This is a genomic window from Pseudomonas sp. Leaf129 (assembly GCF_001423465.1).
Classification (GTDB): Bacteria; Pseudomonadota; Gammaproteobacteria; order Pseudomonadales; family Pseudomonadaceae; genus Aquipseudomonas; species Aquipseudomonas coleopterorum.
Window position 1 is genome coordinate 453,719 of sequence record NZ_LMOC01000001.1, and the last position, 57,671, is coordinate 511,389.

Sequence of the window (57,671 nt, forward strand, 5' to 3'; positions counted from 1 at the left end):
CCCTGACCCAGCCTTCCATCAGGACCCGCGCACTGCGGCTCATGATCGCCTTGGTGACTTGCCACTGGCCATCCAGCTGGTTGGCTTCGGCGCCCACGCGCAGGGTGCCGGAGGGATGGCCGAAGCACACCGTACTGCGCACGCCACCGCCCGCCGCGCGGTTGACCACAGTCCCGGGAATCGCTGCGGCGGTGCCGATGGCCACCGCCGCGGTGCCCATCATGGCGTGGTGCAGTTTGCCCATCGACATGGCCCGCACCGTCAGGTCGATATCGGCCGCAGCCACCGGCTTGCCGCTGGAAGCGACGTAGTAGGCTGGGGGCGCGACGAAGGCGACCTTGGGCGTGTGCTGGCGGGTTTGCGCTTCTTCCAGACGCTGGATCAAGCCCATGCGCAATGCCCCGTGGGCGCGGATCGTCTCGAAGCGCGCAAGCGCCTGAGGGTCGCCGTTGATCGCGTCCTGCAACTCGCAGCCGCTGTACCCCAATGCGGCGGCATCGATGAATATGGTCGGGATGCCGGCATTGATCATCGTCGCCTCGAACCGGCCCACGCCGGGTACGTCCAGCTCGTCAATCAGCTGCCCGGTGGGAAACATGGCCCCGGCCGCACCGTCGGCCTCGGCCGCCGGATCGAGAAACTCCAGTTGCACTTCGGCGGCCGGGAAGGTCACGCCGTCCAGTTCGAAATCTCCGGTCTCCTGAACCTCGCCGCCGCTCATGGGCACATGGGCAATGATGGTCTTGCCGATGTTGGCCTGCCATACGCGCACCGTGGCGATGCCGTCGTGGGGCACGCGAGCGGGATCGATGAAGCCCTGAGCGATGGCGAACGGGCCGACCGCTGCCGACAGGTTGCCGCAGTTGCCGCTCCAGTCGACGAAGGCGCTGTCGATGGACACCTGACCGAACAGGTAGTCGATGTCGTGCCCCGGCTGGCTGCTGGGGCTGACGATCACCGTCTTGCTGGTGCTCGACGTGGCGCCGCCCATGCCGTCGATCTGCTTGCCATAGGGGTCGGGGCTGCCGATCACCCGCAACAGCAGGGCGTCGCGCGCCGGACCGGGCAGACGCGCCGCTTCGGGCAGGTCGGCAAGGTTGAAGAACACGCCTTTGCTGGTGCCACCGCGCAGGTAGGTGGCGGGGATGCGAAGCTGGGTCATAAGGCAATCCTCAATGGGCGTCGGCCGCGGCGTGGGTGGGTGCAGTCGCCTGCAGGAAGTCCTGTGCGAAGCGTTGCAGCACACCGCCGGCTTCGTAGATCGAGACCTCCTCGGCGGTGTCCAGGCGACAGGTGACCGGCACTTGCACGCGCTCGCCGTTGCGCCGTTCGATGATCAGGGTCAGCCGCGCCTGGGGCGTCAACCGGCCAACCACGTCGAACACCTCGGTGCCATCGATGCCCAGGGTCTTGCGGTCCGTGCCCGCGTCGAACTGCAACGGCAGCACGCCCATGCCCACCAGGTTGGTGCGGTGGATACGCTCGAAGCCCTCGGCGGCGATCGCTTCCACCCCGGCCAGACGAACACCCTTGGCCGCCCAGTCCCGTGAGGAACCCTGGCCATAGTCGGCCCCGGCGATGATGATCAGCGGCTGCTTGCGCTGCATGTAGGTCTCGATGGCTTCCCACATACGCATGACCTGGCCTTCGGGTTCCAGGCGCGCGAGCGAGCCCTGGCGGACCTTGCCGTTCTCCACCACCATTTCGTTGAACAGCTTGGGGTTGGCGAACGTCGCCCGTTGCGCGGTCAGGTGATCGCCGCGGTGGGTGGCGTAGGAGTTGAAGTCTTCTTCGGGCAGGCCCATTTTCGCCAGGTATTCACCGGCGGCGCTGTCGAGCATGATCGCGTTGGAGGGCGACAGGTGATCGGTGGTGATGTTGTCCGGCAGCACCGCCAGCGGGCGCATGCCCTTGAGCGTGCGCTCGCCGGCCAGGGCACCTTCCCAGTACGGCGGACGACGGATGTAGGTGCTCGCCGGGCGCCAGTCATACAGCGGCGCGACTTTCGGTCCGTGGTCCTCGTGCACGGCGAACATGGGGATGTACACCTGGCGGAACTGTTCGGGTTTCACCGACGATTTGACCACTGCGTTGACTTCCTCGTCGCTGGGCCAGATGTCTTTGAGGCGGATGGGCTGACCCTGCGGGTCGAGGCCGAGCACGTCTTTTTCGATGTCGAAACGAATGGTGCCGGCAATCGCATACGCCACCACCAGCGGCGGCGAGGCCAGGAAGGCCTGACGGGCATAGGGGTGGATACGTCCGTCGAAATTGCGATTGCCCGAGAGCACCGCAGTGGCGTACAGGTCGCGCTCGATGATCTCTTGCTGGATCACCGGGTCGAGCGCGCCGGACATGCCGTTGCAGGTGGTGCACGCGAAGGCCACGATGCCGAAGCCCAGGGTCTCCAGTTCCTCGCTCAGCCCAGCTTCGTCCAGGTACAGGGCCACGGTTTTCGAGCCCGGTGCCAGGGACGATTTGACCCAGGGCTTGCGGGTCAGGCCCAGGCGGTTGGCATTGCGCGCCAGCAAGCCGGCAGCGATGACGTTGCGGGGATTGCTGGTGTTGGTGCAACTGGTAATGGCGGCGATGATTACCGCGCCGTCCGGCATCTGCCCGGGCACTTCGCTCCAGGGGCCGGCGATGCCCTGGGCCGTCAAGTCGCTCGTAGCGATGCGCGCATGCGGGTTGCTCGGCCCGGCCATGTTGCGTACGACACCGGACAGATCGAAGCTCAGGTCGCGCTCATAGACAGCGTCGTCCAGGCTGTCGGCCCACAGGCCGGTCAGGCGCGCATAGTCTTCGACCAGTTGCACCTGCTGCTCTTCGCGGCCGGTGAGGCGCAGGTAGTCGATGGTCTGCTGGTCGATCGCGAACATCGCCGCCGTGGCGCCGTATTCCGGGGCCATGTTGGAGAGGGTGGCGCGGTCGCCCAGGGTCAGGGCACGTGCGCCTTCACCGAAGAACTCCAGGTACGCACCCACCACTTTCTGCTGACGCAGGTACTGGGTCAGGGACAGCACCATGTCGGTGGCGGTGATGCCCGGCTGCAATTGGCCAGTCAGCTTGACCCCGACAATTTCGGGCAGGCGCATCCACGACGCGCGACCGAGCATGACGCTCTCAGCCTCCAGGCCGCCCACGCCGATGGCCACCACGCCCAGCGCGTCGACATGGGGGGTATGGCTATCGGTGCCGACACAGGTGTCGGGAAAGGCAACGCCTTCGCGGACCTGGATCACCGGCGACATTTTCTCCAGGTTGATCTGGTGCATGATGCCGTTGCCCGGCGGAATGACGTCGACGTTCTTGAACGCCTTGCGCGTCCAGTCGATGAAGTGGAAGCGGTCTTCGTTGCGACGGTCTTCGATGGCGCGGTTTTTCTCGAACGCCTGCGGATCGAAGCCGGCGCTTTCCACGGCCAGCGAATGGTCGACGATCAGCTGCGTCGGGACCACCGGATTGACCAGCGCCGGGTCACCGCCCTGTGAGGCGATGGCGTCACGCAGGCCGGCCAGGTCGACCAGGGCGGTCTGGCCGAGGATGTCGTGGCACACCACTCGCGCCGGGTACCAGGGGAAGTCCAGGTCACGCTTGCGTTCGATCAACTGGCGCAGGGAGGCGTCCAGGGTGGCGGGGTCGCAACGGCGCACCAGGTTTTCCGCCAATACGCGGGAGGTGTACGGCAGGGTGGCGTAGGCGCCGGGCTGGAGGGCTTCGACGGCTTCTCGGGCGTCGTAATAGTCCAGCGGCGAGTTGGGTAATGGCTTGCGGTGTTGTGTGTTCATCAGGTCGGCTCACGGTGCAAGGCATGGCAGAAGTTCGGCGGGGCGGCCTTCGCGAGCCCTCTGCCCGCGAAGGCGGCCGCCAGGTCAGCGGCGATCCAGGGGCACGAACGCACGCTGTTCCACGCCCACGTATTCGGCGCTGGGGCGAATGATTCGGTTGTTGGCCCGCTGTTCGAACACATGGGCTGCCCAGCCGGTCACCCGAGAGCAGACGAAAATCGGTGTGAACAGCTCGGTCGCGATGCCCATGAAGTGGTACGCCGAGGCGTGGTAGAAGTCGGCGTTGGGAAACAGCTTCTTCTGCTCCCACATGGTCTTGTCGATGGCTTCGGAGACGGGATAGAGGACCTTGTCACCGGCTTCGTCGGCCAGCTTCTTCGCCCAGCCCTTGATCACTTCGTTGCGCGGGTCGTTGTCTTTGTACACGGCATGGCCGAAGCCCATGATCTTGTCCTTGCGCTCGAGCATGGCCAAGGTGCCGCGCACCGCTTCTTCGGGCGACGCGAACTTCTGGATCATGGCCATGGCCGCTTCGTTGGCACCGCCGTGCAGGGGGCCGCGCAACGAGCCGATGGCTGCGGTCACGCACGAATACATGTCCGACAAGGTCGAGGCGCAGACGCGGGCGGTGAAGGTCGATGCGTTGAATTCATGCTCGGCGTAGAGAATCAGCGAGACGTCCATCACCTTGCTGTGCAGTTCACTCGGCGACTTGCCATGCAGCAGGTACAGGAAGTGCCCGGCGAAGGTGTCTTCATCGCTGGTGCAACTGATGCGCACACCGTGGTGGCTGTAGCGATACCAGTAGCACATGATCGCCGGAAAGGCCGCCAGCAGGCGGTCGGTGACGTGTTCCTGCTGACCGAAGTTGCGCTCCGGTTCCAGCGTGCCAAGGAAGGAGCAACCGGTGCGCATCACGTCCATCGGATGGGTGCTGGACGGGATGCGTTCGAGCACTTCCTTGAGCGGCTGCGGCAAGTCGCGCAGGCTGCGCAGCTTGCCCTGGTAGGCAGCCAGCTCGTCGTGGGTGGGCAGCTCGCCGTGCAGCAGCAGGTAGGCGACTTCTTCGAACAGCGCGTGTTCGGCCAGTTCGCGCACGTCATAGCCGCGATAGGTCAGCCCTGCGCCGGGCATGCCGACGGTCGACAGCGCGGTTTGTCCGGCCACCTGGCCACGCAGGCCAGCGCCACTGAGTACTTTTGCTTCGGCCATGGTTTTCTCCGATCTTGGATTTGTTATTGGAATGCAGCGATCATTTTTTCTGCGCGAACAGCGCGTCGAGTTTGCGCTCGAAGTCGTGGTAGTCGATGGCGTCGTACAGTTCCATGCGCGTCTGCATGGTGTCGACGACGTTTTGCTGGGTGCCGTCGCGACGAATCGCGGTGTAGACGTTCTCGGCGGCCTTGTTCATGGCGCGGAACGCCGACAGCGGGTAAAGCACCAGGCCGACGCCGACGCCACCGAGCTGCTCGGTGGTGAACAGCGGCGTGGCGCCGAACTCGGTGATGTTGGCCAGAATCGGCGCTTTCACCCGGCTGGCGAACAGCTGGTACATCTGCAGTTCGGTGATGGCTTCGGGGAAGATCATGTCCGCACCCGCCTCGATGCAGGCTGCCGCGCGGTCTAGAGCTGACTCCAGACCTTCCACCGCCAACGCATCGGTGCGCGCCATGATCACGAAGCTGTCGTCGGTGCGCGCATCCACCGCCGCCTTGATGCGGTCGACCATTTCCTGCTGGGAAACGATTTCCTTGTTCGGTCGATGGCCACAGCGCTTGGCGCCCACCTGGTCTTCGATGTGCATGGCCGCGGCGCCGAACTTGATCATCGACTTGACGGTGCGGGCGACATTGAAGGCCGACGAGCCGAAACCGGTGTCGACGTCGACGAGCAATGGCAGATCGCACACATCGGTGATGCGGCGCACGTCGGTCAGCACATCGTCCAGACCGGTGATGCCCAGATCGGGAAGGCCCAGGGAACCGGCCGCAACGCCGCCGCCGGACAGGTAGATGGCCTTGAAACCGGCGCGCTGGGCGAGCAGGGCGTGGTTGGCGTTGATGGCGCCGACCACCTGCAGGGGCGACTCTGCTGCAAGGGCCTGACGGAAGCGTTGGCCGGGGCGGGTGGGCTGACTCATGATTGGGCTCCTGGGGTGTTGTTCTGGTTGGGTTCCAGGTAATGGCGTTCGACATTGCGCTTGGACGCGGCGATGTGCCGACGCATGAGCAACTCGGCCAGTTCGCCGTCGCGCTCGGCGATGGCGTCGAGGATACGGTGATGCTCGGCGAAAGCCTGGTGCGGACGGTTGGGCGTGGCAGAGAACTGGATGCGGTACATGCGCACCAGTTGGTACAGGTCATCGCAGAGCATCTGCACCAGCGTGCTGTTGCCGCTGCCCTGAATGATGCGGTAGTGAAAGTCGAAATCGCCTTCCTGCTGGTAGTAGCCGACGCCGGCCTGGAACGCGGCGTCGCGTTCATGGGTGGCGAGCACCTCGCGCAACTCGTCGATCTGTGCCTGGCTCATGCGCTCGGCAGCCAGTCGACAGGCCATGCCTTCGAGGGATTCGCGGATTTCGTAGAGTTCGATGAGTTCGGCGTGGTTGAGCGACACCACCCGGGCACCGACGTGGGGAATGCGCACCAGCAGGCGCTGACCTTCCAGACGGTGAATGGCTTCACGCAGCGGTCCGCGGCTGATGCCGTAGGTGCGTGCCAGTTCGGGTTCGGAGATCTTGCTGCCTGGGGCTATTTCGCCATTGATGATGGCCGCCTGGATGCGGCGGAACACGTTCTCCGACAGCGTCTCGGTTTCCATTGGAACGGCACTGGGCGGTGTCGTGAATTCCGGATCGGGAACGGGCAAGGGCGAAACAGAGCTAACGGACATATTGTCGACACCTGGGTAGGTAGTGACGAAAAAATAGTCCTGTTACAGCTTGCAGTCAAGGCACCCGAAGGTAAGTGTCGACAATGTCCCAAAAAGATCGGGGGCCGAAGCCCCCGTTTCCGCTTTACTGCTCGTCGGCTGTGGGGTAATCCACATAGCCTTCCGGACCCTGGCTGTACCAGGTTTCCATGACGTCCTTGTTCAGCGGCAGCCCCTTGGCGAACCGATGGGGCAGGTCCGGGTTGGCCAGGAACGGCCGACCGAAGGCGATCGCATCGGCTTCACCGGCGTGCAGCGCAGCCTGCGCTTTTTCGTGGGTGTAGTCGGAATTGAGCACCAGGGTCCGGCTGAATGCCTTGCGGATCACCGGGTGCACCGGCGGGCGATCGGCTTTGCCGAAGGTGCCATCGAATGGTGGTTCGCGCAGTTCCAGATAGGCGATGCCGATCTTGTCCAGCGCAGCGGCAGCGGCGGAGAACAGGGTTTCCGGATCGCTGTCGTTGACGCCCTGCGAATCGCCGTTGGGCGACAGGCGCACGCCGGTGCGTTCGGCACCGATGGTGTCGACAACCCGCTGGGTGACTTCGGTCAACAGGCGAATACGGTTTTCTACCGAGCCACCATAGGCGTCGTCGCGGAAGTTGCTGTTGTCGCGCAGGAACTGGTCGATCAGGTAGCCGTTGGCGGCATGGATCTGCACACCATCGAAGCCGGCGCGCATGGCGTTCTTCGCGGCGTGCTCGTAGTCGTCCAGCAACCGCGGGATCTCATGGATGCCCAACGGCCGGGCTTCCACGTAGGGTTGCTTGCCGTCATAGGTATGGGTATGGCCTGGCGCAGTCGTCGCCGAAGACGAAACCGGCTGTGCACCGCCGAGGAAGCTGGGGTGGACGATGCGGCCCATGTGCCACAGCTGCAAGTCGATGCGCCCGCCAGCTTCATGCACGGCGGCGGTGATCTTCTTCCAGCCTTCGACCTGCTCGTCGCTCCAGATGCCTGGCGCGTAAGGCCAGCCCAGGCCTTCCTGGGTGATGCCGGTCGCTTCGGTGATGATCAACCCGGCGCTGGCGCGCTGGGTGTAGTACTCGATCATCAGGTCGGTGGGTACGTGGTTGCGGGTGGCGCGGCCGCGTGTCAGCGGCGCCATCAGGATCCGGTTGGGCAACTGCTGCTCGCCAACCTGGATCGAATCGAATAGAGAAGGCATCGAGGCTCCCTGGTCTATGAGTGGAAGGGCGGCTCAGGCTGCGCCGAGGGCTTTGATGATGGCGTCGTTGAACGCCGGGATGTCATCCGGGGTACGCGAAGTGATCAGGGTCCAGCCATTGGCGCCGCACTGTTTGACTTCCTGATCGACCCAGGCAGCGGCCTTGGCGTTGGTCAGGTCGAGGCTGACGCTGGGGTAGGAAGTCAGGGTCTTGCCGGGAATGACGCCGGCGTTGATCAGCAGCCATGGACCGTGGCAGATGGCGGCGACGACTTTGCCTGCATCGGCGAAGGCCTTGACCAGTTGCTGCGCATCGGTGTCCTGACGCAGGGTGTCGGCGTTGACGGTGCCGCCTGGGATGACCAGAGCGTCGAAGTCACTGGCGCTCAGGCCCTGGATCTTGCTGTCGGACTCGACGGTGCGGTCTTTCTCGGTGTCCTGCTGGAAGGTCTGTACGGTGCCGCCTTCGCTGGAGGCGTGGGTCACGGTGGCGCCGGCTGCACGCAGCGCTTCGACGGGCTTGAGCAGTTCGTCACGCTCGATGCCGGTGTTGGCGGTAATGAACAGGACTTTCTTGCCTTGCAGTTGGGTAGCCATGTGGATCTTCCTCGGGTCAGTTAAGGCCTGGCGTGCCAGGCGATCAAAAAATCTGAGCGCGGAGGAAAATGGAAAGTTCAGGTGGATCGTTCACCGGTGGTGCACGCGGTCAGGCCCATGCACTGGCCTGGCCGCGTGTCCATTGGCTCAATAGCCTTCGGCAAGGCCGGTGTTGCGACGCGGGTCGTTGGCACCGTAGAAGCGGTTGTTGGCTACGGGCTTGCCACCCAGTGAAGGCGCGCCGACCAGGATCGCTGCCAGGTGGTTGGCGTCCTGCGGCTCGCCGAACTTGTGCCCCCAGCTCTCGAGAATCTTGCGCGTGTCCGGGCTGATGGCGAAGTGTTCCAGGTTGGTCACGTCGGGCATCCACTGTTGGTGGAAGCGTGGCGCATTGACCGCCTGCTGGATGTCCATGCCGTAGTCGATGACGTTGAGCATGGTCAGCAAGGTCGCGGTGATGATTCGACTGCCGCCGGGCGTGCCGACCACCATCACCGGCTTGCCGTCCTTGGTGACGATGGTCGGGCTCATGGACGACAGCGGCGTCTTGTAGGGGGCGATGGCATTGGCTTCGCCCTGCACCAGCCCGTACATGTTGGCGACGCCGACCTTGGAGGTGAAGTCGTCCATCTCGTCGTTGAGCAGGATGCCGGTGCCGCTGGCCATGACCCGTGCGCCGAACCAGCCGTTGAGGGTGTAGGTAACCGAAACCGCATTGCCCCACTGATCGACGATGGAGTAGTGGGTGGTATTGCTCCCTTCATGGGGCGCCACGCCCGGTTTGATCTCGGCCGAGACACCCGCCTTGTTCGGCAAGATGCTGTCGCGGATCTTCGTCGCGTAGTTGGCGTCGAGCAGGTGGGCGATGGGGTTCTTGACGAAGTCCGGGTCGCCCAGGTAGCTGTTGCGGTCCACGTAGGCGTGGCGCATGGCCTCGATCTGGTAGTGCATGCCCTGCGCCGAGCCGTAGCCCAGTTCGGCCATGGGGTAGCCCTGAAGAATGTTCATGATCTGGCAGATGACCACGCCGCCCGAGCTGGGCGGTGGCGCGGAGATCACGTGGTAGCCGCGGTAGTCGCACTCGATGGGGTCCAGCTCGCGGGTCTTGTACTTGTCGAGGTCGGCTTGGGTAATGATGCCCTTGCCGGCCTGGCTCGAATCCACGATGGCCTTCGCCACCCAGCCTTGATAGAAACCGGCGTTGCCCTTGTCGGCAATCTCCCGCAGGGTGCGTGCCAGATCCTTCTGCACCAGCTTGTCACCGGCCTTGAACGGCTGACCCTGGTTGAGGAAGATCTTCGCCGAGTCCTGGCTGTCCTTGCGGAAATCCTCGGTGGCGGTTTCCAGCAGGTCGACGTCGCCCTGACCGAGAGTGAAGCCCTCGTCGGCCAGCTTGATGGCTGGCGCGAGCAGGTCGGCGCGCTTGAAGGTGCCGTATTTCTGCAGGGCCAGTTCCATCCCCGAAACGGTGCCTGGAATGCCCACTGACAGGTGGCCGTCGGTGCTCAGGCCTTCGATGACGTTGCCGGCCTTGTCCAGGTACATGTCCGGGGTGGCGGCCAGTGGGGCCTTCTCGCGGAAGTCCAGAAAGGTCTTGCGCCCATCGGCCATCTGCAGGGTCATGAAGCCACCGCCGCCGATGTTGCCGGCGGCCGGGTAGACCACGGCCAGGGCGTAGGCCACGGCGACGGCAGCGTCGACGGCATTGCCGCCGTCCTTGAGCACGTCCACGCCAACGTGGGTGGCCAGTTGCTGTGCGGTGACGACCATGCCGTTCTGCGCGGCGACGGGGGCGGGGGAGGCGGCGAACAAACAGGTGGGGGCCAGCGCGAACGCAACGGCGATCAGCGACTTTGGCAAGGGTTCGAGTTTCAAGCGTCGGCTCTCTTTTTTGTGAATGGGGAGCTGCGGGTGGTGAGCAACGAGGCGATTCATTTCGCCAGTCGCAAGGATAGCCGGGTTTCTCAATCCTGCTGGCGACAGGCGGTCAATGCGGTCAATTGTTGGCCCGAGCCGTCGAAGTTCTCCGTCGCCAGCCAGCGTTCGAATGCCGCGCGCCGCGCTGGCCATTCGCTGTCGATGATGGAGAACCACGCGGTGTCGCGGTTGCGGCCCTTGTACACCAGTGCCTGCCGAAAGATGCCTTCGAAGCTGAAGCCCAAGCGTTCGGCGGCCTTTCGCGAGGGCGCGTTCAAGGCATCGCATTTCCATTCGTAGCGCCGGTAGCCCAACTCATCGAACACCAGGCGCATCAGCAAGTACTGCGCTTCGGTCGACACGGGGGTGCGTTTCATCAACGGCGAGAAGGTCACATGGCCCACTTCGATGACGCCATTGGCCGGGTCCATGCGCATCAAGGCCAGCGTGCCCACGGCCCGTTGGCTGCGCAGATCGATCACCGCCCAGTGTTGCGGATCCTGGCTGGCTGCCGCGGTTTGCAGGTGAGTGCGATAGCTGTCGAGGTCGGCGAACGGTCCGACGGGCAGGTAGGTCCAGTCGCTGCCGTTGCTCTGCTGGCAATAGCCCTGGAACAGATCCTCGGCGTGGGCCGCGACGTCCAGGGGCTCGAGGCGGCAATAGCGGCCTTCGATCACCGCACGGGCCGGGCGAGGGCGCGCGGTCCAGTCGGGCAGAGGATGGCCGACGGGCTGCTGAAGTGCGTTGTGGTGCAGAGGCTGGTTGGGCATGGCGACTCCTGACGAGATGAGCGGTGGGGAAGGTGTGTCGACGCAGTCAGCGCGGGTCCGGAACGATACCGAAGCCGCTCTTGGCTTCGCTGACGATACGCAGGTGCTGGCGCTCGCCTGGGTTGGCCTGCAGGCGCAGTTCGCGGTTCAGACGGCCCTTGCTGCAGAGCATGCCACCCTGCTTGTCGGTGGTGATGCCGACGATATGTTCGCCAGGCGGCAGGTGAAAGGTGGCCACCTCGCCGACGGCCATCAACGCCGCCGGTTCGCGGTCGATCAGCAGCGCGATGTAGCAGCCGCCGCCCATGATGCCGATGTCGCGGTCCACCACCAGTTCGCTCGACGGCGCGAGAGTCTGTTGCCAGGCTGACAAACGATCTGCCGGGACAGCCTTGAGGTGCTCCGAATCGGCGCGGAACGAGGTACAACCCGACAAGCCCACTGCAATCAGCATTACCCAGAACACGCGCATCGACGGACCCCCTGAAATGGCATTGTGATTGCACTCTAGCTCAAGCTGGGGCTCGCACGGAACGCTACCCAGGCCGAGCCTATTCAGAAAAGTTTTGAAACAGGTTCCCGTCTGGGGCTGCGATGGGCAAGAATGATCCGGCTGACCCGTGCAGTCGCCATCCCGTGGGGGATCGGCTGCCCCGAGCGGACTGACCTGAACCTGTGGAGGTACCGTGGCACCTAGAGACCTGATGTTGGCCTTGATCGTGATCGTCGTCTGGGGCTTGAATTTCGTGGTGATCCGCTACGGCCTCGACGGCCTGCCTCCCATGCTCCTGGGAGGCCTGCGCTTCACCCTGGTGGCGATTCCCGCGGTGTTCTTCATTCGCCGTCCGAACCTGCCGCTGCGCTGGCTGATCGCCTACGGCGCGACCATTTCCCTGGGGCAGTTCGCCTTTCTGTTCGAGGCCATGGCCAACGGCATGCCTGCGGGCCTGGCGTCGCTGGTGTTGCAATCCCAGGCGTTCTTCACGCTGTTCTTCGCTGCTCTGTTCATTGGCGAACGCCTGCGTGCGGCCAGTGTGGTGGGATTATTGGTGGCGGCAGGCGGGCTGGCGATGATCGGCTTGGAAAGCGATCAGGCCACACCACTGGTGGCCGTACTGCTGACCCTGTGCGCAGCCTCGATGTGGGCCATGGGCAACATCATTACCCGTCGCTTCGGCAATATCGACCTGGTCGCGCTGGTGATCTGGGGCGCGCTGATTCCGCCGCTGCCGTTCTTTGCGCTGTCGCTGTGGCTGGAAGGGCCGGCGCTCATTGAACGATCGCTGCTGGGCATCGGCTGGAAGTCGATCGGCAGCCTGGTGTACCTGGCCGCCATCGCCACGGTGCTGGGTTATGGCCTGTGGAGCAAGCTGCTGTCGCGTTATCCGGCGGGCAAGGTGGCACCGTTTTCGTTGCTGGTACCGGTGGTGGGCTTGAGCTCCTCGGCCTGGATTCTCGGCGAGCGGCTGAGCGCCTTGCAGTGGTGGGGCGGTGCGCTGGTGATGGTGGGGCTGGTGATCAACGTGTTCGGCGGCAGCCTGATCGCTCGCCTGGCCCCGGCTCGCACGGGGGCGAAATCTCTGTAATGATGGGCCATCGATACGTCAAGGAGATGGAGCATGATGATCCGGTCGCTGACCCTCGCCTCACTGTTCGCCTTCGCCGCGCCGCTGCTGGCCGCGGACGGTGATAGCCCCCTGGCCCAGGACCGTGGACGGGCCCGGCCGTTGGTGGTGATCGCCCCGAGTTCGGTGGATCCCAACCTGCTGAAACTGCGCAAGGCGCTGGAAGAGCCCGCCAACCGCGACGGCTTCAAGCAGCGCGGGATGGTGCTCTACACCGTGATCAATACCATCGGCCAGCGTGACGGCAAGGACCTCGACCCGCAGGCAACCATGTCCCTGATCCGTGATTTGAAGCTGGGCGCCGGTTCCAGTCAGAAGTTCGTGCTGCTGGGCAAGGATGGCGAGAAAAAGCTCGAACAATCCGGCTACGTCGAGCCTGCGCAGTTGTTCAGTACCATCGATCAATTGCCCGCAGCCGAGAAGGAGGCCAATGCGCCAGCCCCGGTCGCAGCCGCCGCGCAGGAACCGACGAACAAGCCCGCCAAGGCCGCGAAACCGAGCAAGGCGCCGCAACCGCTGGACGATTGACGGCGCCTCGGTCGGCGGCACGCGGCTGCTTCAGACCATGTTGAGCCGCTGCTTGCGTTGCGGTGCCGGGTAGGCTCGATCCAGCGCGGAGAAATCTTCGGCATCGAGTTTGATGTGCAGGGCGGCGGCGTTCAGGCGCACATGTTCGGCCGTGGACGCTTTGGGGATGGCGATCACCCCTTCACGGCGAATGACCCAGGCCAGGCAGGCTTGCGCCGGCGTCACCCCGTGGCGCTGCGCAACCTGGCGCAACACCGGTTGGTCGAGCAAGCGGCCGCCCTGTGCAATCGGACAGTAAGCCATCACCGGCATTGCCCGCTCGGCACACCAGGGCAGCAGGTCGAACTCGATGCCGCGCTCTTCCAGGTTGTACAGCACCTGGTTGGTCGCACAGCGTTCGTCGTTCAGCTCGATCATGTCATCGACATCGAAATTCGACACGCCCCAGGCGCCGATCTTGCCCTGCTCACGCAGGCGCTCGAAGGCGTCCACCGTTTCGCTCAGCGGGTACTGACCACGCCAGTGCAGCAGGTACAGGTCGATGTGCTCCACCTGCATGCGCTGCAGGCTGCGCTCGCAGGCTTGCGCCACGCCCTTGAGGCTGGCGTTGTGGGGGTAGACCTTGCTGACCAGCGTGACCTGGTCCCGGCGGCCCTGGATGGCCTGGCCGACGATTTTTTCAGAGCCGCCTTCACCGTACATTTCGGCGGTGTCGAGCAAGGTCAGCCCCAGGTCGATGCCTTCCTGCAACGCGGCGATTTCCTGCCGGGCACGGGCCGGATCTTCCCCCATGCGCCAGGTGCCCTGGCCAATGCGTGGTACCGGCCTGCCGGCCAGATCAATGCTGTTCATCACAATGCTCCTTGATGGAAAAGGAATTGAGCGCCCCTGTAGCAGCAGCGCAAGCCGCGTCCGGCCTTACAAAACCTGTAGCAGCGGCGCAAGCCGCGTCAGGCCTCGACGCGATGAGTCAGAAACACCGCATGGACCGCCGACGCGGCTCGCGCCGCTGCTACAGGGTCGGGGTTCGTCGACGCGGTAGGGCGTGTGGGTTTGGCAATGTCGTCGGGCGGCGGTTCAACCTGACGGAGAGCAGGCTATTGGCGACGGTGGGCCGTGTGCTCCAGCAGCACTTCCATCAGCGCGTGTGCGGCGGCCGAAAGCTTGTGGTCCGGCAAGCGCATCAGACCGATTCGGCGCTCGACGCTGGGCGACTCCAGCGGCACACAGCGCGCCCCCAGTTCGTGCATCTGCTCGATGCACAGGGCCGGTACCGCGCTGACGCCCAGGCCATGGGCGACCATGCGCCCGATGGTGCTCAACTGGTGACTTTCGAACGCCACCGCCAGTTTGCCGTGCTCCTCGCTGACGGCGCTTTCCAGCAGCAGGCGGACCGCGGAAGGTCGCTGCAGCGCGATGAAATCATGGGCCAGCAGGGTTGCCCACGTCAGTACCGGTTGATCGGCCAGCGACGAATCGGCCGGCACCACGGCCACGAAGCGGTCGGTGTAGAAGGGCGTGAACACCAGGGACGAGGTGCTTTCCGGCTCGAAGCCGATGCCCAGCTCCACGCGGCGGTGACGAACCATCTCCACCACCTGCTCGTTGATGACGTCGTGCACGGCGACATTGACCCGTGGATGGCGGTCGCGAAAGATCCGCAGGGCCCCAGGCAACAGGTTGCCGGCGAACGACGGCATGGCCGCGATGGACACCTTGCCCAATTGCAGGGTGAAGTGCTGGCGCAGCAACTCCTCGGTGTTGTCCCAATCCGCCAGCAGGCGCCGGGCCAGCGGCAACAGGGCTTCGCCTTCGGGCGTCAGGCTGACGCTGCGCGTGGTACGGATCAGCAGCGCGCCGCCCAGGTCTTCTTCCAGACCCTTGATGGTCAGGCTCAGCGCAGGCTGGGACAGGTGCAGTTTTTCGCCCGCCTGGGCAAAGCTTAGGGCCTGGGCCACGGCGAGAAAGGCGCGGAGCTGTTTGACGTTCATCTATTTGGAAAACCAATCAATACCGAAGAAAAACAAAATTAACAAATTAGCCGTGCGGGGAGAAGATACCTGCACCCTCGCCGTTGCTGCACGGACGGCGCCATGACAAACAATAAAAGGCGAACGATCATGGCTGGACTCGATAAGCGAGTGGCAACCTACGCACAGGCGCTCGATGGCCTGCGCGATGGCATGACGGTACTGGCCGGCGGGTTCGGCCTGTGCGGCATTCCGGAGAACCTGATCGCCGAGATCAAGCGGCTGGGCGTGCGCGATCTCACGGTGGTGTCCAACAACTGCGGCGTCGACGGTTTCGGTCTGGGTGTACTGCTCGAAGACCGGCAGATTCGCAAGATGATCGCCTCCTACGTGGGCGAAAACGCGCTGTTCGAGCGGCAGTTGCTCGATGGCGAATTGGAAGTCGAACTGACCCCTCAAGGCACCCTGGCCGAGAAGATGCGCGCCGGCGGTGCCGGTATCCCCGCGTTTTTCACTGCCACCGGCTACGGCACACCGATTGCCGAAGGCAAGGAAGTGCGCGAATTCAATGGCCGCCAGTACATTCTGGAACAAGCCATCACCGGCGACTTCGCCATCGTCAAAGGCTGGAAGGCCGACCACTTCGGCAACGTGGTCTATCGTCATACCGCACAGAACTTCAATCCGCTGGCCGCCAGTGCCGGGCGCATCACCGTGGTCGAGGTCGAAGAGATCGTCGAGCCGGGCGTGTTGCTGCCCGAGCATATCCACACGCCTGGCATCTATGTCGACCGGGTGATTCAGGGCACCTTCGAGAAGCGCATCGAGAAGCGCACGCTCAAGGCCTGATCGTTTCCTTTCTGCGCTGTTTCCCACGAGGTTTTTTCCATGGCACTTACCCGCGAACAGATGGCCCAGCGCGTGGCGCGCGAACTGCAGGACGGTTATTACGTGAACCTGGGCATCGGCATCCCGACCCTGGTGGCCAACTACGTGCCACCTGGCATCGACGTGATGCTGCAATCGGAAAACGGCCTGCTCGGCATGGGCGAATTCCCCACCGAGGCCACCGTCGACGCCGACATGATCAATGCCGGCAAACAGACCGTGACCGCGCGCCTGGGCGCCTCCATCTTCGACTCGGCGCAGTCGTTCGCGATGATTCGCGGCGGCCATGTCGACCTCACCGTGCTCGGCGCCTTCGAGGTGGACGTGCAGGGCAACATCGCCTCTTGGATGATCCCCGGCAAGCTGGTCAAGGGCATGGGTGGGGCCATGGACCTGGTGGCCGGCGCGGAGAACATCATCGTCACCATGACCCACGCGTCCAAGGACGGCGAGTCGAAACTGCTGCCTGTCTGCACGCTGCCGCTGACCGGCGCTGGTTGCATTCGCAAGGTGCTGACCGACTTGGCTTATCTTGAGATCGAAGACGGTGCGTTCATCCTCAAGGAGCGGGCGCCGGGTGTCAGCATCGACGAAATCAAGGCGAAAACGGCCGGCAAGTTGATCATTGCCGACGATGTGATCGAAATGAGTTTCTGAAAACTTCCTGCCAACACCTGCAGCTCTCCAACTATAAAAACAAGGAAACACCACCATGTCCGCACACCTGGAAGAGAGCCGCTACGCTCGCTTCGCCCTGCGCTGTTCGAGCTGGGCCGAGCGCTGGTTCCCCGACTCCTACGTATTCGCCGCCGTGGCGGTGCTGCTGGTCGCATTGGGCGCGCTGGCCATCGGCGGTACCCCGACGGCCACGGCCACCGCGTTCGGCGACGGCTTCTGGAGCCTGATTCCGTTCACCATGCAGATGGCCTTCGTGGTCATCGGCGGCTACGTCGTCGCCAGCTCGCCGCCCGCCGTGAAACTCATCGACCGTCTGGCGCGGATTCCGCGCAATGGACGCTCGGCAGTGGCCTGGGTGGCACTGATCTCGATGGTGGCGTCGCTGCTCAACTGGGGCCTGTCCCTGGTGTTCGGCGGTTTGTTGGTGCGCGCGCTGGCGCGCCGCACCGATCTGCGCATGGACTATCGCGCCGCCGGCGCTGCAGCGTACCTGGGTCTGGGCGCGGTCTGGGCCCTGGGCCTGTCATCGTCGGCGGCGCAGTTGCAGGCCAACCCGGCCAGCCTGCCGCCGTCGATCCTGTCCATCACCGGTGTCATCCCGTTCACCCAGACCATTTTCCTCTGGCAATCAGGCGTACTGCTGCTGGCGCTGGTAGTGGTTTCGCTGGTGGTCGCCTATGCCACCGCGCCCGGCCCGAACTCGGCCCGCGATGCCCAGGCCTGCGGCGTCGACCCGGCTTTCAGCCTGCCGCCGCTGAGCAAGCGCAGCCGACCGGGCGAATGGCTGGAATACAGTCCGCTGATCACTATCTTTCTGGTATTGCTCGCCGCAGGATGGCTGTTCCACGAGTTCTCCACCAAGCCGGCGATCACCGCCATCTCCGGGCTCAATACCTATAATTTCCTGTTCATCATGCTCGGCCTGCTGCTGCACTGGCGCCCCCGCAGCTTTCTCGATGCCGTTGCGCGTGCCGTGCCGACGACCACCGGTGTGCTGATTCAATTTCCCCTGTACGGCTCCATCGCCGCCATCATGACCACCGTCAAGGGCGGCGACGCGCAGACCCTGGCTCACCACATCTCGACCTTCTTCGTGCAGATCGCCTCCCACGATACCTATGCGATGCTCATGGGCGTGTATTCGGCGGTGTTGGGATTCTTCATCCCATCCGGCGGGGGCAAATGGATCATCGAGGCGCCCTATGTCATGCAGGTGGCCAACGAACTGCAGTACCACCTGGGTTGGGCGGTGCAGATCTACAACGCCGCCGAAGCCTTGCCGAACCTGATCAACCCGTTCTACATGCTGCCGTTGCTGGGCGTCTTGGGCCTGAAGGCGCGCGACCTTATCGGCTTCTCGTTCGTGCAATTGTTGGTTCATGCCCCCTTAGTGCTGTTTCTGCTCTGGGCGTTGGGCACTACGCTGGCGTACATCCCACCGACTGCACCCTGACCAGTGGAGGAGCTGCGTTACGTTGATCGGGAATATTCCCCCGCCGGGCGACTGATTCAGGGAGAGCTATTGCACAGGCACGTTCGCTCGGGGTACACATCTAGGTTGAATGGGGGATGGGCTGGACGCCCCCCCATCGTGAACCGATGCAGGGAGATGTGGAAATGCTTGATAACGGCGCGGGCGGGGATACCGAGCAGAATGAACCCGTGGATCAGATCATCTTTCGGGAGATTCGCAATCTGCACACCGCTGCTTCTAAAGATCTGGATCAGGCTGCAGTGCAGATCATAGGCAAAGTCGAGAGGTTCAGGGAGCAGGGCCTGATCAGTTCGGATGCCGCGCGGCAGCTGATTTTCGACGTACGCAACGAGCGCAGCCGCATCAGCCGCTGAGCGGCCTTCGAAGGGGAGCGGCGATCAGCCGCCGGTGGTGTCGATATCGGCGTCCGTTTCCTCATCGTCCGCACTGGTCGAAGGATCGACTTCCGGCTCGGACTTGAAGTCCGGGCTGAAGCGATTGCCTTCGGCTGTGGTTGGATCATTGGAGTCGGGACTGACGGCGGGATCAAGCGCCGGGTCATTGGGCGTGGCGTTGGCCGCACTGCTGGTGTCATGGTCGACATCGTTCGGCGCAGGTGTCTTGTGTTCGCTCATATCATTCTCCCTAGGCTCAAGCGTGCAGGGCCAATCAGAGCTTGCCGCCTTCAGAGCCAGTCCCATCACCCATGTCATGACTGCCGGACTCTGGCTTGGTTACCGCGCCGCCCATGGAGCTGCCTTCCGGGTTGCCGGTGTTCTGTGGCTTGATCTGAGTGCTGGTGCCGTCACGCGGCGCGCTGGAACCGTCGGTGTTGCCATTGGGCATGTTGGTGCCGGTGCCGGACGGTACGCCTACGGCCGAGGGCACGGTGCCTTTGGCGGCAGGGTTGGTCGGGCCGGTGCTGTTGTCGGCCATGGCCGGTACGGCAGCGGCGGTCAGCAGGCCTGCCAACAGGGCTGCGTTGATGCGTTTCAGGCTTTTCATGGAGCTCTCCTTGTTCGTGAATGCGTCATGCATTGGGCTGCGGGCACACGTCAGTGGTGCCCGCGTGCCGACGAACGGCATGCCCGATAAACAAGCGACGGCCGCGAAAGGGGCACTGCGGACACAGTCCGCAGTGGCAGGGTCAGGCGAGCAGCTGCGAGCCCAGCTGGAAGGCGACCCATACGGCGAGGATGGTGGCGAAGCCCAGGGCGATGTTCTCGAACCAGTTGTTGCGGTAGTTGCCGAGCAACTTCTTCTGGTTGGACATGATCAGCAGGCCGAGGGAGATTACCGGCAGGCCGATGATGTTCAGCGCATTAACACCGATGGTCAGGGTCACGAAGTCAGGCATGCCCGGCAGCGACCACACCAGCGGCGTGACGAGGATGAACAGCAGGAACCACTTGTGCATCGGGTCGTGATGGAATTCCTTGCCGTACTTCTCGCGACGCTCAGGACGGATGTGCTGGAAGGCATCGGTGATCAGCATGGGGAAGGCGGTCGTCTTGCCGGCGATGCTGGCGAACAGGGTGGCGAACACGCCGACGAAGAAGATCAACCAGCCGCCGGTGCCGAAGAACATCTGCAGCGCCGCGCCCAGGTCGTCCAGGGTTTTCACTTCGATCCCGTTGGGACGCAGGATTTCCGCGCCGACCACCCAGATGGCCAGGTTGATGATGATCCCGACGAACACCGCGAACAGCAGGTCGTTGCGCTGGATGCGCTTGTGTTCCGGGCCGACCCAGCCTTTCTGGCGCATCACGTAGGGGTGCACGAAGTTGGCGATCGAACCGGCCACCGCACCTATCACCGAAACGGCTACCAGAAGGGCACCGTGCACGCCTTCATCCGGCGGAATGCTAAAACCGATGGTACCGGCCAGGATGCCGCCCACATCGGGTTTGGACATGATCGCCAGCGCCATGAACGCCAGGGTCATCAGGGCCAGCAAGCCTTTCATGACGCCTTCGATCAGCGAGTAGATGTTGCGACCCACCAGCAGCCACACGCCCAGTACCACGGCGAAGGAGGCGAGCAACGGCTGATTGATGTGCAGAAGGGTGGCCAGTGCTTCACCAGCGCCCTTGATCATGTACGCATTGGTCAGGTGACCCATGATCAGGGCGTACCCCAGCATGAACCAAGCGAAGAAGGGGTGCAGTTGCGCGTAGCCCTGCAGGATGGTCATGCCCTGGTTGTTGCACAGCTGGAAGCGGGCAATGATGTTGACGATGAGGAATCTGAGCAGCAGCGACACCGCCAGCACCCACATCATCGCGTAGCCATAGTTGGCGCCGGCCACGGAGGAGGTGATCAGGTCGCCTGCGCCGAGCCATGACAGGACGGCAATGATGCCCGGTCCGACGATCTTGGCGAGCCTGCCCAGGCGAGTCGTGGGGGCGGCCGCCTTCTTTTCGAGCGAGTGGGTACTCGTCATGGGTGAATTCCCTTTGTTGTTTTTGTGGATGGAACAGTGGGTTATTCAAGCATGAGTTAGGATGTCATATGACCTGACGAGTTGCAAAAGGTGTAAGTGGATGTTTCTCTGCGCTCGTGGGTGTGTCTGCGTGTTCCAGTGACCCTGACGCGGCTCGCGCCGCTGCTACAGGGGTTCGCGATCCGAACGCGGTCGACGGTGTTCGCAATCCATGTAGCAGCGGCGCAAGCCGCGTCGGCGGCGCATGCGGTGTGTCTGAAGGAACGCGGTCAAACCGGGCGCGGCTGAACCAACTGGGCGAATGGCCTTCTTATGAGCCTTAGCGCAAGAGGAATGCACTCATGTCGAAGATCATTGTCGACGACGTTACACCCCCGGCCGATGCCAAGGCCGATGTGTTGATGTTCGGTACCCCCAAGGACCGTCTGGACTTCTACCGCAAGGAAATCCAGTACGAAACCTCCATCCTTTCCAACCGCACCGACGCCTACCTCTCCGCGCAGTCGTTCCTGGTCATCGCCTACGCTTCGTCCATGGCCAACCTGAATCCGGAGTGGGGCAAGCTTTTTACCCTGGTCGTGCCGCCGTTGTTGGCGCTGTTCGGTCTGGTCAGTTCGCTGCACGCCTGGCCAGGCATTCGTTCGGCCTACGACATCATCGATCACTGGCACTTCAAGCAGAGCCAACTGCTCGACAGCGAGCCGGCCATGGGCGCGGCCTATGACGAATCACCGCTGTTCAGCGAGCGCGAGTCCAACGAGAAACGCTGGCGCGGGGCGTTGATGTTCTCGATGAGGTCACCGTTTCTGTTCAGCGTGCTGTGGGCGATACTCGGGGTTTTCGCAGTGTATGCGCAATACACCAATCCGGGCGGCTGAATGCAGAAGGCCCCTGCAGTTGCAGGGGCCTTCGGGTGGGGCGAGTCAGCGGATCAACGCACCGAGCTTATCGCCTGCTGACGACTGCGCTCGTATTCCTGGGAATCCACAGCTGCAGCATCGGGTTTGCCCAGATCAGCCATGGGGATGCGGTAGGTCTCCTTGGCGGTGAACGCTGCCAGCGCTGCGATGCAGCACACACCGAGGGCCAGCGAGCCGACCACCATGGGAATGTTGGTGGAGCCGGGCGGCGCCATCGCTGCGAACAGGGCGGGCAACAGTGCGGTGATCAGGGTGCCGACGTTCTGCGAGATGGCCATGGCCGACACGCGATAGCGGGTCTGGAACAGCTCGGGGTAGAAGCTTGGGAACACCGCGTTGTAGCCCTGATAGAACACGCCCCACATCAGGATCGACATGCCGAACGCCAAAGGCACGTTGTGGATGCTGATCGCGTACAGGTAGAAGAACGACAGAATGCCCGAGCTCAGCGCACCACCGATGATCATCGGACGACGGCCGATGCGGTCGGAGAGATTGCCCACGAAGGGAATCACGCACACCGCGACGATGTTGCCGACCACCGGAATCCACAGGTACACACTCTTTGCGAAACCGATGCCGTAGGCCGGTTGCACGGCGTAGGCCGCGCCGAAGATGGTGGCCACTACCGGAATGACGTTCATCAGCGCCATGCACATGACCAGGCCCATGTTGCGCCAGCTGTGCTTGAACGCCTCGACGACCGGGGATTTGGGGATGGCGGCGCGCGCTTCCACGGTTTCGAAAGCCGGGGTTTCATTGACTTCGCGACGGATGATGTAGCCGGCGATCAGCACCACGGCGCTGAGCAGGAACGGAATCCGCCAGCCCCACGAGTTGAACGCTTCATCCGGCATGAAGTAGGCCAGGGGCAGGAAGATCGCCGCAGCGAAGATCTGTCCGGCCTGCACGCCCTGCAAGGTGAAACTGGCGTAGTAGCCACGTCTGCCGAAGGGCGCATGTTCGAGAATCATCGAACTGGCCCCGGAGATTTCCCCCGCTACTGCGAAACCCTGGATCAGGCGCAGTACCACCAGCATGGCCGGTGCCCAGAGGCCGACCTGACTGTAGGTGGGGAGCAGGCCCACGGCCATGGTGGCGAAACCCATGAGGAACATGCACAGCAGCAAGACGTTCTTGCGGCCGCGCGTATCGCCCCAGTGGCCCAGGAAAAACGCACCGATGGGGCGGGCAACATAGCCCACGCCGTAGGTGGCCAGCGAGGCAACGATGGCGACCTTGGGGTCGGTGTTGGGGAAAAAGATCTGCGGGAAGATCAGCGCCGCGGCTTGGGCATAAATGAAGAAGTCGTAGTATTCCAGGGCGGAACCGACCCATCCGCTGGCGGTGGCCTTCTTTGTTTGCTGCGAGCCGTGCGATTCTGACTGAGCATGCGCCATGCTGTGTCTCCGTTGTTTTTATTATGAAGCATTGGAACCGTTGGCTTCGTTTCTACCCCCTGCAGGCAAGCTTGCGAGCGCGGAGGAGAGGCAAAACTAACTGGGTAGTTAATGTTTAGCAGTGGCGTCGAATGAGTGTCAATACGGCTGCACACGCGGGTTGCAGCGACGATCCGTTCGTTCTGCGTGCAAGACTGCCCCAAGTGACTTTCTGTTTCAATCGAAAGTGGCGGTCTAGAGCGGTTCGCCAACGACTAAACGGTGTCTCGGCGGTCGCTCTCATTGCCTAGCTTGCTTGGTATTGTAGCCGCTGATCGCACACATTTGTTGGAGGTTCACGAGAGGCGCCAGCCGCGTCGACGGCCCCTGCAGTGTGCCAGATGCCCTGCGTTGAAACCGGACGCGGCTCGCGCCGCTGCTACAGGGGATCGCGAATCCCCATGAAATGCTTAACCACGCCGTGCACCCTCCCCTGTAGCAGCGGCGCGAGCCGCGTCGGCAGGCGAAGCCCAGAATAAGGCCAAATCGAGCATCAAGTTGCCCATCCCGAATCCCCGCCAAATGTGTAACCACGTTGTGCGCGCCCCCTGTAGCAGCGGTGCAAGCCGCGTCGGCGGACGCCGCCGTGGGTCAGGCCAACTCCCGGACCAGGTTGCCCAGTGTCTGCATGGCCGCCAATTGCACCTTGTCCATCGGCGTGCCGTAATTCAGCCGGATGCAGTTGCCGAAACGGCCACTGGCCGAAAAGATCGGCCCCGGTGCGATGCTGATGCCTTGCGCCAGCGCGAGACGGAACAACTGCAGAGAGTCGACCCGCGGCGGCAGCTCGAGCCAGAGAAAATAACCGCCGTCGGGACGGCTCACTCGCGTCTCTTCGGGAAAGTACCGTGCGATCGCCGCCATCATCGCGTGCTGCTGACTTTGCAGCGCATCGCGCAACCGATGCAGATGGCGATCGTAACCACCGTGCTGGAGATAATCGGCGATCGCCGCCTGACCCGGTACCGACGCGCAGATCGAAGTCATGATCTTCAACCGCTCGACCTTCTGCGCAAAGCGTCCGGCGGCCACCCAACCGATGCGATAGCCCGGTGCGAGGCTCTTGGCGAACGAACCGCAATGCAGCACCCAGCCGTCGCGGTCGTAGGCCTTGGCCGGACGTGGCGCGTGCTGGCCGAAGTACAGCTCGGCGTACACATCGTCCTCGATCAAGGGCACCTGGTGCTGGTGCAATAGCTCCACCAATTGACGCTTGCGTGCCTCGGGCATGCTCGCGCCGACCGGATTCTGGAAGGTCGGCATGCACCAGCAGGCCTTGATCGGCAGGCGTTGCAGGGCATTGGCCAGGGCATCCACATCGAGCCCCTCGCGCGGATGCGTGGGAATCTCCACGGCCTTGAGTTTGAGTCGCTCAAGCACTTGCAGGCAGGCATAGAAAGCCGGTGCTTCGATGGCCACCATGTCGCCCGGCTCGGTCACCGCCTGTAGGCACAGGTTCAATGCTTCCAGCGCGCCGTTGGTGATCAGCAACTCTTCGACCGGCAGGGTCATCCCGGCGATGTTATAGCGCAAGGCGATCTGCCGGCGCAGCTCCGGACTGCCGGGCGACAGATCGGTCACCGTTTCGCGCGGCTGCATGGCGCGGCTGGTGCTGGCCAGGGAGCGGGCCAGGCGCGGCAGGGGAAACAGTTCGGGGCTGGGGAACGCCGAGCCCAGGGCGACCGTGTTCGGGTCCTTGATCGAATCGAGGATGGAGAACACCAGTTCGCTAACGTCGACATCGGTCGACTCCGCCAGTGTCTGCGTTTCCACCTGGGGTTCTTCCAAAGCACGCTCGGCCAGCGCATTGACGAAGTAACCCGAGCGGGGCCGGGCGCGGATCAGGCCTCGGCGTTCGAGCAGGTAGTAAGCCTGGAACACCGTCGAAGGACTTACGCCCTGGGTCTGGCTGGCATGACGCACTGAGGGTACGCGCTCATCGGGCTTGAGCACGCCGGTGCGGATCAGCTCGGCGATATGGGCAGCGAATTTCTCGTAACGTTTCATTACCGGCCTGGCGGTCTTGGGCAAGGGCTGCACTATGCCACCCGGGCGGCCCCGCGCACAGCCGACAGACGTGACTGGCACCGTCTGACTGCTGTGCGCGTTGTTTCAGCCTTGCAGAGGCACAGGGTCGGCGGGTGGGTCGCCAACCGGTGTGGGTGGTACCGTGGGTTGCACAGGCACCCCCTCGGGTTCATCGCTTGGCGACGACGGCGGCAGGTTCGGCTCGTCGATGTTGGGATCGGGGGTTCCGGGTGGAAGTGGAAGGCTCATGGCGCTACCTCTGCAAAGTGAAGGACAAGGAGGAAGAGTAGTGCCTGCGGTGGACACCGCAGACCACCATTTGGCTCCCTGGCCGGTACATTGAAGCTGCAAAGGCATATGAACTTTCCCACCCGGCCCGGCTCCGAACCTAAGCGATTGAAAAACCCGATTCACTTCACCGCTTGCACAAGCACAACAGCGTCCAGGCGACGCACAGGAGCAAGGCTCGATGACGGCTGATCAGACTATCCCGACGGACCAGAACGCGACCGATGCACAGACGCCAGACCATGTGCTGAGCCTGTCCCAGGCGCTGCTGCTGCCACGGATCGTGATCGAAGACACTCAGCCTGCCATCGACGGTGGGCAGTTCGCCGTCAAGGCCATCGTTGGCCAGACCGTTACGGTCAGCACCAAGGTCTATGCCGATGGCCACGACAAACTGGCCGTGGTGCTGCGCTGGCACGAGGCCGGCTCCGACACCTGGCACAGCACTAGCATGCGCGAACTGGGCAACGACAGCTGGGAAGCGGAACTGGTCATCGACAGCGTCGGCACCCATGCCTACTGCATCGATGCGTGGATCGACCAGTTCGCCAGCTACCGTTACGAGCTGGAAAAGAAGTTCGCTGCCGGCGTCACTATCGAGCTCGAACTGGAAGAGGGTCGCCTGCACCTCGAACAGGCCGCCGCGCGCAGCCAGGACACCCTGGCTCGCCAGCTGCGTCAGCTTCACGATGAACTGCAGGGGTTGGATCAGGACGCCAAGGTTGCGCTGCTGTTGCAGCGTGATACCCAGGCGCTGATGTCCCTGGCCGACCATCGTGCCTTCCTGTGCACCAGCATCGAATTCCCTCTGGACGTGGAACGGGAACTGGCGCAGTTCGCCAGCTGGTACGAGCTGTTCCCGCGTTCGATCACCGACGACAAGGCGCGCCACGGCACCTTCAACGACGTGCACAGCCGTCTGCCGATGATTCGCGACATGAATTTCGACGTGCTGTATTTCCCGCCGATCCATCCGATCGGCCGTGCGCACCGCAAGGGCCCGAACAACTCCCTGACTGCAGGCCCGGACGATCCCGGCAGCCCGTACGCCATCGGCAGCGCCGAAGGCGGACACGAGGCCATTCACCCGCAGTTGGGTACCCGCGAAGACTTCCGTGCATTGGTGGCTGCTGCTGCCGAGCATGGTCTGGAAATCGCCCTGGATTTCGCCATCCAGTGCTCGCAGGATCACCTGTGGCTCAAGGAGCATCCGGGCTGGTTCAGCTGGCGCCCGGACGGCACCATCCGCTACGCGGAAAACCCGCCGAAGAAATACCAGGACATCGTCAACGTTGATTTTTACGCAGCCGATGCCGTGCCGGGTCTATGGACCGAGCTGCGCGATGTGGTCTGGGGTTGGGTCGAGGAGGGCGTGAAGATCTTCCGCGTCGACAATCCGCACACCAAACCGCTGCCGTTCTGGCAATGGCTGATTGCCGATATCCGCAGCAAGGACCCAAGCGTGATGTTTCTGGCCGAGGCGTTCACCAAGCCTGCGATGATGGCGCGCCTGGGCAAGGTCGGGTATTCCCAGAGCTACACCTACTTCACCTGGCGCAACACCAAGCCTGAGCTGACCACCTATTTCACTCAGTTGAACCAGGCACCCTGGGCCCACTGCTACCGGCCGAATTTCTTCGTCAATACGCCGGACATCAACCCGTTTTTCCTGCATGACAGCGGCCGCGCCGGGTTCCTCATCCGCGCCGCGCTGGCGACCATGGGTTCGGGCCTGTGGGGCATGTACTCGGGTTTCGAACTGTGTGAATCGGCGCCGATCCCCGGCAAGGAAGAGTACCTGGACTCGGAGAAATACGAGATCCGACCACGGGATTACACCGCGCCGGGCAACATCATTGCCGAGATTGCCCAGCTCAACCGTATCCGTCGTCAGAACCCGGCGCTGCAAACACATCTGGGCGTCGAGTTCTTTCAATGCTACAACGACAACATCCTGTATTTCGGCAAGCGCACGGCCGACCGCAGCAACTATGTACTGGTCGCGGTCAGCCTGGATCCGCACAACGTTCAGGAAGCCCATTTCGAGCTGCCGTTGTGGGAGCTGGGGCTGGACGACAATGTATCCACCAACGGCGAAGACCTGATGACCGGGCACCGCTGGACGTGGCATGGCAAGACCCAGTTCATGCGGATCGACCCCGGCTACCAGCCGTTCGGCATCTGGAGGCTGACGCGCGTCGAGGTGTGAATACTCGTCTCGCGCTGCACCCTCGCTGTACGTTGCACTCCTGGCCACACGTTGCACTCAATGTTGCCTAGCCGCTCAAGACAGGGAAACAACAATGGCGAAAAAGCCTCGGTCGCAAGCGTTCATCGATGACCCGCTCTGGTACAAGGACGCGGTTATTTATCAGGTCCACGTCAAGTCGTTCTTCGACTCCGACAACGACGGCATCGGTGACTTTCCGGGGTTGATCGCAAAACTCGATTACATTGCCGACCTGGGCGTCAACACCATCTGGCTGTTGCCGTTCTACCCCTCGCCGCGTCGCGACGATGGCTACGACATTGCCGAGTACAGGGCTGTGCACCCGGACTACGGCACCCTGGCCGACGCGCGTCGCTTCATCAACGAGGCGCACAAGCGTGGTTTGCGAGTGATCACCGAACTGGTGATCAACCACACCTCCGACCAGCACCCCTGGTTTCAGCGTGCGCGCAAAGCCAAGAAAGGCTCCAAGGCCCGCGATTTCTATGTGTGGTCCGACAGCGACGACAAATACGACGGCACGCGGATCATCTTTCTGGACACCGAAAAATCCAACTGGACCTGGGATCCTGTGGCCGGTCAGTATTTCTGGCACCGGTTCTATTCCCATCAGCCTGACCTGAATTTCGACAATCCGCAGGTGATGAAAGCGGTCATCGATGTGATGCGCTACTGGTTGGACATGGGCATCGACGGCTTGCGCCTCGATGCCATTCCGTACCTGATCGAGCGTGACGGCACCAACAACGAGAACCTGGCCGAGACCCATCAGGTGCTCAAGCAGATCCGTGCCGAGATCGATGCCAACTACCCCGATCGCATGCTCTTGGCCGAAGCCAACCAGTGGCCGGAAGACACCCAGCTGTATTTCGGCGAGGCGAAGGGCGACGACGGCGACGAATGCCACATGGCCTTTCACTTCCCGTTGATGCCGCGCATGTACATGGCGCTGGCCCAGGAAGACCGGTTCCCGGTCACTGACATCCTGCGTCAGACTCCGGCGATCCCGGCCAATTGCCAATGGGCGATCTTTCTGCGCAACCACGATGAACTGACCCTGGAAATGGTCACCGATCGTGAACGTGACTACCTGTGGAACTACTACGCTGCCGACAGCCGGGCGCGGATCAATCTCGGCATTCGTCGTCGCCTGGCGCCGCTGCTGGAACGGGACCGCCGCCGTGTCGAGCTGCTCAACAGCCTGCTGTTGTCCATGCCCGGTACACCGACCCTGTATTACGGTGACGAAATCGGCATGGGCGACAACATCTACCTGGGCGATCGGGACGGCGTGCGCACGCCGATGCAGTGGTCGATCGACCGCAACGGCGGCTTCTCCCGCGCCGACCCGGCCAGCCTGGTATTGCCGCCGATCATGGATCCGCTGTATGGCTACCAGTCGGTCAACGTCGAGACCCAGGCCAACGATCCGCATTCGCTGCTCAACTGGACCCGGCGCATGCTCGCCGTGCGCCGCCAGCAGAAGGCATTCGGCCGGGGCAGCCTGACCATGCTCACGCCGACCAACCGACGCATTCTGGCCTACGTGCGCGAATACACCGGTAGCGATGGCAAGACCGAGATCGTGTTGTGTGTCGCCAACGTCTCGCGTGCCGCCCAAGCGGCTGAATTGGATCTGTCCCAGTACGCCGGCATGGTGCCGGTGGAAATGCTCGGTGGCAGCGCCTTCCCTCCCATCGGTCAGCTGAATTTTCTGCTGACCTTGCCACCCTACGGCTTCTATTGGTTCCTGCTGGCCAGCGAAACCCAGATGCCGAGTTGGCACGTCGAACCGGCCCAAAGCATGCCTGACTTCCAGACCCTGGTGTTGAAACAACGGATGGAGGAGTTGCTCGACGAGCCGTCGCGCAGCACTCTGGAACACACGTCATTGATGCAGTACCTGCCCAAGCGCCGCTGGTTCGGTGGCAAGGACGTTGCCATCGACAACCTGCGCATCGCCTACGGCGTGCGCTTCGGCACCGCGCAGAATCCGGTGCTGTTCAGCGAGCTGGAAGTCACAGCCGGTGGGCAGACCAGCCGCTACCAGTTCCCGTTCGGCTTCATCCCCGAAGACCACAGCGGTTCGCCGCTGCCGTTGCAACTGGCGCTGTCGCGGGTTCGACGCGGCCGTGAAGTCGGTTTGATCACCGATGCCTTCGTGCTGGAAAGCTTCATCCATTCGGTGATCGAAGGGCTGCAGGTGCAGAAGACATTGTCCAGCGCCGAAGGCGAGATTTGTTTCCAGGCCACCAATCACCTGGCAGCGTTGAAGCTGGAGCAGAGCTCGGTCATCCGCTACCTGTCGGCCGAGCAGTCCAACAGTTCGGTGGTGGTGAGCGGCAGCCTGGTGTTGAAGATGATCCGTCGCGTGAGTGGCGGCATTCACCCCGAGCTTGAGATGGGCGCCTACCTGACCGCTGCCGGCTACGCCAATATCTCGCCTCTGATGGGCTCGGTCAGCCGTGTGGATGCCAGCGGCACCCCGCACCTGTTGATGATTGCCCAGGGCTATCTGAACAATCAGGGCGACGCCTGGGAGTGGACACAGAACAACCTCGAACGCGCCATTCGCGATGAAATGGCCTTCGCCCATGCCGAACAGGGTCAGCGCTACGACGCCTTGGGCGAACTGGCCGACTTTGCCGCCATGTTGGGCCAACGCCTGGGCGAGATGCACGTGGCCCTGGCCGCACCCGGTGCGCAGGCTGATTTCCTGGCCCGCGTGAGCACCGAGAAAGACGCCCAGAGCTGGACCGTGAGTATCTCCAGCCAGGTCGAACGGGCACTGAACCTGCTCGAACAGCGTCGCGCCGATTTCGCCGAGCAGGATCAGGCCTTGGTGGCTGAACTGTTGAGCGAGCGCGAGACGCTGCTGGCCCATGTGCAGCAACTCAGCCGGCAAGCCATCGGTGGCTTGATCATGCGTGTGCATGGCGACCTGCACCTGGGTCAGATGCTGGTGGTGCAGGGCGATGCCTACCTGATCGACTTCGAAGGCGAGCCGGCTCGGCCCCTCGAAGAGCGTCGAGCCAAATACAGCCCTTACAAAGACGTCGGCGGTGTGCTGCGCTCCTTCGACTACGCGGCGGCCATGGCCGTGCGCAATGTGCAGAGCACGGATGCCTCCGATGAGGCGGCGCTGGCGCGTCAGCGCGTGGCCAAGCGTTACCTGGCAGAAGCCCGTCAAGCCTTCATCGGCGCCTATGACCTGGCGACCCAGGCCGTGCCCCATCAGTGGCAGAACCCTGAGGGTGCCCGCGCTGCACTGGATTTGTTCAGCCTTGAAAAGGCTGCCTACGAGATCGCTTATGAAGCGGAGAATCGCCCGAGCTGGTTGGCCGTGCCCTTGCACGGACTGTTCGGGCTCTTGAGTACGAGGGAGAATAAGCAATGAGTGCGCACAGCGAACAGGGCAAGCGTGATGTTGGCGCGTTGCCGGCAAAAGCCGATATCGAGGCGCTGATCCGTGCCGATCATTCCGATCCGTTCTCGGTTCTGGGTGCCCACAGCGATGGCGGTACGGGCAGCTACATTCGTGCCTATCTGCCCACAGCATTGAGCGTACAGGTACTGGCCAAGGACGGTGGTCACCCGTTGAACACGCTCGACCAGGGCGATGTGCCTGGGCTGTTCACCGGCCACATCGAGCAGAGCCAGCCGTACCTGCTGCGCGTGCAGTGGGCCGGTGGTGTGCAGGTCAGTGAAGATCCGTACAGCTACGGCAACTTGCTGGGCGACATGGACATCTATCTGTTTGCCGAAGGCAAGCACCGCAACCTGGGCAGTGTATTCGGGGCGCAGTTCATCGAGATCGACGGTGTCCAGGGCACCCGCTTTGCCGTCTGGGCACCCAACGCCAAGCGCGTTTCGGTGGTCGGTGACTTCAACGTCTGGGATGGCCGTCGCCATCCGATGCGTCAGCGCTTTCCATCCGGGGTCTGGGAACTGTTCATCCCGGCGCTGCAACCGGGCGAACCGTACAAGTACGAAATTCTCGGGCAGCACGGCATCCTGCCGTTGAAGGCCGACCCCATTGCGCTGTGCACCGAGCTGCCGCCGTCGACCGCGTCGCGAGTGGCCAAGCCGATGCAGTTTGCCTGGGACGATGACGCCTGGCTCGACGTTCGTGCCGAACGTCACGCCATCGGTGCGCCGCAGTCCATCTACGAGCTGCATGCCGGTTCGTGGATGTGCGAACTCGATGAAGCGGGTGAAGTGGTCCGTCCCTACAACTGGCACGAATTGGCCGAGCGCCTGATTCCCTACGTGCAGAAGATGGGGTTCACCCACATCGAACTGCTGCCGATCATGGAGCATCCGTTCGGTGGTTCGTGGGGCTACCAGCCGCTGTCGCAGTTCGCGCCGTCGGCTCGCTATGGCACACCGGAAGACTTCGCGGCATTCGTCAATGCCTGCCACAAAGCCGAAATCGGCGTGATCCTCGACTGGGTACCTGCGCATTTCCCGACCGACGAACACGGTCTGGCACGCTTCGATGGCACGGCGCTGTACGAGTACGACAACCCGCTGGAAGGCTTCCACCAGGATTGGAATACGCTGATCTATAACCTGGGCCGCACTGAAGTCCACGGTTTCATGATCGCGTCTGCGGTGCACTGGCTCAAGCACTTCCACATCGACGGGCTGCGTGTGGATGCCGTGGCGTCGATGCTGTACCGCGATTATTCACGCAAAGCCGGTGAGTGGATTCCCAATCAATACGGCGGTCGAGAAAACCTGGAAACCATCGCGTTCCTGCGTCACCTCAACGACGTGGTGAAACAGGAGGCACCGGGTGCCATGGTGATTGCCGAAGAATCCACGGCATGGCCGGGTGTTACCCAGCCGACTCAAGAGGGTGGCCTGGGCTTCGACTACAAGTGGAACATGGGCTGGATGCACGACACGCTCAACTATATCCAGAACGACCCGATCCATCGGCCGCATCACCACAGCCAATTGAGCTTTGGCTTGGTGTACGCCTATTCCGAACACTTCGTGCTGCCGATCTCCCATGACGAAGTGGTGCACGGCAAGCATTCGCTGATCGACAAGATGCCGGGCGACCGCTGGCAGCAGTTCGCCAACCTGCGGGCCTACCTGACCTTCATGTGGACCCACCCCGGCAAGAAGCTGCTGTTCATGGGCTGCGAATTCGGCCAGTGGCGCGAGTGGAACCACGACCATCAGTTGGACTGGTACCTCACGCAGTACTCGGAGCACTCGGGTGTGCAGCAGCTGGTCGCCGACTTGAATCGGTTGTACCGCGACGTACCGGCCCTGCACCAGCAGGACTGCCATCCTGAAGGCTTCCAATGGATCATCGGTGATGACGCCACCAACAGTGTCTTTGCGTGGCTGCGCTGGAGCGCTAGCGGCGAGCCGGTACTGGTGGTCGCCAACTTCACCCCGGTGCCACGCGAGAGCTACACCGTGGGCATACCGTTTGGCGGTGAGTGGGAAGAGCTCCTCAACAGCGATGCGGAGCAATACGCCGGTTCCAACTACGGCAATGGCGGCAAGGTGTTTGCCAGCGAGGAGGGCAGCCATGGCCAGCCGCACTCGATCACCCTCAATCTGCCACCGCTGGGCGTGCTGATCCTGCGTCCTACCCGAGCTGATATCCAGGGTTGATGCCAACGAAAAGGGGCTTCTTCAAGAAGCCCCTTTTTTTATCAGCCGTTCACACGGCCTGCCGCGCTGTCAAACCGGCGTTACCAAGTCTTCGCTAATCAGCGCAACCCCTCGTGCTGTGCCACGGTGGTCGGTTCCAGACCCCACAGTTCCAGCAGAAAGTCGCCTTCCTTGTGCTCTAACAGCCGGTGCATACCGAGTTCGGCCTGTAGCTGAGCGTGTACCTGCTCGGCTGTCTGCGGCGCGCTTTCGATGGTTGCCAGCCAGTGGCAGGCCACCAATTGGCCGCCGGGCTTGAGAGAGTGCCTAACCTGTTCGATGACCTTGCTGAAGTCGGTGCGATTCAGGTAGTAACCCAATTCGTTGAGCACGATCAGGTCGAAGTGTTCGCTTGGCCAGTCGGCGGGCAGGGCTGCTTGCCTGGCCTGGGCATGATCCAGCTCGTGCAAGCGCGCCTGGGTCAGGCCGACCGCACGGGCGTTCATGTCGCAGCTGAGCAGGTAGTCGCAGCGGGTCGACAGGGCCAGGCTGGTTTCTCCGTTGGCGCAGCCTGGCTCGAAGATGGCGCCATAGTGCTCCTGCGGCAGGCAGGCCAGCAGCAGGGCACGCTTGCGTCGTTCGTACCAGCGATGACGCATCGCCCAAGGGTCGTCGTTGCCATCGTAGAGCTTGTCGAAATACTGGTTGTCGACGCTGTCTGCGCTCATAGAAAGACGACCTCGAACGGCTGCAGCAGCCGCTCCAATACATAGGGTGGAAGAACCGGTGCCAGACCGATCTGCGGGTCGCCTTCCAGTTGGCTGGCAAAGGCGTGGGCGGCGTGGCTCTTGCGCGCCACCATGTTATTGTCCAGCGGCAGCTTGCGCGCGCGTTGCCAAGGAATTCGATCGTCTTCGGGCGCGGCCCAATGCCAGGTCCAGATCGGCAGTTCATGGTGAACCGCTCCCACCGCTGCAGCGGCCGTCGCGCCCGCTCGGCCACTGGCCTCGTGGTCGGTGTGGCCATCGTTGCACCAAGTGCTGAACACGACATCGTTGGGCTTGAGATAGCGTTGGATGAAGTCCGTGAGCCGTTGTTCGTCACGGGCCACACCGCTGTCGGCAAAACCGCCGCGGATCCACTGCAGGCTGTGCAGGGGCAAGCCCAGTCTGCGCAGCGCCTCGTTGCTCTCCTGCGGGCGTACGGCGCTCAAACGTTCGGCCGTCCAGGTCTGCGATCCGGGGTGACTGGCGCTGCCGTCGGTGACGGAGATGATCAGGATCGGCCGTTCCAACTGCGCCAGCAATTGCAGCAGCCCGCCGCAGCCGAGTACTTCGTCGTCGGGGTGCGGGGCGATGATTACCGCTCGTGAACCGGCAGGGACCAGGGTCTGGGCATCGATCAGCGGCAATTCGGCCAGATGCCTGGAGCTGCGCCAAGCCTGCAGGGGCGTACCCTGGCCTACGATAGGGTTCTCTTTCATAAACTCCAGGTCCGCGTCGTGGGGGCGCCAAGCAATTGCCCAAGCGCGGCCAGGTCGCGTTCGGCATGGCTCTGTCGCAGGTACACCGGCAGATCGGCGATCAACCGGGCGAAATGAGGATCCTTGCAGTACGGACCGGCACCCATGGCCCGGCCAACGTGGCTGATGACGGTTTCTGCGGTCTCTTCGGCCACCGCACGGCACAGCCGCGCCGAATGCTCGAAAGGGCCGTCGGGCTGTTGATCGGCTGCATTGGCCGCTTGGCGCAACACGGCGATGCAAGCGCCCAGCGCACGATCCACCGCGCCCAGGTGGGCCAAGGCGTGGGGCTCGGGACGGGCGTGACAATGCTGGGCCAGGTGGCGTGCCAGTTCGCGGGCAGCGCCGAACCAGCACGCGGCGATACCGATCCCGCCCAGCCAGAACCCCGGTCGGCTCAGATAGCCCCCAGCCGGTCCGACATACCAGCCTTCGGCATTTTCCAGCAGGATTTCGACGCTGCCGGTGTTGGCCATGCCCACCGCGTGCCAGCCGTCGTCGGTGACGCACAGGTTGGGCTGATCCATCGGCACGGCGACCAACTGCTGCTGGCCGTCGTCATCCCAGGCGGTCAGCAGGCCATGAGTGACGACACCGGCGCCCGAACACCAGGCCTTGCGGCCACTGAGCACCGCACGATCGCCCTCGCGCCGGACCATCACCCGGGCCTGGGGCGGCTCCGATGCCCAGGTGCCCCAGATCGAGCCTTCCGGCACAGACTGTGCGCGTAGCTCCTGCATGATTGCCAGGGCGTCGGTATGCCCCTCATACAGCTTGCACAAGCCCAGGTCATGCCCGGCCACGGCGGCCAGGCATTGCCAACGTTGCAACGTGTCGCCACCGGCCGGCAGCGGCAGGCTGTCCAGGCCCAGACTGCACAGGCGTCGCATTTCCTTGCCCAGCGCTGCGGTGTCGGCGTAGCCCTGTGGTGGGCGGGTCAGTGCTTCGATCAGGGTTGGCTTCATTCTTCGAGGTCCCGGTGCAGTTCGAACATCAGCATCGAGCGACCGGTTACCAGGAATTCGCTGCCGAACTCCAGACGCTCATGCTCGCCCAGCTCCGGGCGGTTGGTGTCGATGCGACAGTTCCAGTACTCGCCTTCCGGCACTTGAGGCAGGATGAAATTGACCACGTCGTGGTGAGCGTTGACGATCAGCAGCAAGGTGGCATCGGCCCCTGGCTTGCGAATGCCGCTGGGCTGCGCGCGGCCATCGAGCATCATGCCCAGGCAGCGACCGTTGGGATCTTCCCATTGCTCGGCGGTCATTTCGTTGCCCAATGGATCCAGCCAGGTGACGTCCTTGACGCCGATCGCTTCGTTGTATTCACCCACCAGGAAACGGTTGCGGCGCAGGATCGGATAGCTGTTGCGCAGTTTCACCAGGCGCTTGACGAAGCGCAGCAGGCCTTTGCCTTCCTCGTCCAGCTCCCAGTTGATCCAGCCGATCTCGCTGTCCTGGCAATAGGCATTGTTGTTGCCGCCCTGGGTCCGCGAGAACTCGTCGCCGGCGACGATCATCGGTGTGCCCTGGGAGAACAGCAGGGTGGTGAAGAAGTTGCGCATCTGCCGCAGGCGCAGTTCCACGATTTCCGGGTCATCGCTGGGGCCTTCGACGCCGTGGTTCCAGGAGACGTTGTTGCTGGTGCCGTCCTGGTTGTCTTCCTCGTTCTCTTCGTTGTGCTTGTCGTTGTACGACACCAGATCGCGCAGGGTGAAGCCGTCGTGGGCGGTGATGAAATTCACCGAGGAGTACGGGCGGCGGCCACGCTGGTTGAACATATCGCCGGAGCCGGTCATTCGTGCGGCGAAGTCGGCAAGCTGGCCGTCGTCGCCTTTCCAGAACGCCCGCACGGTGTCGCGGAAGCGATCGTTCCATTCGGCCCAGCCGGGTGCGAAACCGCCCACTTGGTAGCCGCCGGGGCCGCAGTCCCACGGTTCGGCGATGAGCTTGACCGTGCGCAGCACCGGGTCCTGACGGCAGGCTACGAGGAAGCTGTGACGTTCCGAGAAGCCGTCGTGATAGCGCCCCAGAATGGTCGCCAGGTCGAAGCGGAAGCCGTCGACGTGCATCTCCGACGCCCAGTAGCGCAGCGAGTCGGTGACCATCTGCAGCACGCAGGGGTGGCTCAGGTCCAGGGTGTTGCCGGTGCCCGAGTCATTGATGTAATAGCGCTTGTTCTCCGGCATCAGGCGGTAGTAGGAGGCGTTGTCGATACCGCGCATCGACAGGGTCGGGCCTTGCTCGTTGCCTTCGGCGGTGTGGTTGTAGACCACGTCGAGAATCACTTCCAGGCCGGCGTCGTGCAGGTGCGCGATCATCTCCTTGAATTCGGCGATCTTGCCGCTGGCGATGTAGCGCGAATGCGGGGCGAAAAAGGCAATGCTGTTGTAGCCCCAATAGTTGTTGAGGCCTTTCTGCAGCAGATGCTGGTCGTTGACGAAGCCGTGGATGGGCAGCAGCTCGATCGAGGTGACGCCCAGCTTTTTCAGGTGGTCGACCACTTCCGGCACGGCGAGGCCGGCGAAGGTGCCGCGCAACGCTTCCGGCACCGCCGGGTGCTGCATGGTCAGGCCGCGCACATGGGCCTCGTAGAAGATCGTCTTGTCCCACGGGACGCTGACGCGGTGGTCGCGGCCCCAGGTGTAGGCCGGGTCGATGACCTTGCTTTTGGGCACGAAGGGCGCACTGTCGCGCTCGTCGAAACTAAGGTCACCATCGGGATGCCCGATGGTGTAGCCGAACAGGGCTTCGGACCACTTCAACTCACCGACCAGTTGCTTGGCATACGGGTCGATCAGCAGTTTATTGGGGTTGAAGCGGTGGCCGTTTTCCGGATCGTAGGGACCATGCACACGGTAGCCGTAGATCAGCCCCGGGTGGGCGTCGGGCAGGTAGCCATGGTAGATCTCGTCGGTGTACTCGGGCAACTCGATGCGCTCGATCTCTTCTTCGCCGCTGGCGTCGAAGATGCATAGCTCGACCTTGGTGGCATTGGCCGAAAACAGCGCGAAGTTGACGCCCAGGCCATCCCAGGTCGCGCCGAGCGGGAAGGGCAGGCCTTCACGGATACGCGAGGGTTCGGCGGGTTCTGGCGCTGGTGCAGCTTTTTTTTGCGGACTCATGGTCGATCCTTGCTCTTGGTTTGCACGCGTACGGCGCAGGCAGATGTCACGGCATCTTCGGTGTCTTCAGAGTCGGGTGTACGAGGGTGTGCAACGGGTTGGAAGACGCGCCGTGCGAGTGACGGGCGTTTGAGGTCGTGAAACCGCGACCATCCAGCCCTGAGGCTGGATCGGCGAAAAATGGGCCCGCGTGCCCGGGAAAGGTGGTACGCGGGCGGGTATCACTTTGCAGCAGGCTTCTTCGGCGCCCGCGGCTTTTTCGGGGCGGCCGGCTTGGTGTCGTCTTCGGCTTTTGGAGCTGAATCAGCCGTCGCTTGGTCGGCGGCCTTTGCAGGTGGCTTGGGCTTGGCGGCGGTGGCTTCACCGGCAGCTTTCGGCTTTGGCTTGGGCTTTGGCTGAGCCGCTGCCTTGGGCTTGGCCGGTGCCTTGCCCTTGCTTGGCTTGGACGGTGCCAGCGCTTCGGCTTCGGCCAGTTTTCGCGCCATTTCCCAATGACGCTGTTCCTGACCTTCGGGCTGGCCTTCGGATTCCCAGATCTGATAGGCGAATTCGCGGACTCGTTTGTCGTCGGCACTCATTTCAACGCTCCTTAATTACAGCTCACTTTGTAGGAAGAGATTGACAGGAAACTCTTTCAGCGCAGTGCCTACCAACAATTCCTTCTCTGCTGTGACTGCCTGCTCGGAAAAAAGTCCCTTCAATGTAGCCCCGGATTTTGCCGATGGCAAAACGACACGGGTGTCGCCCCAAGCGCTCGCATCGATCAGAGGCGTCCTGCTATCAGCAAGAAGGCCACTGGCCAGGCGAGGCACGATCACCACTGCAGCGGTGCCGTCCAGTACCCGCGCAAAGGCGTGGATACGATCGGCATGAGCGCCCAAAACGTCCAGCTTCTGGTAGCTGCCCTCGCGGAACAGCGCTGGATGCGCGGCGCGGACCTCGAGGGTACGCTGAATCATGGCCTGTTTGATGCGACCATCGTGCCAGCTTTCCAACAGCTCGCTGACGGCAGGACGGGCATCGAGTGAGCGTTCCCGCGCGGCGTAGTCGACCGGGCGACGGTTGTCCGGATCCACCAGGCTGAAATCCCAGTACTCGGCGCCTTGATACAGATCGGGAATACCCGGCACGGTCATGCGCAGCAGCGTCTGCACCAGACTGTCCAGCGCGCCGCTGGGCGCGATGGTGCGGCTGGCCGCAGCGATGGCGTCGCGCAGTGGGCGACCCTGCTCGCTGAGCAGCAACTGTTCGAGGAACTCGCGGCAAGCCTTTTCATAGGCTTCGTTCGGTGCGCTCCAGCTGCTGATCAGCTTGGCCTCGCGCAACGCTTTCTGCTGCCACTGATACAGGCGTTCGGCGTAGGCGGTCAGGCCATCGACGTCGTCGCTGCGCAGGTCCAGCGGCCAGCTGCCCAGCAATGCCTGATACAGCATCAGTTCGTCGCCACCGGTCGGTGCATGGCCATCGCCGAAGGCACTGCGCAGGGGCGCGGCCAGTTCGAGCCATTGTTCGACTTGCTCGACGTACCAGGGAGCACGCTCGCTGAGCACGGCCAGGCGGGTGCGAGTATCTTCGCCGCGCTTGTGGTCGTGAGTCGCAGTGGCCAAAAGGTTGTCGGGGAAGTGCTGCAGACGCTGCTGACAGGCTTCGTCGAACGCTTCGGGAGTACCGGCGAACAGTTCGGTCTCGAACCCTACGTCGTTGCGCGAAAGCAATACGGCAGAGCGATAGAATGCGGTGTCTTCAACGGCCTTCGCCGCCGACGGCGAAGTCAGCTGCTGGAAGCGCACGCAGGCATGACGGATCAGCTTGCGCGGGCGACCCAGCGGCAGGTCGCGCCACGATTGGCCGCCCAACCAGCGCTCCAGGTAGTCGAGCACCGGCCAGTCGGCTTCGCCCAAGGTACTGCGAGCACCTTCCATGGCTTTCTGGAAGAAGGCCTCATCTTCGGCAGGACGCCCGCACGGGTTGATGTAGGTGCGGTACACCGGGAAATGCACGATCAGCTCCTGCAGCGCCCGGCGAATGGCGCCCAGGGTCAGGTCGCGGCTCATCAGATCGCCTCGGGCCACCTGCAGCAAGGCCTGGGCGACGGACTCGAAGTCACCGGCCAGTGAGCCATTGAGCACCAGGTTGCGCGCTACGTGCGCCTCTTCGATGAACTCGCTGGGTCGTCCGCTGATGCGGCTCCAGAGTTCGCCCAGCGGCTGCTCGCCGGCTGGATCGTGCTGGAGCAAGGAAACCTGGTTCATGAATTCATAACCGGTGGTGCCGTCGACCTGCCAGTCACGGTGCAGCGTTTCGCCCGCGCCGAGGATCTTCTCGACATAGATCGGCACATGATCGATGCGTGCTGATTCAGGACGTTGCTGCAACAGGCCTTCGACCCGACGCCGCAGTTTGCGCGAGTAACCGCGCGGATCAGCCAGGCCGTCGATGTGGTCGATACGCAGACCATCCACCAGGCCCGCTGCGATCAACTCGAAGATCTTCGCATGGGTGGCTTCGAACACGGCAGGGCGTTCGACACGCAGCCCGCCAAGCTCGTTGACGTCGAAGAAGCGCCGCCAGTTGATGTCGTCGCCCGCCGTGCGCCAGCTCGCAAGGCGATAGGATTGGCGTTCCAGCAGTTCGTGCAGACGCTTGAAGCCTTCTTCGCTGGTCGAGTCGAAGCGTGCCAGCGAAGCCTCGATGGCTTCGCTCAAGCCCGCGCCAGCGGCCTGTTTGGCCAGCTCGGCCTGTAACGCACGGGCCTGAGCGTAGGCGTCGTCGCTGCCATGTAGATTGGCGAAACGCGCACCCAGCTCACTGACCGGCGCATTGCCGGATGCGGCCAGGATGTGTGGATAGTCGATGGGGCAGATGGGAAAGCGATGTTCGTAGTGCTCGACGAAGAAACTGCCCTGTTCGGCATCGAACTTGAGCACCAGCTCGCCCTTCTGCAGGGCCACACCGTAATCACTGCCCAGAAACGGCAACAGCAACTGGCCTTCGAGCAGCGGATCGGGCGAGTGCCACTGGATGTCGAAGAATTCCGAATACGGGCTGCGACGGCCCCATTCGAGCAAATCCAGCCACCACGGATTATGTGAGCCCCCGACCGCCATGTGGTTGGACACGATGTCGAGGATGAAGCCCATATCGTGCTCGCGCAGCGCCGCGATCAGCCGCTCCAGCGCAGGCTGGCCGCCTAGCTCGGGGTTGACCTGGGTCGGGTCGACCACGTCATAGCCGTGCATGGAGCCCGGGCGAGCCTTGAGAATGGGCGAAGCATAAACGTGGCTGATGCCGAGCCGGGAAAAATAAGGCACGAGGCGAGCGGCATCATCCAGGGTGAAATCTTTGTGCAATTGCAGCCGAACGCTGGCCGTCATTTTTTTCATCGGTAACGCTCACTGGCTTGTTGGCGGGCGCAGGCCAGCAGCTCTAGGCGTCTGGCAGCGTCTTCATCGTCGAGAAGATTCTGGGCATGGGCGCTGTAGCGGCGGCGCCAATTGGGGTGACTGTCTATGGTGCCCGGCAGGTTGGCCTGTTCTTCGATACCCAAGGCATCGTCGATTGGCAGCAGCACCAGCGGGGCAGGGGTCAGGCCGAGAAAGCGCGTGCTTGCGTCGATGATGGCGTCGATGTCCTCGATGCCTTCACTTTCACTGTGTTGCAGCTCAGGAGCGAGCACCTGGCGCAGGGCGCGACGCTCGTGATCACGGGTCACGCGCCATTGTTTCTCGGTCGGCTCGTCGATCAGTTCCAGGTCGCGGTTCCAATCGATGTCGCGACCGTGCCACCAGCCGTTGAGAGTGGGCAAGTCGTGGGTGGTCGACGTCGCCAAAGCATTGTCCGGCCATGCTTGATGTTCGGTAAATTCTCCGTCGTTTTGCTCGAACAGCAGCACACGCATGCCGAGCATCTGCCTGGCCGCCAGTTTCTCGCGCAGCCCATCCGGCACGGTGCCGAGGTCTTCGCCGAGCACTACCGCCTGGTGACGATGAGATTCGAGGGCGAGCAGGCGCAACATGTCGTCGATAGGGAACTGCAGGTACGCACCTTCGCCGGGCTTGGCGTCGGCCGGGATCAGCCACAGGCGTTGCAGGCCCATGATGTGGTCGATACGCAGGCCGCCCGCGTGGGCAAAATTGGCCCGCAGCATTTCGATGAAGGCCCGGAAACCATTGCGCTTGAGGCCCTCGGGAGAAAAGGCGGAAATACCCCAGCTCTGTCCGGAGCGATTGAGAATGTCCGGTGGCGCGCCGACGGTGAGGTCGGCGAGCAATTCGTCCTGGCGACTCCAGGCCTGGCTCCCGGCACCATCGGCACCCACGGCGAGGTCGGCGATCAGGCCGATCTTCATGCCGCTGTCGCGGGCGGCTTTCTGCACCTTGGCCAGGCAGCGATCGATTAACCACTGGCAGAAGGCATGAAAGGCGATTTCGTCGGCATGGGCGGCAGCGAACTCGGCCACCGCGGTACCGCGCGGGTCATGCCACTCTTGTGGCCATTGGCGCCAATCCAGGCTTTCGTCACGGGCCTTGAAATCGGCCTGCAGCGCTTCATAGCGGCAGTGGTTTTCCAATGCTTCGCCACCGGCGTGGCGAAAGGCACTGAAATCTGCGTTCAAAGCGTGTTCGGTGTCGCCGAAGCCCTTGTATAAGGCCCTGAACATGCGCTGCTTGGCGCTGGCGGCAGCCGGCCAATCGACCAAAGGCAGTGCCTCGAGCGATTGCAGGGTTTCGCTCAGCCCGGCAACCTCGATGGCCGTGCGCACCGCGTCTTCACCCAGCACCGCGGCAGGGGCCGCGTACAGGCTGTTGAGGAACAGACGGCTGGACGGCGAATAAGGGCTGTAGCGCGTATTGTCGCTGCTGCTCATGGCGTGCATGGGGCTGATGGCCAAGGTGTCGGCACCGCGCTCGCCGGCGCTGCGCACCAGGGCTTCCAGCGCCTGAGTGTCGCCGAAGCCGCCATCGCCGGCGCGGCGCACGGCGTAGAGTTGCACGCCCAGCCCCCAAGCGTGGGCGGTGTCCTGCCCGTAGGCGTCAGCGACGCTGTAGCAGCGTGCCGGTGCCACAGCCAAGGTGAAGCGCTGCTGCTCGATCTGTACATCCTGATAGCCAACGGGCAGCAGACCGGGCAGGGCGGCATGCTTGTCCAGGCTGATCGACAGCGTGCTGCCGTCTTCCAGATGCACCTCACACGCCGTACCGGGCGCGAAGAACTTCGCCAGATCAAGCGGCTGACCATGCTCGACGGTCAGCAACGGAGGCAGACGATGCGACTGCGCCGCCTTGCTCGACGCCGCCAGACTTTCTTTCAGTTCATCGTCGCTGTCGGCTGGATGGCCGAGGCCTCGCAGCACCTTGCGCAGGACACTGTCGGGAACGGTTTGCGGCTTGCCGTTGGCATCGGTCCAGTCGACGGCGATCCCCGCCTGTTCGGCGAGGTCATGCAGTTGCTGTTGCTCGCTCATGCCGCGGTCTCCGCAGCACTCGCCGGGACCAGGCTGACCAGCGCCGTGTGGGCAGGCAAGCCTTGAGTGCTCCCCGCATCGTCCGGTTGCAGGCGACTGTCGAACAGCCGGTGTTCGGTGGGCAGTTGAACAGGCACTGCACTCTCGCTCAGATTGAGGTCGATACGCAGCACGCTGCCGTCACCCATACGCCATTTGGCGGTCACGGCCTTGTCGGCCAGCACTTGGGCTCCCAGCGACTGGGCACCCTCAAGCCGCGGTACGATCTCGTCGCGGCGCAGGGCCAACAGCTGACGGTACAGCTGCACCCAAGGACCGTCCTGGCGGAATTGGAACTCGGCAAAGTCCGGGCGTGAAGTTTCGAAGGTGCTTGCCGCGTTCGGATCCGGAATCTTGGCGCGGGTTTCTTCGTTGGCGAACGAGTCGAAGGCAGCGAACTCGGCACGGCGACCTTCGCGCACGGCTTCCGCCAGTTCGCCGTGGTGATCGGTGAAAAACAAGAAGGGTTCGTCTGCGGCCCATTCATCGCCCATGAACAGCATGGGGATCATCGGCGAGAGCAGCAGCAGTGCAGTCGCTGCCCGAAGCGCAGGCTCGCTGCACAGCAGGCTCAGCCGCTCGCCCATGGCACGGTTGCCGATCTGGTCATGGTTCTGCAGGAACAGCACGAAGGCGCTCGGTGGCAGATGACCACTCGGCTCGCCACGCGCTTCACCTTTCTGATTGGTTTCACCCTGGTAGATGAAGCCCTGGCTAAGGCAGCGAGCCAGCTTCTCGGTGGAGTCTTGGCTGAAGTCGGCGTAGTACGCCTCGCTTTCGCCGGTCAATATTGCGTGCAGCACGTTGTGGCCGTCGTCGTTCCACTGAGCGTCATAGCCCTGTTCGAGCAGGTGAGCCTGGTTGTGCTCGTTTTCCAGCATCAACCAGACATGCCGGTCCGGCCCGACCTGCTCACGCAAGGTGCCGGCCATTTCCTGCAGGAACGTAGGATCCTGAATCGCGTGCACAGCATCGAAACGCAGACCGTCGAAACGGTATTCGAGCAGCCACATCGCGGCGTTGTCGATGAAGAAGCTGCGCACCTCATCGCGACGGAAGTCGATGGCGTCGCCCCATGGGGTTTTCTTGTCGTGACGGAAGAAACCCTTGGCATAGCGGCCCAGGTAATTGCCGTCCGGCCCGAAGTGGTTGTAGACCACATCGAGGATCACCATCAGACCATGGCCGTGGGCGCAGTCGATCAGGTGCTTGAGTTGTTCAGGGGTGCCGTAGGAGGCTTCGGGCGCATAGGGCAGCACGCCGTCGTAGCCCCAGTTGCGCGAGCCGGGAAATTCGGCAATCGGCATCAGTTCGATGGCAGTGACGCCCAGCGCGGCCAGGCGGGCCAGATGAGCCTCGACACCGGCGTAGCCACCCAAGGCACCGACGTGCAGCTCGTAAATGACTGCCTGAGACCAGGGACGACCCAGCCAGTTGCTGTTCTGCCACTCATAGGCCAACGGGTCGACCACGATGCTGGGGGAGTGCACATCGTCCTGCTGGGCGCGGGACGCCGGATCCGGCACGGCGACCTCGCCATCGATATCGAAGCGGTAGGCCGTGCCCGCCGGGCACTTGTGCTCCAGGGTGAACCACCCGTCGCTGCCCGCGACCATGGGCAAGGATTCATCATCAGCGATCTGTAATCCAACCGAGAAAGCATCCGGAGCCCACAGTGCAAAGTGAGTGAGTCCGGAGTCCTGCATTACCGCACCGTGGGACCAGGTTTCAGTTTTCCGTGAAGGCATCGATGAAACCTCTTCCGTCATTGACCAGTTGCCGTTATTGATGAGTTGTCGTGATTGAGTGACTGCCGTTACCGATGAGCCGCGGAACGCTTGCTGCCTTGCACCAGCGTCTTGTACAGGTCGGCGTAGGGTTCGACCGCTTCGCTCCAGTTGAACGGTTGGGTCATGGCGCGGCAGCGCATGGCATTCAGCAGTTCAGGCTTGTCGAACACATAGAAGGCGCGGGCCAACGCGGCCTGATAGCTTTCGATGGTCGATTCGCCGAACAGGAAGCCCGTCACGCCGTCTTCGATGGTGTCGGCCAGACCGCCCGTGTTGCGGGCCACTGGCAAGGAACCGAAGCGCTGGGCATACATCTGGCTCAGCCCGCAGGGTTCATAGCGCGAAGGCATCAGCAGGAAATCGCTGCCGGCGAACATGCGGCGAGCATCGGTTTCGTTGAAGCCGATGCGCACGCCGACGCGACCCGGGAAACGCAGGGCCAGTTCGCGCATGGCTTGCTCTTCTTCAGGCTCGCCGCGGCCGATGATGACCACCTGGCCGCCGTTCTCGACGATGAACTGGGTAACGCCTTCTGTCAGGTCCAGGCCTTTCTGATAGACCAGGCGGGAGACCACGGCGAACAATGGGCCGTCCGAATCGTCGATCTCGAACAGCTCGCGCACGTGGGCGGCATTGACGGCTTTGCCTTCCCAGTCGTTCAAGCTGAACGGGCACACCAAGTGCGGGTCGGTCGCCGATTCCCAGCTGGCGTCGATGCCATTGGGAATGCCACTCAGCTTGCCTTGCTGCGCCTTGCTGCTAAGGAAACCTTCAAGGCCACAGCCGAATTCCGGGGTGGTGATCTCTTCGGCGTAGGTCGCGCTCACTGTGGTGATGTGGTTCGAATAGGCCATGCCGGCCTTGAGGAACGACAGCTTGCCGAAGAATTCCATGCCGTCCTGCTGCATCGCATGGCTGGGCACGCCCAACTCAGGGCAGCAGGCACGGCTGAACACACCCTGGTAGGCCAGGTTGTGGATGGTGAACAAAGTCGGTGTGCTCAGCCCGCGCCAATGCATGTAGGCAGGCGCCAGACCTGCGGGCCAGTCATGGGCATGAACCAGATCGGGCTTCCAGTGGACCATGCCCTGGCCGGCTGCGATATCCGCAGCAGCCAAGCCCAGGCGGGCGAAGCGAATATGGTTGTCCGGCCAGTCGCGACCGTTGTTGGCGCCATAAGGAGTGCCGTCACGCTCGTACAACTCAGGGCAGAGCAGTACGTAGATGACGAGCCCGTCGGGCATGTCCATACGACCGATCTTGCAGGGCGGCAGGGCGGCGTGGCCGCTCAATTCGCCAACCACATGAATCGGATTGTCACTGTTGAGCACTTGCGGGTAGCCGGGAATCAGCACACGAACGTCGTGAACCTGGCTCATGGCACGTGGCAGCGCAGCCGACACGTCACCCAGGCCGCCGGTCTTGACCAGGTCGGCGATCTCCGATGTCACGAAAAGAACTTTTTGCTTGTGGACGCTGGACGGCGTCTGCAGTGCTTTGCTGGTAGGCGTGGGAACCTGCAAGTGAGCGGGTTCCGCCGCTTGCCTGTTGAAACGCTCTCCGTGGTTTTCGACAGCGGCACTGATCATTGTTCTCTCCCGTGCATTACGTACTTGTATGGCAGATCCTGACTCTGAAAAAGCGCTGATCGATTAGCGCTTCCCGCTGACACACGCACAGGCGCTGCAGACAACGGCGTTCCTGCCGCAGGCTGCAATGATTCACGGGATAGCAGGTTTGGCGGACAAGAAACATCAAATAACCTGCTTCCTATCCTGACCTGTCTGATTTGCAAAAAGTTTCGAGTTTTTTGCATCGGATTTCCAAGCGATAGATCGCCTGTGACCTGAGTGTAGGAGATCCGCCATTTTTTTGGGCCGGGCGCGCGACTGACGGGCGATTATTATTGGCACACTCGTACTACAGGCCTTGTCCGGTGGGCGTTTTGGCGGCTTCGCGGCCCTTGCTCGAGCCTGTTGGCGAACCCTCATGGGTCCTGGAACAAAACCATTGCGATTTGTGTACCGCTCCAGAAGCGCGTCTTGATGAAATCGACAAAAATTCAAGTTTTTTGGCCAGCCACGCAACCGACCAAAGGTATACTCGGAAACTTACCGGTATCGTCCGGGACTAACTTGGAGGCTCGTTCGGTAATACCCGGACCCGCTTCCAGGACATCACCGTTCAAGAAATATCTTTTTCAAGCAACATAGAGTGGAGCTCTCGCATGCAACTGGGAATCATTGGGCTGGGCCGAATGGGCGGAAACATCGCCAGAAGGCTGATGCGCGCTGGTCATCAAACGGTGGTCTTCGATCGCAATCAGGATTCGGTGCATGGCCTGGCCGGTGAGGGCGCTACCGGTGCCGCCGATCTCGCCGATCTGGTGAGCAAGATGGACACCCCGCGCGCGGTCTGGGTCATGCTGCCCGCCGGCGCTCCTACCGAAGCCACCATCGCCCAGCTCGCTGACCTGCTGGAGCCGGACGATGTGATCATCGACGGCGGCAACACCTTCTACAAGGACGACATCCGCCGTGCACGCGACCTCAAGGCGCGCCAGTTGCACTACGTCGACGTCGGCACCTCCGGCGGCGTGTGGGGCCTGGACCGTGGTTACTGCATGATGATCGGCGGCGAGCCGGAAATCTTCGAACGCCTCGACCCGCTGTTCGACTGCCTGGCACCCGGCATGGGCGACATCCCCCGCACTCGCGACCGCAACAGCCCGGATGACCGTGCCGAGCGTGGTTACATCCATGCAGGCCCCGCTGGCTCGGGGCACTTCGTCAAGATGATCCACAACGGCATCGAGTACGGCATGATGCAGGCCTTCGCCGAAGGCTTCGACATCCTCAAGACCAAATCCAGCAGCGAGCTGCCTGAAGACCAGCGCTTCGACCTGAACCTGGCCGACATTGCCGAAGTCTGGCGTCGTGGCAGCGTGGTTTCGTCCTGGCTGCTGGACCTGACTGCCGATGCTCTGGCCAGCGACCAGCAGCTGACCCAGTACTCCGGCGTGGTATCCGACAGTGGCGAAGGTCGCTGGACCATCGACGCAGCGGTCGAGCAGGCGGTACCGGTACCGGTGCTCTCCAGTGCGTTGTTCGCCCGCTTCCGCTCGCGCCAGGACGCCACCTACGGTGACAAGATCCTCTCGGCGATGCGTTTCGGCTTCGGCGGCCATGTCGAGGTTCCCAAATGAGTAGAGCGACCTCGAAAGTAGATGCCGCTCCACCGTCAACCCTGTTTCTGTTCGGCGCCCATGGCGACCTTGTCAAACGCTTGCTGATGCCGGCCTTGTACAACCTGAGCCGGGACGGACTGCTGGACAACGGCCTGCACATCGTCGGGGTCGACCATAACGAGGTGAGCGACGCGGATTTCGCCGCGAAGCTCGAAGCATTCATCATCGAACAGGCGCGGGCCAAGGGCGTCGACGAGCCGGAAAAGGTGCTCGATCCGGCGCTCTGGGCCAAGTTGCGCAAGCGCATCAGCTACATTTCCGGTGACTTCCTCGACGAGGCCACCTACCAGGCCATTGCCGAGCGCATCGAAGTCAATGGCACCGGCAATGCCATGTTCTACCTGGCCACCTCGCCGCGCTTCTTCAGTGAAGTGGCGCAGCGACTGGGCAGCAGCGGGTTGCTCAAGGAGCAGCCCGACGCCTTTCGCCGGGTGGTGATCGAAAAACCCTTCGGTCACGACCTGGCTTCCGCCGAAGCGCTCAATGCGTGTCTGTTGAGCGTCATGAGCGAGAAGCAGATCTACCGCATCGATCATTACCTGGGCAAGGAAACCGTCCAGAACATTCTGGTCAGTCGCTTTTCCAACGGTATCTTCGAAGCGTTCTGGAACAACCACTACATCGACCACGTGCAGATCACCGCGGCCGAAACGGTCGGGGTCGAGACCCGTGGCAACTTCTACGACCAGACCGGCGCTCTGCGCGACATGGTGCCCAATCACCTGTTCCAGCTGCTGGCCATGATCGCCATGGAACCGCCAGCGGCCTTCGGCGCCGACGCGGTTCGCGGCGAGAAGGCCAAGGTCATCGGTGCCATCCGGCCCTGGTCCAAAGCCGATGCCCTGAAGAACTCGGTGCGCGGCCAGTACACGGCGGGACAGGGCGACAAACCCGGTTACCGCGAAGAACCCAAGGTCGATCCCCAGAGCACCACTGAAACTTACGTGGCGCTCAAGGTCATGGTCGACAACTGGCGCTGGGTGGGTGTGCCGTTCTATCTGCGCACCGGCAAACGCATGAGCGTGCGCGATACCGAGATCGCCATCTGCTTCAAACCAGCGCCCTACGCGCAGTTCCGTGACACCGAGGTGGACAGGCTCAAATCCAACTACTTGAAGATCCAGATCCAGCCCGACGAGGGCATGTGGTTCGACCTGCAGGCCAAGCGCCCGGGACCGGCCATGGAGCTGGAGAACGTCAAGCTGGGCTTCGCCTACAAGGACTTCTTCCAGATGCAGCCGTCTACCGGCTATGAAACCTTGATCTACGACTGCCTGATCGGCGACCAGACCCTATTCCAGCGGGCCGACAACATCGAGAACGGCTGGCGCGCGGTGCAGCCGTTCCTCGATGCTTGGCGCGAGGGTGGCAGCATCGCTACCTACGCAGCGGGCGAGGACGGTCCGGAGGCGGCCGACGATCTGCTGGCCCGCGACGGCCACCACTGGCATCGTCTGGGATGAGTGCCTCGTCGAATCACCTTATCCAGCTGGTCCTCAGCGACATGGACGGCACCCTGCTGATGCCCGATCACAGCTTGAGCCCCGCGGTGATCGAGGCCGTGGCGCAGCTGCGCGCGGCCGGGGTAAAGTTCACCCTGGCCAGCAGCCGTCCACCGCGGGCCATGCGTCAGCAGATCGAGGCCTTGGGCATCGACTTGCCGACCGCTGCGTTCAACGGCGGCGTGCTGATCAATGCCGATGGCAGCGAGCTGCAGTCCCACTGGGTCGACCGCGAAGCCGTGGACATCTGCCTGGCGCTGTTCGCCGAACACGCTCTGGACGTTTGGGTGTTCGCCGACGACCAGTGGCTGGCGCGAGATCGCCAGGCCGAGTATTTCCCCAAGGAGCTGCACGCGCTGGGGTACGAGCCGCTGATCGTCGAAGACTTCACGCCGTATCTGGACCGCGTGCACAAGATGGTTGCCACCTCTGGCAACTTTCAGCTGTTGATCGACCTTGAACAGCAGTTGCAGGCGCCGTTGCACGGCAAGGCCATCGCGGCGCGCTCGCAGCGATACTACCTGGACATTACGGCGGTGCTGGCCAACAAGGGCGAAGCCTTGGCCACATTGGCCGAGCGTCTGGGCATCGAACTGGCCAACACGGCCGTGCTGGGCGACGGCGGCAACGACGTCGCCATGTTCAAGCGCGCCGGGTTTTCCGTGGCCATGGGCCAGGGCGAGCAGGTCGTACGCGAACAGGCCGATGCGGTCACCGCCAGCAATGCCGAGGATGGCGTGGCGCAGGCCATTCACCAACTGATCCTGCCCCGCGCGCAACGTTGATGTAGATTCCAGGCGCGGCACCGCTCCCGGTCCGCGCCAGTGGTCATGAGGGTTCCATGCCGGCGCTGATCGAAGACTACGCCCTGTTGGGCAATTGCCGTACCGCTGCCTTGGTCGACCGTTCCGGTTCGCTGGACTGGTTGTGCTTTCCCCGATTCGATTCCCCCGCCTGTTTCTCCGCCTTGCTGGGCAGTAGCGACAACGGCCGCTGGCGTATCTGTCCCAGTCAGCCGTTGACCGGCACCGAGCGACGCTACCGCGACAGCACGATGATTCTGGAGACGGTGTTCCATACCGAGCGGGGCAGCGCCATGCTCGTCGACTGGATGCCGGTCGGCGAGCAGGACTGCGTGGTGCGCACGGTGGTCGGCCTGAGCGGACAGGTAGAGTTCGATATGGAACTGGTCATGCGCTTCGACTATGGCAGCAGTGTGCCGTGGGTCGAGCAGGCGCAGCCGCGAACGCTCACGGCAGTGGCCGGCCCCGACATGCTGGTGTTGCGCAGCGCCTCCGAGCTGCACGCCGTCGACCACCGCACCGGTAGCCGCTTCACGGTCGAGGCCGGCGAGCAGCTGTGCTACCGCTTGAGTTTTCAGCCCTCGCATTTGCCCGTGCAACCGGCAGTGGAGGCTGAACTGTCCCTGGTCGAAACGGAACGCTATTGGCGCGAGTTCGCCCAGCGTTGCCCGGACGTCGGCGGCTGGACGCCCTTGGTGAAGCGCTCGCTGCTGACCCTCAAGGCCATGACCTATGCCCCCACCGGCGGCATCGTTGCGGCTGTGACCACGTCGCTGCCCGAACAACTGGGCGGTGAGCGCAACTGGGACTACCGCTACTGCTGGCTGCGCGATGCGACCATGACCCTGCTGGCGTTCATGAACCTGGGCTACTACGAAGAGGCGGCCGCGTGGCGCAAGTGGTTGATGCGCTCGGTCGCCGGCAACCCCGAGCAGATGCAGATCATGTACGGCCTGGCCGGTGAGCGCCGATTGCCCGAGCAGACCTTGCCGTGGTTGACCGGCTACGAGGGTTCGGCACCGGTTCGCATCGGCAACGGCGCGGCGACCCAGCGCCAGCTGGATGTGTACGGCGAAGTCGCCGACGCCATGAGCCAGGCCATCCGCGCCGGGTTGCCACGTCATCCCCGCGGTGCCGCGATCTTTCGGGTCATCTTGCCGTACCTGGAAAGCATCTGGGAGCAGCCCGACGAAGGCATCTGGGAGATCCGCGGCGAACCCCAGCATTTCACCCATTCCAAGGTCATGGCCTGGGTGGCGTTCGACCGCGCAGCGACCCTTGCCGAGCCGACCGAAGAGGGCCGCGCGCAAGCCCAGCACTATCGCGCCGTCGCCGACCGGATCCATGCTCAGGTGTGCAGTCGGGGCATCGATCCCGAACACGGCCATTTCGTCCAGGCCTATGGCTCGACCCATACCGACGCCAGCCTGCTGCAGATCGCCTTGACCGGGTTCCTGCCGCCAGACGACCCACGTGTGGTGGCCACCGTGGCCCGCATCGAGAGCACGCTGATGCGCGACGGTCTGCTGCTGCGTTACGACACGGCCCATGGCGTCGATGGCCTGGACCCGGGCGAGGGGACTTTTCTGGTGTGCTCTTTCTGGCTCGCCGATGTCTATGTGCTGCAAGGCCGTATGACTGACGCCCAGCGTCTGTTCGAGCGTCTGGCCGGTCTGTGCAACGACGTCGGCCTGTTGGCCGAGCAGTACGACCCCAAGGCGGGGCGCATGTTGGGCAATTTTCCCCAGGCGTTCAGCCAGCTGGGCATCATCAACACCGCGCTTAACCTGTACCGCGCGCAGAACCCGGCTCAGGCTCGCGCAGCCGCGACAGCCGGCGTGTGCGCGGAATGATCGAGCGATGGTGGCAAACGAGGATTGGATTCGATGAGTGAACGCTGGACCACAGCGGTACTCGATACCGCACTACCCGGCGGCCTGGCGGTCGCCCGCAGCAGCCAGGGGTTTCTCTGCGCTGCCCAAGGCGTGCTGTTCGAGCGCCAATGGCTGAAGCAGCAACCCCTGGAAATCCTGGCCGAACACGGGATCGGCCATTTCGATGGCCAGCCGGTCTACCTGCTCGAACTGCGCAGCCCGGACACGCCGGATGACTGCCATTGGCAAGGCTTGCGTCAGTTCATGCTCGAAGGTGATTTTCAGGTTTATCGCATGCTCGGCTACGCCGCGCAGATCGGCACCTGGGCGCGTGAGCATCGGTTCTGTGGCAGTTGCGGCGGGCCCATGCAGCAGGTCCAGGGCGAGCGGGCGATGCATTGTGCACGCTGCGAGCTGCGCAGCTACCCGCGGATCTCGCCGAGCATGATCGTGCTGGTCACCCGTGGCGACGAGATACTGCTGGCGCGTTCGCCGCGATTCGTTCCAGGTGTCTACAGCACCTTGGCAGGTTTTGCCGAGCCGGGCGAGTCGGCCGAGGACTGCCTGCGCCGCGAGGTGATGGAGGAAGTGCAGGTCACGGTTCGCAACATTCACTACATCGGCAGCCAGTGCTGGCCGTTTCCCCATTCGATGATGCTGGGCTTTCACGCCGAATATGCAGCCGGCGACATCGTTCCACAGCTGGACGAGATCGAGGACGCGCAGTGGTTTCACATCGACGCATTGCCGGCCCTGCCGGCTGGGCGATCGATTGCCCGGCACCTCATCGACCTCTATGTGGCGCGCCGCTCAGGCCAGCCCGAACCAGTGCTGCCAAGCTAGGCGTACGGTCAGCGCCAGAACGATGGTGATGAACACCGGGCGAATGAATTTGGCCCCGCCGCCAATCGCGGTGCGCGCGCCGAAGAAGGCGCCGACCATGACCGCCAGGCCCATGCTCAAACCGATCAGCCAGTCGACCTGGCCACTGGCGATGAACACCGTGAGTGCCGCGATGTTGCTGACGAAGTTCATGCTGCGCGCCACGCCGCTGGCGCGAACCAGATCCAGTGGATACAGCAGCAGCGTGCTGACGGTCCAGAAGGCTCCGGTGCCGGGGCCTGCCACACCATCATAGAAGCCCAGGGTCAGTCCTTGGGGCAGTTGCCATTTGCGCTTGATCGGCGCGTCGCTGTCTAGTGGGGCTTTGGGTGTACCTCCGAACAGCAGGTACAGGCCGCAGGCGAAGACGATCACCGGCAGCATCTTGTTCAGCCATTCGGCGGGCATGTAATGCGCGGCCCCCGCGCCCAGGAAGGCACCCAGCAAGGTGCCCAGCAGGGCGTTCTTCCACTGACCGGGATGAAACAGCTTGCGGCGATAGAACGTATAGCCGGCCGTGGCCGAGCCGAAGGTCGAGCTCAATTTGTTGGTGCCAAGTACCAGATGAGGCGGCAGGCCGACGGTGAGCAGGGCAGGAGTGGTGAGCAGGCCACCGCCGCCGGCGATGGCGTCGATGAAACCGGCGATGAACGCCACCAACACGAGAATGAGCAGAACGCTCGGCGTAACGCTGAGGCTGGAAAGAAGGTCGAAGGGCATGTCATCGGCTTCACGGCAGGGTGCATGCGAAAGGCGCATGCGAAAGCCGCCATTTTAGCCATCGCATGCGCCACCGCAAACCGTATTCTGTGTAACGCCTCCTACGGCGCGGTGTTCATCCGGACACACCGTATCCATCGCCGACGCGGCTCGCGCCGCTGCTACAGACACCGCGCACCCCTGTGGCAGCGGCGCAAGCCGCGTCCGGCCACACCGCGTTCATCCAGACACACCGCGAACCCTGTAGCAGCGGCGCAAGCCGCGTCCAGCCGCACCGCATCCCCCTACACCATCCGCGCAATCAGCCGATCTGCTCCTTGGCCAGCTTCACTACGTTGTCCACGGTAAACCCGAACTTGGCCTGCAACTTGTCGATCGGTGCGGAGGCGCCGAAGCTGTTCATGACCACTTTCGCGCCCGTCGCGCCGACATACCGATCCCAGCCCAGTGGCCCAGCCTGTTCGATGGCCACGCGGGCGGTGACTGCCGCTGGCAGCACCTGCTCGCGATAACCCGCGTCCTGCTCCTCGAACAACTCCCAGCACGGCAGGCTCACGACCCGCGCCGCAATGCCCTGAGCCTGCAACTGTTCATAGGCCTGAACCGCCAAGCCCACTTCGCTGCCGGTGGCAATCAGGATCACCTGTGGGTTGTCGCTGTCGGCGAGGACATAACCGCCCCGAGCAACGCCTTCGGCACTGGCGAAACGCTCACGATCCAACGTCGCCATGGGCTGGCGTGACAGCACGATGCACGAAGGCCGATCGGTCTGTGCCAAGGCAATCTTCCAGGCCTGGGTCGTCTCGTTGGCATCACCCGGACGCAACGTCAACAGTCCCGGCGTGGCCCGCAGTTGGGTCAGATGCTCGATAGGCTGGTGGGTCGGGCCGTCCTCGCCCACGCCGATCGAGTCGTGGGTAAACACGAACACCACCGGCAATTCCATGATCGCCGCCAGGCGAATCGGCGGTTTCATGTAATCGCTGAATACCAGGAAGGTCGAGGTGTAGGGTCGGATGTAGCACAGCGCCAAGCCGTTGGCGATGGCGCCCATGGCGTGCTCACGGATGCCGAAGTGCAGATTGCGACCACCGGGCTCCGTGGCCGAGAAACTGCCGGCTCCGTCAAAGGTCAAGTTGGTCTTGGTCGAGGGCGACAGGTCGGCCGATCCCCCCAGCAACCAGGGGATCTTCTTGGCAAACGCATTCAGCACCTTCCCCCCGGCAGCGCGCGTCGCGAGGCCTTTGGCGTCGGTATCGAAGGCTTCCAGTTCCGCTTCCCAGCCTTCTGGCATTTCGCCGGCCCGCATGCGTCGCAGTTGCTCGGCCAGCTCCGGTTCCCGCTCGCTCAGGGTCTGCAGCTGCTGCTCCCATTGCTCATAGCGTTCGCCATGATTGTTCAGCAGCGTGTCGCGCAGATGGTGAGCGGCCTGCTCCGGCACCGAGAAACTGCTGTTCTCATCCCAACCGTAGGCTTTCTTGGCGAGCTTGATCTCATCGTCGCCCAAGGCTTCACCGTGGGCGGCCGCCGTGTTCTGTTTGTTCGGTGCGCCGTAGCCAATGACGCTGTCGACCATGATCAAGGTCGGCGCATCGTGCGTCTGACTGAACTGCTTGAATGCCTTGGCCAGCGCCTCTGTATCGTTGGCATCAGTCACGTGCAGCGTGTTCCAGCCGTAGCCCTTGAAACGGGTCATCACATCTTCGCTGAAGGCCAGCTCGGTGTGGCCTTCGATGCTGATCGTGTTGTTGTCGTAGATCCAGCACAGATTCGACAGCTTCAGGTGGCCGGCCATCGACGCGGCCTCGCTGCTGACGCCTTCCATCATGTCGCCGTCGCCGCAGATCACGTAGACGTTGTAGTCGAACAGCTTCAGATCGTCCCGGTTGAAGCGCGAGCCGAGCCAGCGCTGAGCCATCGCCATGCCCACGCTGTTGGCGCACCCTTGCCCGAGCGGACCCGTTGTGGTCTCCACGCCGGTGGTGTAACGGTATTCCGGGTGACCTGGGGTTTTCGAGTCCATCTGGCGGAATTGCTTGATATCGTCGAGGCTGATGGCCGGTTGGCCGGTCTTGGTGCCGTCTGCGTCGATTTCCTCGACACCGGCCAGATGCAGCAGGCCATAGAGCAGCATGGAGGCGTGGCCGGCGGAGAGCACGAAGCGGTCGCGGTTGGGCCAGTCGGGATGCTCGGGGTGGTAGCGCAGGAAGCGGCTCCACAGGGTGTAGCCGACCGGGGCCAAGGCCATCGGGGTGCCGGGGTGACCGGAATTGGCTTTCTGTACCGCGTCCATCGCCAGGGTGCGCAGGGTGTTGATGCACAGTTGATCGTTGGCGGCGGAGGAGGCTGAAGTTGGAGCTTGATTAGGCATGTCGATTCGATCCCACATTGAGTTCGCGAGGAAATCGCGGTGAAGATGTCGTCAGGGTTGACCCTCCGGCGGCCGGGTAAGTTGCGTTGCAAGCACCCGGTGCCGTCTCTGCGTCCTCGAGCCAGCCGTTCCACGCAAATTGTTACCGGGCATGCAACGCAGCTTTATCGAAATCCGGTTTGCCCCACGCCTGCGTCCCGGCCTAAGCTTGACCGTTCGATGCCGTATGCCCTTACCAGTGGAATCCATGATGCCCAGCCAGTTTCCTTCCGCCAGGCCCCGCCGCCTGCGCCGCAACGCTTCTTTCCGCGATCTGTTCCAGGAAGCCGAATTCAACCTAGGCGACCTGGTGCTGCCGATTTTCGTCGAAGAAGAAATCGATGACTTCGTCCCTATCAGCAGCATGCCGGGAGTCATGCGCATTCCCGAATCGAAGCTCGCCGGCGAGATCGAGCGCTACGCGCGTGCCGGTATCAAGTCGGTGATGACCTTTGGCGTGTCTCACCATCTGGACGCCAACGGCAGTGACACCTGGAACGAAAACGGCCTGGTGTCGCGTATCGCGCGCATCTGCAAGGACACCGTCCCGGAAATGGTGGTGATGGCCGACACCTGTTTCTGCGAGTACACCTCCCACGGGCACTGCGGTGTCCTGCACGGTGATCATGTCGACAACGATGCCACCTTGATCAATCTCGGCAAGCAGGCCGTGGTCGCCGCACGGGCAGGTGCCGACTTCATCTCGCCGTCGGCGGCCATGGACGGTCAGGTGCAGGCGATTCGCAGTGCGCTGGACGAAGCCGGCTTCTTCGATACGTCGATCATGGCTTACTCGACCAAGTTCGCGTCGTCGTTCTACGGGCCGTTCCGCGAAGCCGGTGGTACGGCGCTAAAGGGTGACCGCAAGACTTACCAGATGAACCCGATGAACCGCCGCGAAGCGGTGCGTGAGTCGTTGCTCGATGAGCAGGAAGGCGCCGATGCGCTGATGGTCAAACCGGCCGGGGCCTACCTGGACATCATTCGCGACATCCG

The 57,671-nt window shown here is 63.0% G+C and carries 45 protein-coding genes (2 of these 45 running past the window's edge); 16 read left to right on the plus strand and 29 right to left on the minus strand.

Going from position 1 to position 57,671, the window contains the following annotated elements:
• The 10 genes from prpF to ASF66_RS02105 all read right to left on the minus strand — a co-directional run.
• Nucleotides 1-1,162, minus strand: the 5' portion of a protein-coding gene (gene prpF / locus ASF66_RS02060; protein ID WP_056842511.1) for a 2-methylaconitate cis-trans isomerase PrpF. The gene continues 23 nt to the left of window position 1, outside the view; only the first 1,162 of its 1,185 coding nucleotides appear in the window; the start codon lies at nt 1,160-1,162; its stop codon lies beyond the left edge, outside the window.
• 10 nt (nt 1,163-1,172) lie between these two features.
• Nucleotides 1,173-3,788: a Fe/S-dependent 2-methylisocitrate dehydratase AcnD gene (gene acnD, locus ASF66_RS02065; protein ID WP_056842512.1), complete on the minus strand. Its 2,616-nt coding sequence runs from the start codon at nt 3,786-3,788 to the stop codon at nt 1,173-1,175.
• Nucleotides 3,789-3,872: 84 nt separating this feature from the next.
• A complete protein-coding gene (gene prpC, locus ASF66_RS02070) occupies nt 3,873-5,000 on the minus strand; it encodes a bifunctional 2-methylcitrate synthase/citrate synthase (RefSeq protein ID WP_056842513.1) in 1,128 nt (375 codons plus the stop codon).
• Between the two features lie 40 nt (nt 5,001-5,040).
• Nucleotides 5,041-5,928 (minus strand): methylisocitrate lyase, encoded by an 888-nt coding sequence (prpB, locus tag ASF66_RS02075; protein ID WP_056842514.1) that lies wholly within the window; start codon nt 5,926-5,928, stop codon nt 5,041-5,043.
• Complete coding sequence (locus ASF66_RS02080) at nt 5,925-6,608, minus strand: GntR family transcriptional regulator (protein ID WP_056842515.1); 684 nt, start codon at nt 6,606-6,608, stop codon at nt 5,925-5,927. The genes prpB and ASF66_RS02080 overlap by 4 nt, the downstream gene beginning before the upstream one ends.
• Nucleotides 6,609-6,804: 196 nt before the next feature.
• A complete protein-coding gene (locus ASF66_RS02085; RefSeq protein WP_056842516.1) occupies nt 6,805-7,887 on the minus strand; it encodes an alkene reductase in 1,083 nt (360 codons plus the stop codon).
• A gap of 33 nt (nt 7,888-7,920) precedes the next feature.
• Nucleotides 7,921-8,484: a type 1 glutamine amidotransferase domain-containing protein gene (locus ASF66_RS02090; protein ID WP_056842517.1), complete on the minus strand. Its 564-nt coding sequence runs from the start codon at nt 8,482-8,484 to the stop codon at nt 7,921-7,923.
• A gap of 147 nt (nt 8,485-8,631) precedes the next feature.
• Nucleotides 8,632-10,359 carry a gamma-glutamyltransferase gene (gene ggt, locus ASF66_RS02095; RefSeq protein WP_056842518.1) on the minus strand — a complete coding sequence of 576 codons (1,728 nt, stop codon included), beginning with the start codon at nt 10,357-10,359 and terminating at the stop codon, nt 8,632-8,634.
• Between the two features lie 89 nt (nt 10,360-10,448).
• Nucleotides 10,449-11,171, minus strand: coding sequence for a GNAT family N-acetyltransferase (locus ASF66_RS02100; protein WP_056842519.1), 723 nt, complete (start codon nt 11,169-11,171; stop codon nt 10,449-10,451).
• A 46-nt stretch (nt 11,172-11,217) separates the two neighbouring features.
• Nucleotides 11,218-11,643, minus strand: a complete 426-nt coding sequence (locus ASF66_RS02105) for a hypothetical protein (protein WP_056842520.1) — start codon at nt 11,641-11,643, stop codon at nt 11,218-11,220.
• 232 nt (nt 11,644-11,875) lie between these two features.
• Between ASF66_RS02105 and ASF66_RS02110 the strand changes: the two genes are divergently transcribed.
• Together ASF66_RS02110 and ASF66_RS02115 are read left to right on the plus strand one after the other, a co-directional pair.
• Nucleotides 11,876-12,757 carry an EamA family transporter gene (locus ASF66_RS02110; protein WP_049860133.1) on the plus strand — a complete coding sequence of 294 codons (882 nt, stop codon included), beginning with the start codon at nt 11,876-11,878 and terminating at the stop codon, nt 12,755-12,757.
• Between the two features lie 33 nt (nt 12,758-12,790).
• Nucleotides 12,791-13,324 (plus strand): DUF4174 domain-containing protein, encoded by a 534-nt coding sequence (locus ASF66_RS02115; protein ID WP_056842521.1) that lies wholly within the window; start codon nt 12,791-12,793, stop codon nt 13,322-13,324.
• Nucleotides 13,325-13,354: 30 nt separating this feature from the next.
• Here ASF66_RS02115 and ASF66_RS02120 read toward each other — a convergent pair whose 3' ends face one another.
• Together ASF66_RS02120 and ASF66_RS02125 are read right to left on the minus strand one after the other, a co-directional pair.
• Nucleotides 13,355-14,176 (minus strand): aldo/keto reductase, encoded by an 822-nt coding sequence (locus ASF66_RS02120; RefSeq protein ID WP_056842522.1) that lies wholly within the window; start codon nt 14,174-14,176, stop codon nt 13,355-13,357.
• A gap of 245 nt (nt 14,177-14,421) precedes the next feature.
• Nucleotides 14,422-15,315, minus strand: coding sequence for a LysR family transcriptional regulator (locus ASF66_RS02125; protein ID WP_056842523.1), 894 nt, complete (start codon nt 15,313-15,315; stop codon nt 14,422-14,424).
• A gap of 129 nt (nt 15,316-15,444) precedes the next feature.
• Here ASF66_RS02125 and ASF66_RS02130 point away from each other — a divergent pair, with 129 nt between their 5' ends.
• The 4 genes from ASF66_RS02130 to ASF66_RS02145 all read left to right on the plus strand — a co-directional run bounded on the left by ASF66_RS02130 (nt 15,445) and on the right by ASF66_RS02145 (nt 18,708).
• Nucleotides 15,445-16,143 (plus strand): CoA transferase subunit A, encoded by a 699-nt coding sequence (locus tag ASF66_RS02130; protein WP_049860137.1) that lies wholly within the window; start codon nt 15,445-15,447, stop codon nt 16,141-16,143.
• A gap of 39 nt (nt 16,144-16,182) precedes the next feature.
• Nucleotides 16,183-16,839: a CoA transferase subunit B gene (locus tag ASF66_RS02135; protein ID WP_049860138.1), complete on the plus strand. Its 657-nt coding sequence runs from the start codon at nt 16,183-16,185 to the stop codon at nt 16,837-16,839.
• A 55-nt stretch (nt 16,840-16,894) separates the two neighbouring features.
• Nucleotides 16,895-18,313 carry a short-chain fatty acid transporter gene (locus ASF66_RS02140; RefSeq protein WP_056842524.1) on the plus strand — a complete coding sequence of 473 codons (1,419 nt, stop codon included), beginning with the start codon at nt 16,895-16,897 and terminating at the stop codon, nt 18,311-18,313.
• A gap of 116 nt (nt 18,314-18,429) precedes the next feature.
• Entirely contained in the window at nt 18,430-18,708 is a 279-nt protein-coding gene (locus tag ASF66_RS02145) for a hypothetical protein (RefSeq protein WP_156463111.1), read from the plus strand.
• Between the two features lie 24 nt (nt 18,709-18,732).
• Here the strand turns inward: ASF66_RS02145 and ASF66_RS02150 are convergent, their stop codons facing one another.
• The 3 genes from ASF66_RS02150 to ASF66_RS02160 form a co-directional block, all read right to left on the minus strand.
• Nucleotides 18,733-18,969, minus strand: coding sequence for a hypothetical protein (locus ASF66_RS02150; protein ID WP_056842526.1), 237 nt, complete (start codon nt 18,967-18,969; stop codon nt 18,733-18,735).
• Nucleotides 18,970-19,003: 34 nt separating this feature from the next.
• Nucleotides 19,004-19,339, minus strand: coding sequence for a hypothetical protein (locus ASF66_RS02155; protein WP_056842527.1), 336 nt, complete (start codon nt 19,337-19,339; stop codon nt 19,004-19,006).
• A gap of 142 nt (nt 19,340-19,481) precedes the next feature.
• Nucleotides 19,482-20,777, minus strand: a complete 1,296-nt coding sequence (locus ASF66_RS02160) for an Nramp family divalent metal transporter (RefSeq protein WP_049860142.1) — start codon at nt 20,775-20,777, stop codon at nt 19,482-19,484.
• Between the two features lie 341 nt (nt 20,778-21,118).
• Here ASF66_RS02160 and ASF66_RS02165 point away from each other — a divergent pair, with 341 nt between their 5' ends.
• Nucleotides 21,119-21,655 (plus strand): hypothetical protein, encoded by a 537-nt coding sequence (locus ASF66_RS02165; protein ID WP_049860143.1) that lies wholly within the window; start codon nt 21,119-21,121, stop codon nt 21,653-21,655.
• A gap of 53 nt (nt 21,656-21,708) precedes the next feature.
• Here ASF66_RS02165 and ASF66_RS02170 read toward each other — a convergent pair whose 3' ends face one another.
• From ASF66_RS02170 to ASF66_RS22710, 3 genes are all read right to left on the minus strand, one after another.
• Nucleotides 21,709-23,097, minus strand: a complete 1,389-nt coding sequence (locus tag ASF66_RS02170; protein ID WP_049860144.1) for an MFS transporter — start codon at nt 23,095-23,097, stop codon at nt 21,709-21,711.
• Nucleotides 23,098-23,727: 630 nt separating this feature from the next.
• Nucleotides 23,728-25,143: a GntR family transcriptional regulator MpaR gene (gene mapR / locus ASF66_RS02175; protein ID WP_056842528.1), complete on the minus strand. Its 1,416-nt coding sequence runs from the start codon at nt 25,141-25,143 to the stop codon at nt 23,728-23,730.
• Nucleotides 25,144-25,248: 105 nt separating this feature from the next.
• A complete protein-coding gene (locus ASF66_RS22710; RefSeq protein ID WP_177331279.1) occupies nt 25,249-25,413 on the minus strand; it encodes a hypothetical protein in 165 nt (54 codons plus the stop codon).
• Between the two features lie 220 nt (nt 25,414-25,633).
• On the opposite strand from ASF66_RS22710, the gene ASF66_RS02180 reads away from it, so the two are divergent.
• The 3 genes from ASF66_RS02180 to glgB all read left to right on the plus strand — a co-directional run bounded on the left by ASF66_RS02180 (nt 25,634) and on the right by glgB (nt 33,319).
• Nucleotides 25,634-27,661 carry an alpha-1,4-glucan--maltose-1-phosphate maltosyltransferase gene (locus tag ASF66_RS02180; RefSeq protein ID WP_056842529.1) on the plus strand — a complete coding sequence of 676 codons (2,028 nt, stop codon included), beginning with the start codon at nt 25,634-25,636 and terminating at the stop codon, nt 27,659-27,661.
• Between the two features lie 94 nt (nt 27,662-27,755).
• Nucleotides 27,756-31,079 (plus strand): maltose alpha-D-glucosyltransferase, encoded by a 3,324-nt coding sequence (gene treS, locus ASF66_RS02185; RefSeq protein WP_056842530.1) that lies wholly within the window; start codon nt 27,756-27,758, stop codon nt 31,077-31,079.
• The gene (gene glgB / locus ASF66_RS02190; protein WP_056842531.1) at nt 31,076-33,319 is read left to right on the plus strand and encodes a 1,4-alpha-glucan branching protein GlgB; all 2,244 of its coding nucleotides are present in this window, start codon (nt 31,076-31,078) and stop codon (nt 33,317-33,319) included. Before treS ends, glgB begins: the two co-directional genes overlap by 4 nt.
• Before the next feature lie 98 nt (nt 33,320-33,417).
• Here glgB and ASF66_RS02195 read toward each other — a convergent pair whose 3' ends face one another.
• The 9 genes from ASF66_RS02195 to glgA form a co-directional block, all read right to left on the minus strand.
• Nucleotides 33,418-34,026, minus strand: a complete 609-nt coding sequence (locus tag ASF66_RS02195) for a class I SAM-dependent methyltransferase (protein ID WP_056842532.1) — start codon at nt 34,024-34,026, stop codon at nt 33,418-33,420.
• A complete protein-coding gene (locus ASF66_RS02200; protein ID WP_056842533.1) occupies nt 34,023-34,781 on the minus strand; it encodes a PIG-L deacetylase family protein in 759 nt (252 codons plus the stop codon). The genes ASF66_RS02195 and ASF66_RS02200 overlap by 4 nt, the downstream gene beginning before the upstream one ends.
• Nucleotides 34,778-35,785, minus strand: coding sequence for an acyl-CoA dehydrogenase family protein (locus tag ASF66_RS02205; RefSeq protein ID WP_049860151.1), 1,008 nt, complete (start codon nt 35,783-35,785; stop codon nt 34,778-34,780). Before ASF66_RS02205 ends, ASF66_RS02200 begins: the two co-directional genes overlap by 4 nt.
• On the minus strand, nt 35,782-37,944 hold the full coding sequence (gene glgX / locus ASF66_RS02210; RefSeq protein ID WP_056842534.1) for a glycogen debranching protein GlgX: 2,163 nt from the start codon (nt 37,942-37,944) through the stop codon (nt 35,782-35,784). Before glgX ends, ASF66_RS02205 begins: the two co-directional genes overlap by 4 nt.
• Before the next feature lie 221 nt (nt 37,945-38,165).
• Nucleotides 38,166-38,522, minus strand: a complete 357-nt coding sequence (locus tag ASF66_RS02215) for a DUF2934 domain-containing protein (protein ID WP_056842535.1) — start codon at nt 38,520-38,522, stop codon at nt 38,166-38,168.
• Nucleotides 38,523-38,537: 15 nt separating this feature from the next.
• On the minus strand, nt 38,538-41,327 hold the full coding sequence (locus ASF66_RS02220) for a malto-oligosyltrehalose synthase (protein WP_056842536.1): 2,790 nt from the start codon (nt 41,325-41,327) through the stop codon (nt 38,538-38,540).
• Nucleotides 41,324-43,408, minus strand: coding sequence for a 4-alpha-glucanotransferase (gene malQ, locus ASF66_RS02225; protein ID WP_056842537.1), 2,085 nt, complete (start codon nt 43,406-43,408; stop codon nt 41,324-41,326). The genes ASF66_RS02220 and malQ overlap by 4 nt, the downstream gene beginning before the upstream one ends.
• Nucleotides 43,405-45,195: a malto-oligosyltrehalose trehalohydrolase gene (gene treZ, locus ASF66_RS02230; RefSeq protein ID WP_082484389.1), complete on the minus strand. Its 1,791-nt coding sequence runs from the start codon at nt 45,193-45,195 to the stop codon at nt 43,405-43,407. Before treZ ends, malQ begins: the two co-directional genes overlap by 4 nt.
• A gap of 68 nt (nt 45,196-45,263) precedes the next feature.
• Nucleotides 45,264-46,826: a glycogen synthase GlgA gene (gene glgA, locus ASF66_RS02235; protein WP_049860157.1), complete on the minus strand. Its 1,563-nt coding sequence runs from the start codon at nt 46,824-46,826 to the stop codon at nt 45,264-45,266.
• Nucleotides 46,827-47,464: 638 nt separating this feature from the next.
• On the opposite strand from glgA, the gene gnd reads away from it, so the two are divergent.
• From gnd to nudC, 5 genes are read left to right on the plus strand one after another with little or no spacing between them, the layout of a single operon-like run.
• Nucleotides 47,465-48,442: a phosphogluconate dehydrogenase (NAD(+)-dependent, decarboxylating) gene (gene gnd / locus ASF66_RS02240; protein ID WP_049860158.1), complete on the plus strand. Its 978-nt coding sequence runs from the start codon at nt 47,465-47,467 to the stop codon at nt 48,440-48,442.
• Nucleotides 48,439-49,947 carry a glucose-6-phosphate dehydrogenase gene (gene zwf, locus ASF66_RS02245; protein WP_056842539.1) on the plus strand — a complete coding sequence of 503 codons (1,509 nt, stop codon included), beginning with the start codon at nt 48,439-48,441 and terminating at the stop codon, nt 49,945-49,947. The genes gnd and zwf overlap by 4 nt, the downstream gene beginning before the upstream one ends.
• Complete coding sequence (locus ASF66_RS02250) at nt 49,944-50,771, plus strand: Cof-type HAD-IIB family hydrolase (RefSeq protein ID WP_056842540.1); 828 nt, start codon at nt 49,944-49,946, stop codon at nt 50,769-50,771. Before zwf ends, ASF66_RS02250 begins: the two co-directional genes overlap by 4 nt.
• 56 nt (nt 50,772-50,827) lie before the next feature.
• Nucleotides 50,828-52,642, plus strand: coding sequence for a glycoside hydrolase family 15 protein (locus ASF66_RS02255; RefSeq protein ID WP_056842541.1), 1,815 nt, complete (start codon nt 50,828-50,830; stop codon nt 52,640-52,642).
• A 33-nt stretch (nt 52,643-52,675) separates the two neighbouring features.
• Entirely contained in the window at nt 52,676-53,506 is an 831-nt protein-coding gene (gene nudC / locus ASF66_RS02260; protein WP_056842542.1) for an NAD(+) diphosphatase, read from the plus strand.
• Here the strand turns inward: nudC and ASF66_RS02265 are convergent.
• Together ASF66_RS02265 and tkt are read right to left on the minus strand one after the other, a co-directional pair.
• Nucleotides 53,474-54,265 carry a TSUP family transporter gene (locus ASF66_RS02265; protein ID WP_056843401.1) on the minus strand — a complete coding sequence of 264 codons (792 nt, stop codon included), beginning with the start codon at nt 54,263-54,265 and terminating at the stop codon, nt 53,474-53,476. The two genes, nudC and ASF66_RS02265, sit on opposite strands and share 33 nt — an antisense overlap.
• 301 nt (nt 54,266-54,566) lie before the next feature.
• Nucleotides 54,567-56,636 carry a transketolase gene (gene tkt, locus ASF66_RS02270; RefSeq protein WP_056842543.1) on the minus strand — a complete coding sequence of 690 codons (2,070 nt, stop codon included), beginning with the start codon at nt 56,634-56,636 and terminating at the stop codon, nt 54,567-54,569.
• Between the two features lie 250 nt (nt 56,637-56,886).
• Here tkt and hemB point away from each other — a divergent pair, with 250 nt between their 5' ends.
• A protein-coding gene (hemB, locus tag ASF66_RS02275) for a porphobilinogen synthase (protein WP_056842544.1) crosses the window boundary here: on the plus strand, nt 56,887-57,671 show its 5' portion. The gene runs 190 nt beyond the window's last position; only the first 785 of its 975 coding nucleotides appear in the window; the start codon lies at nt 56,887-56,889; the stop codon falls past the right edge of the window.

Bases quoted from the DNA above. Each gene is read 5' to 3' on its own strand.
- ASF66_RS02130 (WP_049860137.1), top strand. From the start codon at position 15,445: ATGGCTGGACTCGATAAGCGAGTGGCAACCTACGCACAGGCGCTCGAT.
- ASF66_RS02120 (WP_056842522.1), bottom strand. From the start codon at position 14,176: ATGAACAGCATTGATCTGGCCGGCAGGCCGGTACCACGCATTGGCCAG.
- ASF66_RS02125 (WP_056842523.1), bottom strand. From the start codon at position 15,315: ATGAACGTCAAACAGCTCCGCGCCTTTCTCGCCGTGGCCCAGGCCCTA.
- ASF66_RS02170 (WP_049860144.1), bottom strand. From the start codon at position 23,097: ATGGCGCATGCTCAGTCAGAATCGCACGGCTCGCAGCAAACAAAGAAG.
- ASF66_RS02255 (WP_056842541.1), top strand. From the start codon at position 50,828: ATGCCGGCGCTGATCGAAGACTACGCCCTGTTGGGCAATTGCCGTACC.
- treS (WP_056842530.1), top strand. From the start codon at position 27,756: ATGGCGAAAAAGCCTCGGTCGCAAGCGTTCATCGATGACCCGCTCTGG.
- ASF66_RS02180 (WP_056842529.1), top strand. From the start codon at position 25,634: ATGACGGCTGATCAGACTATCCCGACGGACCAGAACGCGACCGATGCA.
- zwf (WP_056842539.1), top strand. From the start codon at position 48,439: ATGAGTAGAGCGACCTCGAAAGTAGATGCCGCTCCACCGTCAACCCTG.
- ASF66_RS02110 (WP_049860133.1), top strand. From the start codon at position 11,876: ATGTTGGCCTTGATCGTGATCGTCGTCTGGGGCTTGAATTTCGTGGTG.
- ASF66_RS02195 (WP_056842532.1), bottom strand. From the start codon at position 34,026: ATGAGCGCAGACAGCGTCGACAACCAGTATTTCGACAAGCTCTACGAT.
- ASF66_RS02135 (WP_049860138.1), top strand. From the start codon at position 16,183: ATGGCACTTACCCGCGAACAGATGGCCCAGCGCGTGGCGCGCGAACTG.
- ASF66_RS02205 (WP_049860151.1), bottom strand. From the start codon at position 35,785: ATGAAGCCAACCCTGATCGAAGCACTGACCCGCCCACCACAGGGCTAC.
- ASF66_RS02155 (WP_056842527.1), bottom strand. From the start codon at position 19,339: ATGAAAAGCCTGAAACGCATCAACGCAGCCCTGTTGGCAGGCCTGCTG.
- ASF66_RS02140 (WP_056842524.1), top strand. From the start codon at position 16,895: ATGTCCGCACACCTGGAAGAGAGCCGCTACGCTCGCTTCGCCCTGCGC.
- ASF66_RS02080 (WP_056842515.1), bottom strand. From the start codon at position 6,608: ATGGAAACCGAGACGCTGTCGGAGAACGTGTTCCGCCGCATCCAGGCG.
- ASF66_RS02200 (WP_056842533.1), bottom strand. From the start codon at position 34,781: ATGAAAGAGAACCCTATCGTAGGCCAGGGTACGCCCCTGCAGGCTTGG.
- ASF66_RS02150 (WP_056842526.1), bottom strand. From the start codon at position 18,969: ATGAGCGAACACAAGACACCTGCGCCGAACGATGTCGACCATGACACC.
- malQ (WP_056842537.1), bottom strand. From the start codon at position 43,408: ATGAGCGAGCAACAGCAACTGCATGACCTCGCCGAACAGGCGGGGATC.
- ASF66_RS02220 (WP_056842536.1), bottom strand. From the start codon at position 41,327: ATGAAAAAAATGACGGCCAGCGTTCGGCTGCAATTGCACAAAGATTTC.
- treZ (WP_082484389.1), bottom strand. From the start codon at position 45,195: ATGCCTTCACGGAAAACTGAAACCTGGTCCCACGGTGCGGTAATGCAG.
- prpB (WP_056842514.1), bottom strand. From the start codon at position 5,928: ATGAGTCAGCCCACCCGCCCCGGCCAACGCTTCCGTCAGGCCCTTGCA.
- ASF66_RS02160 (WP_049860142.1), bottom strand. From the start codon at position 20,777: ATGACGAGTACCCACTCGCTCGAAAAGAAGGCGGCCGCCCCCACGACT.
- glgX (WP_056842534.1), bottom strand. From the start codon at position 37,944: ATGAGTCCGCAAAAAAAAGCTGCACCAGCGCCAGAACCCGCCGAACCC.
- ASF66_RS02090 (WP_056842517.1), bottom strand. From the start codon at position 8,484: ATGGCTACCCAACTGCAAGGCAAGAAAGTCCTGTTCATTACCGCCAAC.
- nudC (WP_056842542.1), top strand. From the start codon at position 52,676: ATGAGTGAACGCTGGACCACAGCGGTACTCGATACCGCACTACCCGGC.
- prpC (WP_056842513.1), bottom strand. From the start codon at position 5,000: ATGGCCGAAGCAAAAGTACTCAGTGGCGCTGGCCTGCGTGGCCAGGTG.
- mapR (WP_056842528.1), bottom strand. From the start codon at position 25,143: ATGAAACGTTACGAGAAATTCGCTGCCCATATCGCCGAGCTGATCCGC.
- ASF66_RS02215 (WP_056842535.1), bottom strand. From the start codon at position 38,522: ATGAGTGCCGACGACAAACGAGTCCGCGAATTCGCCTATCAGATCTGG.
- ASF66_RS02100 (WP_056842519.1), bottom strand. From the start codon at position 11,171: ATGCCCAACCAGCCTCTGCACCACAACGCACTTCAGCAGCCCGTCGGC.
- ASF66_RS02145 (WP_156463111.1), top strand. From the start codon at position 18,430: ATGGGCTGGACGCCCCCCCATCGTGAACCGATGCAGGGAGATGTGGAA.
- glgA (WP_049860157.1), bottom strand. From the start codon at position 46,826: ATGATCAGTGCCGCTGTCGAAAACCACGGAGAGCGTTTCAACAGGCAA.
- gnd (WP_049860158.1), top strand. From the start codon at position 47,465: ATGCAACTGGGAATCATTGGGCTGGGCCGAATGGGCGGAAACATCGCC.
- ASF66_RS22710 (WP_177331279.1), bottom strand. From the start codon at position 25,413: ATGAGCCTTCCACTTCCACCCGGAACCCCCGATCCCAACATCGACGAG.
- tkt (WP_056842543.1), bottom strand. From the start codon at position 56,636: ATGCCTAATCAAGCTCCAACTTCAGCCTCCTCCGCCGCCAACGATCAA.
- glgB (WP_056842531.1), top strand. From the start codon at position 31,076: ATGAGTGCGCACAGCGAACAGGGCAAGCGTGATGTTGGCGCGTTGCCG.
- ASF66_RS02250 (WP_056842540.1), top strand. From the start codon at position 49,944: ATGAGTGCCTCGTCGAATCACCTTATCCAGCTGGTCCTCAGCGACATG.
- ASF66_RS02115 (WP_056842521.1), top strand. From the start codon at position 12,791: ATGATGATCCGGTCGCTGACCCTCGCCTCACTGTTCGCCTTCGCCGCG.
- ASF66_RS02265 (WP_056843401.1), bottom strand. From the start codon at position 54,265: ATGCCCTTCGACCTTCTTTCCAGCCTCAGCGTTACGCCGAGCGTTCTG.
- ASF66_RS02165 (WP_049860143.1), top strand. From the start codon at position 21,119: ATGTCGAAGATCATTGTCGACGACGTTACACCCCCGGCCGATGCCAAG.
- ASF66_RS02085 (WP_056842516.1), bottom strand. From the start codon at position 7,887: ATGCCTTCTCTATTCGATTCGATCCAGGTTGGCGAGCAGCAGTTGCCC.
- ASF66_RS02105 (WP_056842520.1), bottom strand. From the start codon at position 11,643: ATGCGCGTGTTCTGGGTAATGCTGATTGCAGTGGGCTTGTCGGGTTGT.
- acnD (WP_056842512.1), bottom strand. From the start codon at position 3,788: ATGAACACACAACACCGCAAGCCATTACCCAACTCGCCGCTGGACTAT.